Annotated in this window: 48 protein-coding genes and 1 other RNA gene (2 of these 49 running past the window's edge); 38 read left to right on the top strand and 11 right to left on the bottom strand. The window is 64.6% G+C overall.

Annotation, left to right across the window (positions count from 1 at the left end):
- Nucleotides 1–790: the 3' portion of an EamA family transporter RarD gene (gene rarD, locus K1X15_RS12355; protein ID WP_220303922.1), read on the top strand. The gene continues 158 nt to the left of window position 1, outside the view; only the last 790 of its 948 coding nucleotides appear in the window; the start codon falls outside the window, past its left edge; its stop codon occupies nt 788–790.
- Here rarD and K1X15_RS12350 read toward each other — a convergent pair.
- From K1X15_RS12350 to K1X15_RS12340, 3 genes are read right to left on the bottom strand one after another with little or no spacing between them, the layout of a single operon-like run.
- The gene (locus K1X15_RS12350; RefSeq protein WP_220303921.1) at nt 787–2307 is read right to left on the bottom strand and encodes a tetratricopeptide repeat protein; all 1521 of its coding nucleotides are present in this window, start codon (nt 2305–2307) and stop codon (nt 787–789) included. The genes rarD and K1X15_RS12350 overlap by 4 nt on opposite strands.
- The gene (locus K1X15_RS12345) at nt 2304–4007 is read right to left on the bottom strand and encodes a tetratricopeptide repeat protein (RefSeq protein ID WP_220303919.1); all 1704 of its coding nucleotides are present in this window, start codon (nt 4005–4007) and stop codon (nt 2304–2306) included. Before K1X15_RS12345 ends, K1X15_RS12350 begins: the two co-directional genes overlap by 4 nt.
- Nucleotides 4008–4058: 51 nt before the next feature.
- The gene (locus K1X15_RS12340; protein WP_220303918.1) at nt 4059–4973 is read right to left on the bottom strand and encodes a hydrogen peroxide-inducible genes activator; all 915 of its coding nucleotides are present in this window, start codon (nt 4971–4973) and stop codon (nt 4059–4061) included.
- A gap of 94 nt (nt 4974–5067) precedes the next feature.
- On the opposite strand from K1X15_RS12340, the gene katG reads away from it, so the two are divergent.
- From katG to K1X15_RS12270, 14 genes are all read left to right on the top strand, one after another.
- Nucleotides 5068–7251 (top strand): catalase/peroxidase HPI, encoded by a 2184-nt coding sequence (gene katG / locus K1X15_RS12335; protein WP_220303916.1) that lies wholly within the window; start codon nt 5068–5070, stop codon nt 7249–7251.
- A gap of 194 nt (nt 7252–7445) precedes the next feature.
- Complete coding sequence (locus tag K1X15_RS12330) at nt 7446–8570, top strand: DUF2336 domain-containing protein (RefSeq protein WP_220303914.1); 1125 nt, start codon at nt 7446–7448, stop codon at nt 8568–8570.
- 954 nt (nt 8571–9524) lie between these two features.
- On the top strand, nt 9525–10484 hold the full coding sequence (locus K1X15_RS12325; RefSeq protein WP_220303913.1) for an ArsR/SmtB family transcription factor: 960 nt from the start codon (nt 9525–9527) through the stop codon (nt 10482–10484).
- A 4-nt stretch (nt 10485–10488) separates the two neighbouring features.
- Nucleotides 10489–11382 carry a methylenetetrahydrofolate reductase [NAD(P)H] gene (gene metF / locus K1X15_RS12320; protein WP_220303911.1) on the top strand — a complete coding sequence of 298 codons (894 nt, stop codon included), beginning with the start codon at nt 10489–10491 and terminating at the stop codon, nt 11380–11382.
- 128 nt (nt 11383–11510) lie between these two features.
- Nucleotides 11511–12353 (top strand): hypothetical protein, encoded by an 843-nt coding sequence (locus K1X15_RS21440; RefSeq protein ID WP_220303909.1) that lies wholly within the window; start codon nt 11511–11513, stop codon nt 12351–12353.
- 14 nt (nt 12354–12367) lie between these two features.
- Nucleotides 12368–13189, top strand: coding sequence for a J domain-containing protein (locus K1X15_RS12310; RefSeq protein WP_240549477.1), 822 nt, complete (start codon nt 12368–12370; stop codon nt 13187–13189).
- A gap of 32 nt (nt 13190–13221) precedes the next feature.
- Nucleotides 13222–13605, top strand: an RNA gene (gene rnpB / locus K1X15_RS12305) — RNase P RNA component class A.
- Nucleotides 13606–13734: 129 nt separating this feature from the next.
- Complete coding sequence (locus K1X15_RS12300; RefSeq protein WP_220303908.1) at nt 13735–13884, top strand: hypothetical protein; 150 nt, start codon at nt 13735–13737, stop codon at nt 13882–13884.
- 158 nt (nt 13885–14042) lie between these two features.
- Nucleotides 14043–15143 (top strand): carboxynorspermidine decarboxylase, encoded by a 1101-nt coding sequence (locus tag K1X15_RS12295; RefSeq protein WP_220303907.1) that lies wholly within the window; start codon nt 14043–14045, stop codon nt 15141–15143.
- Between the two features lie 45 nt (nt 15144–15188).
- Nucleotides 15189–16475, top strand: a complete 1287-nt coding sequence (locus K1X15_RS12290; protein ID WP_220303906.1) for a saccharopine dehydrogenase family protein — start codon at nt 15189–15191, stop codon at nt 16473–16475.
- 804 nt (nt 16476–17279) lie between these two features.
- Nucleotides 17280–18209, top strand: a complete 930-nt coding sequence (locus K1X15_RS12285) for an IS110 family RNA-guided transposase (RefSeq protein ID WP_220303849.1) — start codon at nt 17280–17282, stop codon at nt 18207–18209.
- A 1269-nt stretch (nt 18210–19478) separates the two neighbouring features.
- On the top strand, nt 19479–19907 hold the full coding sequence (locus K1X15_RS12280) for a hypothetical protein (protein ID WP_220303905.1): 429 nt from the start codon (nt 19479–19481) through the stop codon (nt 19905–19907).
- 5 nt (nt 19908–19912) lie between these two features.
- A complete protein-coding gene (locus K1X15_RS12275; protein ID WP_220303903.1) occupies nt 19913–20149 on the top strand; it encodes a helix-turn-helix transcriptional regulator in 237 nt (78 codons plus the stop codon).
- A gap of 105 nt (nt 20150–20254) precedes the next feature.
- Entirely contained in the window at nt 20255–21298 is a 1044-nt protein-coding gene (locus K1X15_RS12270) for an NAD(P)-dependent alcohol dehydrogenase (protein ID WP_220303902.1), read from the top strand.
- Nucleotides 21299–21351: 53 nt separating this feature from the next.
- On the opposite strand, the gene K1X15_RS12265 is transcribed toward K1X15_RS12270, so the two are convergent.
- The 3 genes from K1X15_RS12265 to K1X15_RS12255 are packed head-to-tail and all read right to left on the bottom strand — an operon-like array spanning nt 21352 to nt 24326.
- Complete coding sequence (locus tag K1X15_RS12265; RefSeq protein WP_220303901.1) at nt 21352–22383, bottom strand: histidine kinase dimerization/phosphoacceptor domain -containing protein; 1032 nt, start codon at nt 22381–22383, stop codon at nt 21352–21354.
- A gap of 6 nt (nt 22384–22389) precedes the next feature.
- Nucleotides 22390–22833: a response regulator gene (locus tag K1X15_RS12260; RefSeq protein WP_220303900.1), complete on the bottom strand. Its 444-nt coding sequence runs from the start codon at nt 22831–22833 to the stop codon at nt 22390–22392.
- On the bottom strand, nt 22830–24326 hold the full coding sequence (locus tag K1X15_RS12255) for a sensor histidine kinase (RefSeq protein WP_220303899.1): 1497 nt from the start codon (nt 24324–24326) through the stop codon (nt 22830–22832). Before K1X15_RS12255 ends, K1X15_RS12260 begins: the two co-directional genes overlap by 4 nt.
- 219 nt (nt 24327–24545) lie before the next feature.
- Between K1X15_RS12255 and rsmH the strand changes: the two genes are divergently transcribed.
- The 12 genes from rsmH (at nt 24546) to ftsA (ending at nt 38755) form a co-directional block, all read left to right on the top strand.
- Nucleotides 24546–25532, top strand: coding sequence for a 16S rRNA (cytosine(1402)-N(4))-methyltransferase RsmH (gene rsmH, locus K1X15_RS12250; protein ID WP_420828378.1), 987 nt, complete (start codon nt 24546–24548; stop codon nt 25530–25532).
- Nucleotides 25529–25912 (top strand): cell division protein FtsL, encoded by a 384-nt coding sequence (gene ftsL, locus K1X15_RS12245; protein WP_220303896.1) that lies wholly within the window; start codon nt 25529–25531, stop codon nt 25910–25912. Before rsmH ends, ftsL begins: the two co-directional genes overlap by 4 nt.
- Entirely contained in the window at nt 25912–27621 is a 1710-nt protein-coding gene (locus K1X15_RS12240) for a peptidoglycan D,D-transpeptidase FtsI family protein (RefSeq protein WP_220303895.1), read from the top strand. Before ftsL ends, K1X15_RS12240 begins: the two co-directional genes overlap by 1 nt.
- Nucleotides 27622–27651: 30 nt before the next feature.
- The gene (locus K1X15_RS12235) at nt 27652–29088 is read left to right on the top strand and encodes a UDP-N-acetylmuramoyl-L-alanyl-D-glutamate--2,6-diaminopimelate ligase (RefSeq protein ID WP_220307527.1); all 1437 of its coding nucleotides are present in this window, start codon (nt 27652–27654) and stop codon (nt 29086–29088) included.
- Between the two features lie 186 nt (nt 29089–29274).
- On the top strand, nt 29275–30672 hold the full coding sequence (locus tag K1X15_RS12230; protein ID WP_220303893.1) for a UDP-N-acetylmuramoyl-tripeptide--D-alanyl-D-alanine ligase: 1398 nt from the start codon (nt 29275–29277) through the stop codon (nt 30670–30672).
- Between the two features lie 26 nt (nt 30673–30698).
- Entirely contained in the window at nt 30699–31784 is a 1086-nt protein-coding gene (gene mraY, locus K1X15_RS12225; RefSeq protein ID WP_220303891.1) for a phospho-N-acetylmuramoyl-pentapeptide-transferase, read from the top strand.
- A gap of 181 nt (nt 31785–31965) precedes the next feature.
- A complete protein-coding gene (locus K1X15_RS12220; protein WP_220307526.1) occupies nt 31966–33129 on the top strand; it encodes an FtsW/RodA/SpoVE family cell cycle protein in 1164 nt (387 codons plus the stop codon).
- On the top strand, nt 33126–34244 hold the full coding sequence (gene murG / locus K1X15_RS12215) for an undecaprenyldiphospho-muramoylpentapeptide beta-N-acetylglucosaminyltransferase (RefSeq protein ID WP_220303890.1): 1119 nt from the start codon (nt 33126–33128) through the stop codon (nt 34242–34244). Before K1X15_RS12220 ends, murG begins: the two co-directional genes overlap by 4 nt.
- Nucleotides 34241–35659: a UDP-N-acetylmuramate--L-alanine ligase gene (gene murC, locus K1X15_RS12210; RefSeq protein WP_220303888.1), complete on the top strand. Its 1419-nt coding sequence runs from the start codon at nt 34241–34243 to the stop codon at nt 35657–35659. The genes murG and murC overlap by 4 nt, the downstream gene beginning before the upstream one ends.
- Nucleotides 35656–36576, top strand: a complete 921-nt coding sequence (locus K1X15_RS12205; RefSeq protein WP_220303887.1) for a D-alanine--D-alanine ligase — start codon at nt 35656–35658, stop codon at nt 36574–36576. Before murC ends, K1X15_RS12205 begins: the two co-directional genes overlap by 4 nt.
- A complete protein-coding gene (locus K1X15_RS12200; RefSeq protein WP_220303886.1) occupies nt 36564–37445 on the top strand; it encodes a cell division protein FtsQ/DivIB in 882 nt (293 codons plus the stop codon). The genes K1X15_RS12205 and K1X15_RS12200 overlap by 13 nt, the downstream gene beginning before the upstream one ends.
- A complete protein-coding gene (ftsA, locus tag K1X15_RS12195) occupies nt 37442–38755 on the top strand; it encodes a cell division protein FtsA (protein ID WP_220303885.1) in 1314 nt (437 codons plus the stop codon). The genes K1X15_RS12200 and ftsA overlap by 4 nt, the downstream gene beginning before the upstream one ends.
- Before the next feature lie 120 nt (nt 38756–38875).
- Here the strand turns inward: ftsA and K1X15_RS12190 are convergent, their stop codons facing one another.
- Complete coding sequence (locus K1X15_RS12190; protein WP_220303884.1) at nt 38876–39337, bottom strand: VOC family protein; 462 nt, start codon at nt 39335–39337, stop codon at nt 38876–38878.
- A 236-nt stretch (nt 39338–39573) separates the two neighbouring features.
- On the opposite strand from K1X15_RS12190, the gene ftsZ reads away from it, so the two are divergent.
- The 7 genes from ftsZ to K1X15_RS12155 all read left to right on the top strand — a co-directional run bounded on the left by ftsZ (nt 39574) and on the right by K1X15_RS12155 (nt 49226).
- Complete coding sequence (gene ftsZ / locus K1X15_RS12185) at nt 39574–41238, top strand: cell division protein FtsZ (RefSeq protein WP_220303883.1); 1665 nt, start codon at nt 39574–39576, stop codon at nt 41236–41238.
- A gap of 108 nt (nt 41239–41346) precedes the next feature.
- Nucleotides 41347–42303 (top strand): UDP-3-O-acyl-N-acetylglucosamine deacetylase, encoded by a 957-nt coding sequence (gene lpxC / locus K1X15_RS12180; protein ID WP_220303882.1) that lies wholly within the window; start codon nt 41347–41349, stop codon nt 42301–42303.
- A gap of 93 nt (nt 42304–42396) precedes the next feature.
- Nucleotides 42397–43242 carry an outer membrane protein assembly factor BamD gene (locus K1X15_RS12175; protein WP_220303880.1) on the top strand — a complete coding sequence of 282 codons (846 nt, stop codon included), beginning with the start codon at nt 42397–42399 and terminating at the stop codon, nt 43240–43242.
- A 168-nt stretch (nt 43243–43410) separates the two neighbouring features.
- Nucleotides 43411–45081 (top strand): DNA repair protein RecN, encoded by a 1671-nt coding sequence (gene recN, locus K1X15_RS12170; protein WP_220303879.1) that lies wholly within the window; start codon nt 43411–43413, stop codon nt 45079–45081.
- A 185-nt stretch (nt 45082–45266) separates the two neighbouring features.
- On the top strand, nt 45267–47441 hold the full coding sequence (gene ligA / locus K1X15_RS12165) for an NAD-dependent DNA ligase LigA (RefSeq protein WP_220303878.1): 2175 nt from the start codon (nt 45267–45269) through the stop codon (nt 47439–47441).
- Nucleotides 47442–47460: 19 nt separating this feature from the next.
- Nucleotides 47461–48714 carry a hypothetical protein gene (locus K1X15_RS12160; protein ID WP_220303876.1) on the top strand — a complete coding sequence of 418 codons (1254 nt, stop codon included), beginning with the start codon at nt 47461–47463 and terminating at the stop codon, nt 48712–48714.
- Nucleotides 48714–49226, top strand: coding sequence for a DUF3828 domain-containing protein (locus K1X15_RS12155; protein ID WP_220303875.1), 513 nt, complete (start codon nt 48714–48716; stop codon nt 49224–49226). The genes K1X15_RS12160 and K1X15_RS12155 overlap by 1 nt, the downstream gene beginning before the upstream one ends.
- A gap of 10 nt (nt 49227–49236) precedes the next feature.
- Here K1X15_RS12155 and K1X15_RS12150 read toward each other — a convergent pair whose 3' ends face one another.
- The gene (locus K1X15_RS12150; RefSeq protein ID WP_220303873.1) at nt 49237–51060 is read right to left on the bottom strand and encodes an aminopeptidase P family protein; all 1824 of its coding nucleotides are present in this window, start codon (nt 51058–51060) and stop codon (nt 49237–49239) included.
- 121 nt (nt 51061–51181) lie between these two features.
- Here K1X15_RS12150 and K1X15_RS21435 point away from each other — a divergent pair, with 121 nt between their 5' ends.
- Nucleotides 51182–51313, top strand: a complete 132-nt coding sequence (locus tag K1X15_RS21435) for a hypothetical protein (protein WP_276315264.1) — start codon at nt 51182–51184, stop codon at nt 51311–51313.
- A 118-nt stretch (nt 51314–51431) separates the two neighbouring features.
- On the top strand, nt 51432–51563 hold the full coding sequence (locus tag K1X15_RS21430; RefSeq protein ID WP_268905699.1) for a hypothetical protein: 132 nt from the start codon (nt 51432–51434) through the stop codon (nt 51561–51563).
- Between the two features lie 253 nt (nt 51564–51816).
- Here the strand turns inward: K1X15_RS21430 and K1X15_RS12145 are convergent, their stop codons facing one another.
- Nucleotides 51817–52686: a 50S ribosomal protein L11 methyltransferase gene (locus K1X15_RS12145; RefSeq protein WP_220303872.1), complete on the bottom strand. Its 870-nt coding sequence runs from the start codon at nt 52684–52686 to the stop codon at nt 51817–51819.
- Nucleotides 52687–52805: 119 nt separating this feature from the next.
- Here K1X15_RS12145 and K1X15_RS12140 point away from each other — a divergent pair, with 119 nt between their 5' ends.
- On the top strand, nt 52806–53096 hold the full coding sequence (locus tag K1X15_RS12140) for a putative quinol monooxygenase (protein WP_220303871.1): 291 nt from the start codon (nt 52806–52808) through the stop codon (nt 53094–53096).
- Between the two features lie 225 nt (nt 53097–53321).
- On the opposite strand, the gene K1X15_RS12135 is transcribed toward K1X15_RS12140, so the two are convergent.
- Nucleotides 53322–53639 carry a heavy metal-binding domain-containing protein gene (locus K1X15_RS12135; protein ID WP_220303869.1) on the bottom strand — a complete coding sequence of 106 codons (318 nt, stop codon included), beginning with the start codon at nt 53637–53639 and terminating at the stop codon, nt 53322–53324.
- 260 nt (nt 53640–53899) lie between these two features.
- The gene (locus K1X15_RS12130; RefSeq protein WP_220303867.1) at nt 53900–56239 is read right to left on the bottom strand and encodes an ATP-dependent helicase; all 2340 of its coding nucleotides are present in this window, start codon (nt 56237–56239) and stop codon (nt 53900–53902) included.
- 207 nt (nt 56240–56446) lie between these two features.
- Here K1X15_RS12130 and K1X15_RS12125 point away from each other — a divergent pair, with 207 nt between their 5' ends.
- Nucleotides 56447–57671: the 5' portion of an esterase-like activity of phytase family protein gene (locus K1X15_RS12125; protein ID WP_220303866.1), read on the top strand. Its footprint extends 956 nt past the window's final position; 1225 of the gene's 2181 nt are visible here — the first part of the coding sequence; it begins with the start codon at nt 56447–56449; its stop codon lies beyond the right edge, outside the window.

Here is a 57671-nt window from a genome sequence, read left to right as displayed (position 1 = left end):
TTCGGTGCTGATCGTCGCCGAGCGGACATTGTGGTCCCTGGTCTTGCTGGCCATCGTGCTGGCCTTTGCCGGCGGGTTCGGCGAGGTGCGGGCGGTGCTTGCCGATTTCAGGCGCATGCGCGTCATTGCGCTTTCTGCCCTGCTGCTGGTGGCCAATTGGCTGCTCTATGTGTGGGCGGTCGAAACCGGGCAGGTGCTGGAAGCCAGCTTCGGCTATTTCATCAATCCGATGGTCAATGTCGCCATCGGCATGCTGTTCCTGGGTGAGCGGCAGAACCGCCTGCAGACCATCGCCATCGCCATTGCGACGATCGCCATCCTGATCCAGGCAGCCGGGTTGGGGCGGGTGCCGGTGGTGGCGCTGGGCCTGGCCTTTTCCTTCGGGTTCTATGGCTTCATCCGCAAGACGGCACAGACCGGGCCGGCGACGGGGCTCTTTGCCGAAACCATCGTGGTCGCGCCCTTCGCCATGGCCTATGTGGTCTTCGACATGGCCACGCGGGGCATTGGCGTGCATGCCGATCCGGCCCAGTTGTTTCTCCTGATGCTCACCGGCCCGGCGACGGCAGTGCCGTTGCTGCTTTTCGCCTATGGGGTTCGGCGGTTGCGGCTGACGACAATCGGCATGTTCCAGTATCTGGCGCCCTCCATCCAGTTCCTGGTGGCGATCCTGCTCTTTGGAGAAGCGCTCAATCCGCTGCGCCTTGTCAGTTTCGCCCTCATCTGGGTCTCTCTGGCCGTGTTCTCCTGGGACAGTTTCCACCAGCGACGGCGGCGGGTGGCCGTCTAGTCTGCCAACTGCTCGAGCGCTGATTCCGCCGCGGCGCGTTCCGGCAGGTCCGTGCCCAGGCTCAGATAGCGTTCATAAAGACCGCGCGCCCGCTCGGCCCGACCTGCCTGTTCGTGCAGCCGGGCCAGGGCAAGCACGGCCCGCGGCTCTGGCAGGTCGCCGAGGGCCAGCGGCGAGAGCACATCGGCGGCCTCGGCTTTCCGATTGAGCTGCACAAGCAGGTCAGCCCGCGCCAGCACCTCCTCGACCGTCAGGGATGTCACCTCGGCCAGGCGCGCATAGGCGTCGGCCGCCCCCGCGAGATCGATGCGTTCGACGCGGATGGCGATAAGGGCCCGCAGCGCCTCGGCGCTGTCGGGCGCATAGTCGGCCCAGTCCTTGAGCAGGGTTTCGGCGGCGGCAAGGTCGCCGGCTGCCCGGTGCAACTCGCTGAGGCCGCTCAGCGCCTCGGCCGCCCCGGGATCGAGCGCCAGTGCCTCGGCATAGGCGACGCGCGCGGCTTCGTCGTTGCCGGTGGATTGGGCAATCTGCGCCACCCGGATAGGCGGTTGGGGCGAGAGCGGATCGGCCTGAGCGGCGGCCCGGGCTGCCGCTTCGGCGGCGCGCGCATCGCTCCGCGCCAGCGCGATCTCGGCGCGCAGCAGCAGGGTCTGGGACAGAAGGCCGCCGTCCTCGGGCATCAGCGCGACCTGCGCTTCTGCTGCCTCGATGTCCCCGGCGGCGAGGCCGGCACGCGCCAGGCCAAGTCGGGCCTGCGATAGATTGGGGTTGATCGCGATGGCCGCCTGGTAATGTTCCGTAGCAGCGGAAATGTCGTCTCCCGCCAGCGCGATGTCGCCCATCAGCGCATGGGCCCAGGGCGCGTCCGGGCCGCCCGCGGCCGCTATGCGGTGGGCGCGGGCTACCGCACCCTCCGGATCGTCGACAGCGCGTGCGGCGGCCCCGACCAGGGGATCGAGCACATCGAAAACAGCGCCAGCTGCGTCACGAAAATACTGTGCCGGCACAGTGGTGCCCATGGGCGGCATGTCGATCATCTCGGCGGTCCCCCGGACCACGCGCAGGCGGAGGCGCTGCCCGGTTGGCGCGCAGTCGGCCGTCTGGCAGGTGATCTCGCCGGTGATATGGGTTTCCTGAATGCCCAGGAATTCCCGGACCTGCTTGAGGACCGCATCGATCGAAAGCGTGGAGCCGGGCAGGGTGAATTCCACCAGCTGGCTGTCGGGAACCGCCACCAGCGTCTGCCGGGCCAGCGCCGCCGTGCGGCTATAGTCCTGCAGTCCATCCCAGACCCGATTGGCGGCGACGCTGGATGTCATGCCCCGATCGGCCAAAGCCTGCGGCACGGCAATGGGCTCGATAACGACGGGATTGCGGATGATCTGCACGCCCATGGTTGGCACCAGCAGCAGCGTGGCTGCAAAGAAGCCGATATTGATCATCATGGTGCGCAGGGTCGCCAGCCCCGCATCCACGCGGGTCAGGCTCAGGCCCTGTTGTGGCTGGACCTGGTTCATTGCGTCCCGGCCTCCACTTCTGCTGCCTTTTCAGCCTCTGCAGCGTCCAGTCCATCGAGAATGTCGAGAAAGCCTCGCGCCAGGTTGCCGTATTGTGTGCCGGACGTATCCAGTTCCAGCACTCGTTCAAGATCGATGCGGGCGTTGGCGTTGTCTCCCGTCATTGCCAGCGCGGCGCCGCGTCCGAACCGCGCAGCGGGGTCATAGGGCCGGATGGCGATGGCGCGCCCGAACCGCTCTATAGCCTCGGACAGGCGGTCCAGTTCCTGGAGCAGTCCGGCGGACTGGTAGAGCAGGTCGAAATCATCCGGCGTGATGGCCAGTGCCCGGTCGAAGGCGTCGAGTGCGTCCTGCTGGCGGCCCAGGAAGGTGAGGGCTGCGGCATGCAGGGCATGGGTGTCGGCCTCCGCCGGCCGGTAGCGTGCCGCGGCGCCGAGCAGGGCTTCGCCCTCCTCGATCCGGCCCGAGGAGAGGAGCGCGACAAAGACCGGTTCGAGTGCCAGTGGATAGGCCGGATCGATCTGCAGGGCGCGCCGGAACCAGTCCTGCGCAGCTTTGCCATTGCCGCGTTCCGCCTCGATCTGGCCGATGCGCGCAAAGTAGTGGGCGCTGCCGGGGTCCGCTTCGGCAGCCTCCTGAAACAGGGCGATGGCATCGTCGGGCGAACCCTCCGCCAAGAGCAGTTCGGCCCGCCCCTCGATCAAGGCCGGGTTGCCCGGTTCGCGCTGGGCCAGGTCGTCATAGACCTGACGTGCGGCGTCGAGGTCGCCGGCCTGGCGCAGCGCCCGGCCCAGATTGGCCTGGGCAATGGTGAAGGCCGGGTCCATTTCCAGTGCGGCCCGATAGGCTTCGACGGCGCCCTCGAAGTTTTCGACATTGCTGGCCAGGTTGCCCAGCAGGTTCTGGGCCCATCTGGCGTCTGGGTGATGCTGGCGCACCAACCGTCGGGCGAGGGTTGCCGCACGAACAGGCTGGCGGTCCGCCAGGGCGGCTGCGGCCACGAAGGGGTCGAGCACGCTAAGCACTTCCACGGCGGCGTCGGTGAAATAGCCGCGCTGGTCGGCATTGCCGAGCGGCGGAAGGTCGAGGACATCGCTGCCGCCCTTGAGGATGCGCAGGCGCAGGCGCATGCCGTCGGGTGTGCAGGCGGTGTCGGCGCAGACGAATTCCCCGCCGATGCGCGCCTGGTGCAGGTTGAAGAACTGCCGTGTCTGGCGGACGATGGAATCGAGCGACAGCCCGACCTCGGGGACCGTGAACTGTATGCGCTGGCTGTCGGGGATCGCGCTGAGGCTCGTCTTGGCGGTGCGGGCGCGCAACTGGGCGTCGCGCAGTCCGTCCCACAGCCGGCCGGCGACGACTTCGGGGCTCAGCCCCTGGGCGATCAGGGCCTTGGGCACGGCGATGGGCTCGATTACCACCTGCTCGCGCACGAACTGGGCGACCATGACGGCAAAGAACAGCACCACCGCCAGTACGAAGACGGCGTTGAGTACGACCTTGCGCAAAAGCGTCGCGCCGCTTTCGAGCGAGGGCAGGGAGACCCGGCGGCGTGGCTTTGGTGGCGGGGTAGCGGCGGCCGCAGCTGGGACGTCGTTTTCGGACGATTTGGGCGGGCGGGCCGACCGGGTGCGTGACGAGGGGCTCGCCGGCTTGCGGCGGGTCTTGCTCGCGGCTCTTGTGGCAGGCGCACGCGCCATCGGCAACGAACTCCGGCAGCACGAAAAACCGTGCCTGCAAAAGTCATATGGTCAAACCGCGTGGCTGACCAGTGGGTCCCCGGCGTCGCGGCGGATCACCTCGACGATACGTTCGAATATGGCCTCATAGGGCGTTGCCTCGCGCCAGACCAGGCGCAGTTCCCGCCCCGCCGCCGGGTCGTCCAGCGGATGGATGGCGATGCGCGGATCACTGGCCTCCTTGCGCAGCGATATCCGGGGCAGGAGGGTCACGCCCTGGCCATTGGCGACGAACTCGACGATGGTCGCCAGCGAGGTGGCGGCGAAGGCATGTGCGACCCTGTCGCCATCGAGCCGGCAGGCCGAAATGGCCTGGTCGCGGAAGCAATGACCTTCGTCGAGCAGCAGGATGCGGTCGGCAGGCAGCTCTGCAAGGTTGACCGGCTGGTTCGCTGCTTCGCCGCGCGGGGTCGCCAGCACGAATGGGTCTTCGAATAGCGTCCGGCAGCGCAGGCGCGGTCCCGTTGCGGGTGGCTCGGTGGCGATCAGGGCAATATCGAGTTGCCCGTCGTCAAGGGCGTCGAGCAGCGCCTCGGTACGGCTCTCGCTGATCGAAAATTTGACTTCGGACAGGTTTTTGGTGAGGGCGGGGTATATGCGTGGCAGCAAATAGGGCGCGACCGTCGGGATGAGACCGAAACGCAGCGGGCGATCCAGCCGGCCGCTGCGCGCCAGCGCGAAGTCGTCGAGCGCATCAGCGGCCTCGACCGCCTTGCTGGCACGGGCGATGAATTCGCGGCCGAACGGGGTCAGGCGGATACCGGTCTTGAGGCGGTCGAACAGCGTGGTGCCGCACAGCCCCTCCAGCGCGAGGATCTGCTGCGACAAGGCCGGCTGCGACACGGCGCAGGCCTCGGCCGCGCGCCCGAAATGACCGGTTCGCGCCACTGCCAGCGCGTAGCGCATCTGTTTGAGGGAGATGGTCATGATAAGTTCTTCCTATCGTGATTGGAAGAATTATCAATTGGTCTAATGAAAGTCACCCCTCTATAACGCCCACAGCTATTCTCAGGAGGCCCCCATGACCGATCCGAATCCCAAGTCCGAAGGTGGCAAGTGCCCGTTCCCCCATGGCGGTGGCCGCGGACCGAAGAACCGCGACTGGTGGCCCGAGGCGCTTGATGTGCAGGTGCTGCATACCAATTCCGCCCTGTCCGACCCCATGGGTGCCGATTTCGACTATCGCGAGGCCTTCAAGGCGCTCGACCTTGATGCGGTCAAGGCGGACCTCGCGGCCCTGATGACCGACAGCCAGGATTGGTGGCCCGCCGATTTCGGGCATTATGGCGGCCTTTTCATCCGCATGGCCTGGCACAGTGCCGGCACCTATCGCATCACCGACGGGCGGGGCGGGGCCGGCATGGGCCAGCAGCGTTTCGCGCCGCTCAATTCCTGGCCTGACAATGCCAATCTGGACAAGGCGCGCCGTCTGCTCTGGCCGATCAAGCAGAAATACGGCAATGCCATTTCCTGGGCCGACCTGATGATCCTGACGGGCAATGTCGCGCTGGAAACCATGGGCTTCAAGACCTTCGGCTTTGCCGGCGGCCGCGCCGATGTGTGGGAGCCCGAAGAGCTTTATTGGGGACCGGAAGGCACCTGGCTGGGCGATAGCCGCTATTCGGGCGAGCGCCAGCTCGAAGAGCCGCTGGCGGCGGTGCAGATGGGCCTCATCTATGTCAATCCGGAAGGCCCGAATGGCAATCCGGACCCGGTGGCGGCGGCCCGCGACATCCGCGAGACCTTTGCCCGAATGGCGATGAACGACGAAGAGACCGTGGCGCTGATCGCCGGTGGCCACACCCTGGGCAAGACCCATGGCGCGGGCGATCCCTCGCTGATCGGGGCCGATCCGGAAGGCGCCGATGTCGAAGATCAGGGCCTGGGCTGGAAGAGCACATTCGGCACCGGCATGGGGGCGGACGCCATCACTGGCGGCCCGGAAGTGATCTGGAGCCAGACCCCGACCCGCTGGAGCTATTACTTCTTCGAGAACCTGTTCAAATATGAGTGGGAGCTGACGACGAGCCCGGCCGGCGCCAAGCAGTGGCAGGCCAAGAATGCGCCGGCCGACATTCCCGATCCCTTCGATCCGAACAAGAAGCGCGTCCCCACCATGCTGACGACCGATCTGTCGCTGCGCTTCGACCCGGCCTACGAGAAGATTTCCCGTCATTTCCTCGAAAATCCGGAAGCCTTCAACGACGCCTTCGCCCGCGCCTGGTTCAAGCTGACCCATCGCGACATGGGTCCCAAGGCCCGCTATCTGGGCAAGGAAGTGCCGACCGAAGACCTGATCTGGCAGGATGTCATCCCGTCTGTCGACCATCCGCTGGTCGATGCGGCCGATATTGCCGCCCTCAAGGCGCAGGTGCTGGCCTCGGGGCTGACGGTCTCCGAACTGATCTCGACCGCTTGGGCCTCGGCCTCCACCTTCCGCAAGTCGGACAAGCGCGGTGGCGCCAATGGCGCCCGTATCCGCTTTGCTCCGCAGAAGGATTGGGAGGTCAACCAGCCGGCCCAGCTCGCCAAGGTGCTCGAAAAGCTCGAAGCCATCCAGGCCGCGTTCAACGCCGCGGCGACCGGCGGCAAGAAGGTGTCGCTGGCCGATCTCATCGTGCTGGCCGGTTCGGCCGGGCTCGAAAAGGCCGCCGCCGATGCCGGGCACACGATTGCGGTGCCCTTCACCCCGGGCCGCATGGATGCCGCGCTGCACCAGACCGATGTGGCGTCCTTTGCCGCGCTCGAACCGCGCGCCGATGCGTTCCGCAACTATTATAGCAAGCGCACCTTCATGAAGCCCGAAGAGGCCATGGTGGACCGGGCGCAGCTCCTCGGGCTGACCGGGCCGGAACTGACCGTGCTGCTGGGTGGCCTGCGGGTGCTCAAGGCCGGCGTCAACGAGCACGGCGTCTTCACCAACCGGCCGGGAACGCTGAGCAACGACTTCTTCCGCAACCTCCTGACCATGGACATTGTCTGGTCGCCCAGGGAGGGCGAGGAGGGCGTCTATGAGGGCCGCGACCGCAAGAGCGGCGCGCTCAAGTGGACCGGCACCCGCGTCGACCTCATCTTCGGCAGCCATTCGCAGCTGCGGGCCTATGCAGAAGTCTATGGCCAGGCCGATTCCGGTGCGAAATTCCTCCATGACTTCGTCGCGGCCTGGACCAAGGTGATGAACGCGGATCGCTTCGACCTGCGCTGAGCCAGCCCTGTCTCGATCACGGCCCCGGGATCTCAGGTTCCGGGGCTTTTTTGTTGGCCACGCGCAGCTTGCGCGGCTGTTTACGCAGATTTGCGTACAATTTGATTCAATTTTCCCGGCCCACTTTCAGCCCCCACAAGCAGTTCGGGATCAGTCTGGGTGGACTGTAACGGCAGAAGCCGGGAGATCGACCCATGACCGAGTTTGAAGAGGGCCACCGGGCGTTCGCGAATTTCCGCGTTCTCAACGGCGAGGACAACCAGTTCGAGCGCGAGCAATTGTTCCGTACCACGGCGCAATTGTTCAGCTATGTGTCGGACCGCTGCGACGACGATCAGGTCGCCCAATATGACGAAGTGCTGTGCCAATTGGCCGAGCTGGTCGAGGTGGAGGCACGGGTGCATGTCGCCAAGCTCCTGGCACCGCTGGAGCGGGCGCCGGGCACGGTGCTGGTCAAGCTGGCCAATGACATCATCGAGGTGGCCCGGCCGCTGCTCGAATTCTCCAATGTGCTCAGCGACGACGACCTCATCGACATCATCAACAACCGCACCGAGGACCATCGCGTCGCCATTGCCAGTCGCGCCGGGCTGACCGAGCGCGTCGGCGAGGCCCTGGTCGAACATGGCAAGACCGCCTCCGTGGTGCGCCTCGTGCGCAACCCCAAGGCTGAGTTTGATCGCGCGACGCTTGAAAAGCTGGTGCAGCGCGCCACCCAGGACGCTGAGATCGCCGCCGATCTGCGCGGTCGCACCGATATCGACTGGAAGTCGCTGCGTGGCGAGATCGACAATGTCGCCGGCAAGGTGCTCGAAACCCTGGGCAATATGGATCGCCATGTCGATCCGGTGGCTGCCGGCAAGATCAATACCGTCGTCTATAACCGCATCCGCAACCGCGCCGGCTTCAACGCGCAGGAGTGGAAGGTGGCCTATAACCAGGTCAAGGGCCTGGCCGACCGCAAGCAGCTCAACGACCGGGCTTTGGCCCGCTTCGCCCGCTTCGGCTATGGCCACCACGCCGCTGCGGCCATGGCGGTGATGCTGCAGGTGTCCCCGGAAATCGTGGTCAAGTGGCTGGCCAGCCAGGACTATGTCGCCGTCATCGTGGCCCTCAAGGCCTCCGGCATGGCCCCGGACCTGTTCGAAGCCATTGTCGCCACGCTGCCCTGGCGCGACCTGCCCAGCGACGCCGACAAGAAGATGGTGCATTCGCGCTTCGAGGCCCTCGAGGCCGAGGACGCCCGCCACATTTTCGAACTCTGGCGCGCCCACTCCTTCCGCAAACGCGCCATCAGCGAGGATCGGCAGACGGCGTAGGGCAGGGGGACCGCTAGAGGTTCCGAAGGCGTAGTGTTTTGCACCATCCACTGTCACCCTCGGGCGCGCCCGGGGATGCTCTTATTGTCTGGTTTGGGGTGGATTGCGGACTGGCGGCTACTGGGTTGCGATGGCAACCATGGAGACAACCGCGATGGGTGCGCCGAGGGCGATATAGAGGCAAACTCGGAACGGAAGTTTCTACGAAGTTAGCGAGAGGTCAGCGGTGGTCAATATGCGTCCGCAGTCGGTGCTCATTGATCCAGATTGTGTGGATGGCGCAGGCCAGAACCAGAAACTGGACCGAGACAAATATCCAGAAGCCTTGCGGATCAATCGCGCGCTCAACCCAATACGAGCCCAAACGACGGCGGCTAAACCTACCAGCTAAGAACCAACCTGTAATGAAAGCGTTGCCTAAGAGGTAACTAGATCCGAGTGCAAGCAACCCGCCAATGACCTGTGCCATTCGAGCTTTAGCGCGCTTGTTTGCCATCACCTTGAAACACTCGGATCGCTAAGCCAGAAAGTTGCCCAGACCAAAATACCCGAATGTCCCCGGGTGATAACGAGCCGGGATTCTGGGCTACCGATCGCATCCATAATCTGTCCTCAAGAGCATTCGTCTCCCTCCATGTTGATTTGGGCATTCTACACGGAAATGACGGATAGACGTCCACCACGCCACTGTCCGCTCCTGGAAAGCCGCTCGCGCAACGAAGACGACCGCGACGGGGTCGAAAACTGACGTCCAGCGTCGGTTGCAGCACCGCCACCCGTCCTCCCCATATCGGGGGCTTCGAGCCGTGCTGAAGGCCAAATTGCGCCTATGGCGCGATTTGAGGCGAGAAGGCCAAGACAGCGCCGCTCGAATGGCGGGCGCCGCGCGCGCAAATAGGTGCTGGACCGCGCTTCCAAAATAGATATAAAGATATCTTTATATCAGGAATGCATATGGCCGGTCTGGGAAAACTTGTCGGGGTGTTGAAGGCAGCGGGGGAGGACACCCGGCTGCGTCTGCTCGCGCTTCTGGCCGATGGGGATCATTCGGTCAAGGATTTGACGGAAATCCTCGACCAGAGCCAGCCGCGCGTTTCCCGCCATTTGAAGCTCCTGGCCGATGCCGGGCTGGTGCAGCGCCACGCCGAGGGCGCCTGGGCCTATTACAGGCTAGCGCCGGAAGGGCAGGGGGCGGAGCTGGCCCGCTGGCTGACGGCGCGGGTCGACCCACATGATCCCGCGCGCCGCCGCGACAAGGCGCGCCAGGCCGAGGCACGGGCCGCGCAGCAGACGCTCGCCGCCGATTATTTCGCCCAGGTGGCCGACAGCTGGGACCTCCTCAAGACCCTGCACGTGCCCGAAGCGGCGGTCGAGGCGGCGGTGCTGGCCGAACTGGGCGGGCGCAGCGTCGACCTGCTGGTTGACCTCGGCACCGGCACCGGGCGCATGCTCGAAGTGCTGGCGCCGGCCTATAAGCGCGGCGTGGGCGTCGATTCGAGCCGGGAAATGCTGGCCGTGGCGCGCTCGCGCCTGGTCGCCGCCGGCATCAGCCACGCGCAGGTGCGGCTGGGCGACATTGCTGCGCTCGATCCTGCCATCGGTCCCGCCGACGTTATCGTCATCCACCAGGTGCTGCACTATTTCGACGATCCGGGCCGCATGCTGGCGCAGGCTCGGCGCCTGCTCAAATCCGGCGGGGAAATCCTCATCGTGGATTTCGCCCCGCACGAGCTCGAATTCCTGCGCACCGAACATGCGCATCGGCGCCTGGGCCTGTCGCAGGAACAGATGAGGGACTGGGCCGCCCTTGCCGGGCTCGACGTGCTCGCCATGCGCGAATTTCCCAGCGACACCAAGGATCGCGGGCTGACGGTGTGCCTCTGGCATCTCGGCGACCGCAACAGGACGGAATAGGTTCATGATCGACGACAATCTGCGCGCCAGCCGCAAGACGGCCGACCAGCGCCCGGCGCTGCAAATCTCCTTCGAATTCTTCCCGCCCAAGACCGACGCAATGGAAGAGCGGTTCTGGGACAGCATTGCCAAGCTGGCGCCGCTGAGCCCGCGTTTCGTCTCGGTCACCTATGGCGCCGGCGGCTCGACGCGCGAACGCACCCTGCGCATGGTCAGCCGCATCACCAATGACACCGGCGTGCCTGCCGCCGCCCATTTGACCTGCGTCGGGGCGACCCGCGACGAGGTTGATGCGGTGGTGCGCGGCTATCAGCAGGCCGGGGTGAACAGCATCGTGGCGCTGCGCGGCGATCCGCCGGAAGGGGTGGGTCAGCCCTTTACCCCGCATCCGCAGGGTTATCAGAACGCGGCCGATCTCGTGGCCGGCATCCGGAAGATCGGCGATTTCGACATCTCTGTGGCCGCTTATCCGGAAAAGCATCCGCAGAGCACCGATTGGGGCGCCGATATCGACAATCTCAAGCGCAAGATCGATGCCGGCGCCGACCGCGCCATCACCCAGATGTTCTTCTCCAATGCCGATTACCTGCGCTATGTCGAGCGGGCCCGCAAGGCGGGGATCATCGCGCCGATCGTGCCAGGCATTCAGCCGATCCATTCCTTCAAGCAGATTTCCGGTTTTGCGGCGCGCTGTGGCGCCTCCATTCCCGGCTGGCTGGCCGAGCGCTTCGAAGGGCTGGACGAGGATCCGGAAACGCACGCACTGGTGGCGGCGGCCGTCGCGGCCGAGCAGGTGACCGAATTGCTCGACGAGGGCGTGACCGAATTCCATTTCTACACGCTCAACCGCTCCAACCTGGTGCTGGCGCTGGCGCGGCTGCTGGGCCGGCGGCCCTGACCCGGGCGGGCGTTCATCGCCCGTTCAGCCAGCGGACCGGATGATGGTGAACGCGCCCTTTCATATTGTGGCCACGAAAAAGGGCGATGTCCCCGCGCTCGGGCGGAGCATGTTGGAAGTTCGTTTCTATGCCGATTGATCGCCGTATCACCAATGGCCTGGCCTGGGCTGGCGCCCTGCTGGTCGTTGCCATTCCCGCCGCCGATGCCGCCCTGCGGCAGTTCGGTGCGGCCGAAAACCCCCAGCTCGCGCTGATCGAAGAGCAGCCGTCGCCCGTCGCCGCGCCCGCCTTGCCCACCCCGGCGGCCGAGCGTCCGCAGGCCGCGAGCATGCCAGCGCCCGAGGTCGAGAAGCCTGCGGCGCCAGTCCGTGCTGCACCGGCGGTGGCCGAAGCGGCGCCAGAATCCAAGCCTGCGCCGGAAGCGAAGCCGGCACCGATCGCGGTGGCGGGTTTGTCCTCTTCTCCATCCAGCACCGATGCCGTCGACCAGTTCCTGCAGTCCGGGCGGCCCCTGCCCAGCTATATCACTGGCGGAGCCGGGGGTCAGGCCGAAACGGCTCCCGCGCCTGCCATCGGGCCTGCACCAGAACCGGCCATTGCCACCGTGGCACCCGAGACCGATACCGAGTCCGTGCCCCAGCGCGAGAGCACTGCCAGCGTGACCCGCACCCGTATCGTCACCTTCCCGACCCCGGTGTCGGAGCGCCCGGCTTCGATGCCGCGCACGCAGGTGGCGGCGCAGCCGCCCCTGATCATCGACACGCCCGAGCCGGTGGTGACCGCTGCCGATCTCGAGGATTGGGAAAGCGGTCCGCTGTCGGAATTCCTGGCAGGGCGGCAGGGCCAGGCTCGTCCGGCCACGTCCGACTACGACGAGGACGGGTTCTTCCTCGACGAGGGCCCGAATTCCACCGCCCGGTACCAGCGCTTTCCGCGGGCCTATGATGGCAATTTCTATCCCTTTGAGTAGGCGGCAGGGCCGCCATGCCTGAGCGGTCATGGACGCCGCGCGGCGAAGCGGGTAGTCCTGTTGCCGACGGGAAGGAAGAAAGCGTCAAAATGCTGTGTTGCGTCCGCAAGGCCGAAGACAATCGCGATGTCTGGCAGAAGCTCGCCCAATTCCTGGGCTCCTTCAGCCAGCGCACCGGTGTTGCCGGCCGCATCGCCGACATCCTCGACCCCGACACATGGCTGCCGGGTGGTCGTGACGCTGCGTTCACCCTGGCGCTGATTGCGCTTTCGGCCAAGATGGCGGTTGCCGATGGCGCGGTGACCGCCTCGGAAGTGCGGGCCTTCAACGCCACGGTGGAGATTGCCAAGGGCAGCGAGCCGCAGGTGGAGAGGCTCTTCAATCTCGCCAAGCAGGATGTGTCCGGCTACGACGCCTATGCGCGCAAGGTGGCGCGGTTCTTCGCCGATACGCCCGATACGCTGGAACATGTGCTCGATGGCCTGTTCTTCATCGCCACTGCTGACGGGCTGGTGCATGAGGCCGAGCTTGACTATCTGCGCGAGGTCAGCGCGATTTTCGGGTTCGATGATGCGCGCTTCGAGCAGATCGCCAGCCAGCATGTGATGCTGGGCGCCGATGTCGATCCCTATACCGTTCTCGGCCTCAGCCATGACGCGCCGCCCGAAGAGGTGCGCCGGGTCTACCGGCTTCTGGTGGCCGAGCATCATCCCGACCGGCTGATCGCCAAGGGCGTGCCGGAGGACCTGATCGATGTGGCAACGGCCCGCATGTCGGCGATCAACCTGGCCTATCAGGCGATCACCAAGCCGAAGCCGCAGCCGCTGCTCACTTGACGACGCGCCATTGCTCCCGCACATAAGCCGCGCCAGTTGACCGGGTGACCGCTGACGGACGGGTAACTGTCCGCTGGAGGAAAGTCCGGGCTCCATCGAAACACGGTGACGGCCAAAAGCCGCCGGGGGCGACCCCAGGGAAAGTGCCACAGAAAGCAAACCGCCGCTCTTCGGAGCGGCAAGGGTGAAAGGGTGCGGTAAGAGCGCACCGGGCCGCTGGCGACAGGGGCCGCACGGTAAACCCCACCGGGAGCAAGACCAAATAGGGATGACGCGGGTTTCGGCCCAGCCTGTTTCGAGGCCATGTCGTCCGGGTTGGTTGCACGAGCGCGCTGGCAACAGCCGCCTCAGATGAATGGTCACCACGTCGCGGCAACGCGGCCCTACAGAACCCGGCTTACAGGTCAACTGGCGCTGACCCCTTCGAATTGCCGTTTGGTGACAGTAGTTTAATGCACCGGCAAGCAACGGAAACCTTCCGGAAAAGCTCCCGCAATGTGGCGACGGGCATGTAGGGCTCGTTCACAACACACGGAGCCTCCCCAATGAAGAAGATCCTGACTGCCGTCCTCGCCCTGACCCTGGTGACCAGCATTGCCGCCCCGGCCTTCGCCTGGACCGCGGACACCTGCCCGTTCACCGACAAGGCCCTCTGCGTCACCGAGTCGCTCTCCTCGCAGACCGACGACGCGTAAGCAGGCCGCATGAACGGCTGAAGTGCCATCGCCCCGGGGATGTCCTTCCCGGGGCGAAGCCATTGGGGCACTTGATCATGACGGATGGGACCGGTACAGGGTGCGGCTTTCCTCCGCCGTTCTGAACTGGCGGGCACACGCTTCGGAGTTTTGGCGCGATGCCCCTGGCTACCCCCTACTATCTCATCGACGAGTCAGCGCTGGCGCGCAATCTCATGCGTGTCGATGCGCTGCGGGCCGCGTCCGGCGCGAAATGCCTGCTGGCGCTCAAATGCTTTGCCACCTGGTCGACCTTCCCCCAGATCGCGCCGCATATGGATGGCACCACCTCGTCCTCGCTGAACGAATTGAAGCTCGGGCGCGAAAAATTCGGCGGCGAAACCCATGCCTATTCGGTGGCCTGGTCGGATGGCGAGATCGACGAGGCGATCGCCAATGCCGACAAGATCATCTTCAATTCGGTCAACCAGCTCGAGCGCTTCGGCGACAAGGCCAGCCATCTGCCCATCGGGCTCAGGGTCAATCCCGGCGTCAGCCACTCGCATTTCGACCTTGCCGATCCGGCACGACCGTTCAGCCGGCTGGGGGAAAGCGACCGGACAAGGGTCGAGGCGGTGATGGACCGGATCTCCGGGTTCATGCTGCACTGCAATTGCGAGAACGACAGCGTCGAAGCCTTTTCCAGCCTGCTCGACAGCATCGAGGAGAGATTGGGCGACCTGCTGGCCCGGCTCGACTGGGTCAGCCTTGGCGGTGGCATCCATTTCACCAGGGATGGCTATGACATTGCGGGCCTGGCGGCGCGGCTCAGGGCATTTGCGGACAAGTTCGGGGTGCAGGTCTATCTCGAACCGGGCGATACGGTGGTCACCGATACCACCACGCTGGAAGTGAGCGTGCTCGACATCGTGGATAATGGCAAGGCGGTGGCCATTGTCGACAGCGCCGTCGAGGCCCATATGCTGGACCTGCTGGTCTATCGCGAAAGCGGGTCGGTGGCGCCCAATGCGGGGCCGCATCGCTATCAGATCGCGGGCAAATCGTGCCTGGCCGGGGATGTGTTCGGGGAGTTCGATTTTCTCGAACCGCTGGCCGTCGGGGACCGTATCTCCCTGTTGAATGCGGGCGGATATACCATGGTGAAGAAAAACTGGTTCAATGGCGTGGCAATGCCCGCTATAGCCATCCGCAGGAAAAGCGGCGTGATCGACCTTGTGCAAAGTTTCGATTATGCCGACTATGTCGCCAGCCTGTCATAGGGACAGGCTGATCCGTTACCCCTCGAAAAAGGTGTTTCGTGCCAATTGAAAAAGAATCTGCTGATCATCGGCGCCGGAGGTGTCGCGCAAGTCGCTGCCTATAAGGCAGCAATGCACAACGATGTGCTCGGAGACATCCACATTGCCTCCCGCACGCTGTCCAAATGCAAGGCGCTGGTCGCCGGCATCGTGGACAAGAAGGCGCTCAAGCGCCCGGGCATCCTGGCCGCCCACCAGCTCGACGCCATGGATGTCGAGGCCACCAAGGCCCTGATCCGGCAAACCAAGAGCCAGATCGTTCTCAATGCAGGTTCGGCCTTTCTGAACATGAGCGTGCTGCGCGCCTGCATGGACACGGGCGCCGCCTATATCGACACCGCCATCCACGAAGACCCCGCCAAGGTGTGCGAGCAGCCGCCCTGGTACGGCAATTACGAGTGGACGCATCGCGAGGAATGCGAGCGCAAGGGCGTGACGGCCATTCTGGGCGCGGGCTTTGATCCGGGCGTGGTCAATGCCTATGCGGCGCTGGCGGCCAACAGCTATTTCGACCGGATCGACAGCATCGACATCATCGATGTCAATGCGGGCAGCCATGGACGCTATTTCGCGACCAATTTCGATCCCGAGATCAATTTCCGCGAGTTCACCGGCACCGTCTGGAGCTGGCAGCAGAGCCAGTGGACGGCGAACAGGATGTTCGAGGTCAAGCGCACGGACGACCTGCCGGTCGTGGGCGAGCAGACCACCTATCTCACCGGCCATGACGAAATCCATTCGCTCTCGGCCAATCTCGGCGTGCCCGATATCCGCTTCTGGATGGGCTTTGGCGAGCACTATATCAACGTCTTCACGGTGCTGAACAATCTCGGCCTCCTGTCCGAGCAGCCGGTGACGACTGCCGAGGGGCTGGACGTCGTGCCGCTCAAGGTGGTCAAGGCGGTGTTGCCCGATCCGATGTCGCTGGCGCCGGACTATACCGGCAAGACCTTTATCGGCGACCTTGTCAGGGGCGTGCGCGATGGCGTCGAGACCGAGCTCCTGGTCTACAATATTGCCGACCACGAAGAAGCCTTTGCCGAGACCAACAGCCAGGCGATCTCCTATACGGCCGGCGTCCCCGCCATCGCCGCCGCCATGCTGATCGCCAGGGGCGAGTGGGATTGCCACCGCATGGCCAATATCGAGGAATTGCCGCCAGTGCCGTTCATCGATCTCCTGGGCAGGATTGGCCTCACCACCCGCGTGCGGGACGACAAGGGCGACCGCGCCTTCGACCCGGCCGAGTTCGGCGAGAACCGGCAGGCGCCCCCCAAGGCGCGCGAAGCCTGATGATCCATTAAGCGGCCGGGGTTTCCCCGGCCGTTTTTCATTGTGGAGCGGTTCAAAGAGCCTTCCGCAGGCCCCGAAGGCATGCCGAAGTGCCGGATGGCGTGATCGCCTCCGGATTTGATGTGGGACGTATCCCGAGGCGCGTGCGTCTCAGTAAAATAGTAAAATAGAGACGTCGCCGCCTCGGGACACCGGTTTTTCGTAAAGGACTCGGTCCCCATTGAACGCTCGTCGCAGGGTGACCGCTTCCTGGACGCGCAACTGGAGCGACCCAATCACGCCCGGCTCCCCCCGCAAAAGTTCGCTGCAGTCCGTCCGCGCGGGAGTGATGGGGGGGAGTATGGGGGACGATTGAGGGGGCGGGGATTACTTTTTTGCACCATGCGCTGAACCAATCCCGGTCCGTCCTCGGACTTGATCCGGGGGCCTGCCTCAACGCGCGCCCGGTGTGGCGTCGGCTGGCCCTCGGGTCAGGCCCGAGGGCGGCGCGGTGGGTGGGGCAGGATCCGTGCAAATGGCGAGGATGGCAGGTTCGGACCTCAAATCTGTCGTCCGAGCCCATACGATGAGACGATCAAAAACTGCCGACTTCCGACCCACCGCGCGTCACCCTCGGGCTTGTATCGACGATATCTGATTAAGTTGTCCCGGGAGGCGGTCGCAGCCGCACTCCCGGGTTGACAGCGACCGTCCTCGGACAGGCCTTATCGGCCGAGGTTAAGCAGGGTCCTGTCGGCTCTTCCCTAAACCCGAACAGTTGTGAGGGCAGTTGCCCGCATCACAAGCCAGGGAGAGGCGAGAGAGATGATATCAGAAGCCATCGTCGCGGGCATCGACGTTTCCAAGGATCGGCTGGACGTGCATGTCCTGCCCGGCGCCCAGGTGCTGAGTGTGGACCATGCCCCCAAAGGGCTGGCACGGCTGGTCGGGCTGCTGCGCCGTCTGGGCGTGCAGCGGATCGGGTTGGAAGCCTCGGGCGGTTATGAGCGCGCGGCACTGGACGTGCTCGCACAAGCCGGGTTTGCGGTCTGTCTGGTTCCACCCGCCCGCGTGCGGGCTCTGGCCCACGCCCTGGGTCGCCATGCCAAGACCGATCCAATCGATGCCAGGATGATCGCCTGTTATGTGCAACTGGCGCCCGGCCAGCACGACTATCAACGCGACCCGGCGCGCCAGCGGCTGGACGAGCTGGCCGGCCTGCGCCGGCAATTGATTGCCGAACGCAACAAGCTCGTTTCCCGGCTCGATATCGCTACCGACACGATGGTGCGACGCATGCTGGCCCGCATGCACACCATGGTCGGGGGCCACATTGCCCGGCTCGATGCCGAGATCGCCAGCCATATCCGCGCAACCCACCTCAAGGCGCGCTATGAGATCCTGCTCGCTGTGGCGGGTGTCGGCCCGGTTCTGGCCGCTACCTTGCTCTGCGATCTGCCCGAGCTGGGCCATGCCACGCCCAAACAGCTCGCCAGCCTGGTCGGGGTGGCCCCGCATGCAAGGCAATCGGGGCGAACGGCACGTCCCGGCCGATGCAGCGGCGGACGCGCCAGTGTCAGAAACGTCCTCTATATGGCAACCCTGAGCGCCCTGAAGGCCCGCAGTCCTGCACTCCGAACCTTCTATGACCGCCTCAGGGCCAACGGCAAACCCTTCAAGGTCGCCATCAACGCCGCAATGAGAAAGTTCATCACAATCCTCAGTGCCATCGTCAAACAATCGACAGTTGCTTGACCCGAGGGCTCTTCACTTGGCGATGTGATCCCAGAGATCGCGCCTATTCAGACTTGTGTCGCTTCACAGCGCCCCTGCCAAACCCCCAAAGTACAGGGCCCTCGGCTCAAGGCCGAGGGTGACGGCCGGTGGGGTGGAAACAAAGAGACAAAACCGGAAGACCGATTTCGACCCCATTTCGGCCCTACAGACTGGTGTACGCGAAGCTTGGAAGGGGACACCGTGATGTAGCTCATCTTGCAATGCAGCATATCGGCTGTCGCGCCTTCCGGTCAGGGAAGGGTCAATGAAGTGGGGTTACGACACCGCGAAATATCTCCGCTACCGCGCTCGAGAACGATAGCCATTCGGCATCAGATGGCGGTGGGTTTTCGCCAGCCAGCAAGAATACGATACGGTAGTAAGTTGTCGGCGTTAGAGCCCGGGAATGTGAGCATTCGTAGTTGCCGCTTTCGGGCCGCTTCTCGCAGCGAACCGCGACTGGGCCATCGGCCAATTGCCCCTCCCAGTATGCCCTGCCGTCGTTGCGTACAGTCATGGAACCATCCTGGCTCACCGGAGCAGCCAAGGGTCGCTCCGGTCTTGGACGATCCAAATTCGTTCCGATCTCGCGCCCCGGTGCTTTTTCCCTGATGTTGAATAGAAGTCCTTTTTCAAGCAGGGGAATTTGGCAGAGGGAAACCAGATTTGTCGGTAGCTGAGGATTTGACGCGCAGTTCAAGAAGTAAGTGAAGGCTAAAGCTTGGGGCACGTCGCCCCCAGAAATGGCTCGCCAAGCGGCATTCTGGAGACATTGGTTCCAATGCCGGAAGTTCGGGTTCTCCAAAATAGAAAGTTTCGCCCAGGGTCGGATCGAGTGCACCAGGCGACGTGCCAATCCCATGCACGGTCAGTGCAGGTGTCGGGGTCAACACAAACCTCTCGTGGCCAACCTGTATTTGGATGTCATCATATCCAGTCGATTGGGCCGATGTGGTTATCGTACCGAAGGCTGAAATGCACAGCAGCGTGAGCGCTGATAGAACTTTCCGCATTACTATCTACCGTCACCAGTGTCCGCTTTCGCGCCATCTTGCCCCAAAGCCGTCTTTCCGCAAACCACCCCAAATAAGACATCCTGAACCCACCGCATACAAAGCGTGGTCCTTGCGAACATGCCGATCGCAAGCGACGTAATTGTCGGCCCTGTCTGACGTCATGTATGAAATAATTGACACAACGTCGCCTTTCCCATACCTTGCGTCCAGTAAACGAGACATGGTGTGCGCGATGACGTCGAAGGAAATGATGGCCTGGGTGCAGTTGCTGGGGGTGGCCGGGGTTGGTGGCTGGCTGGCGTTGGATGCGCTCAATGGCGGGGCGACGGGTTCGACGGCGGAGATCGCCACAAAACTGCTTTGGGCGGTGGGGGCGATGATCGGGTTCAACATCGTGGGCGCGATCATCGGCACCATCCTGGTGTCGATCGCCCAGGGCGCGGAGCTGAAGGACGAGCCGGCCGATGAGCGCGACCATCTGGTGTCGGCCAAGAGCCAGCGCAACAGCGCGATAGCGACCTCGATTCTCGCGGCGCTGGCGCTGATCCCGCTGGCGCTGGGGGCAGGGGGCAATCTGGCGGTTTATGCGCTGTTCGTGGCGCCGGTGATCGGCGGGACGATCAATGCCGCCTCCGAACTCTATTTCTACCGGACGATGTAAGCGCGATGGGCAAGGGACAGGCCAATGTCAGCAATACCATCCGCACGCTGCGCTTTCATGCCGGCGAGATGACCCAGGCGGCGCTGGCGGAAAAGGTGGGCGTGACGCGGCAGACCATCGTGGCGATCGAGCAGGGGCGCTATTCGCCCTCGCTGGAGGTGGCCTTCCGCATCGCCCATGTGTTCGGCGTGCCGCTGGACGCGGTGTTCCAGTGGACGCCACCCGAGGCCGACCCGGCCTGAACCGGGGGCCTTCGGGCCGGACTGAGCCGAATGAAGCCGACCAGACTTTGCGACCCCGACGCAACCGCCCGGCCGCGCGAGACAACACGCATGGAGATTTGAGCGATGAAAGTTGCTGCACAGAAACGCTATGGCGGCCCCGAGGTCATCGAGATCGTTGACCGAGCGCGGCCGGTCCCGGGCGCGGGAAAGGTGCTGGTCGAAGTGCATGCCAGCACCGTAACATTGGCGGATTGCGCCTTTCGCAAGGCCGATCCGTTCATCGTGCGGTTCTTCGGCGGGCTGTTCCGGCCCAAGCTGGATGTGCTTGGGGACGATATTGCCGGTGTGGTCGCCGAATTGGGCCCGGGGGTGACGCGCTTTGCCGTGGGGGACCGGGTACATGGCTGCACCGGAGCGAGCCTGGGCGGCATGGCCGAATATGTGTGCGTCAAGGAAAGCGCCGCGCTGGTGAAGGTGCCGGACGGGGTGGAACTGCTGCCGCTGGGCGGCATGAGCTATGCCTATCTCACCGCGATGCCGTTCATGCGTGACGAAGCCAGGGTGAAGCCCGGCGATCGGGTGCTGATCAATGGCGCGGCCAGCAGCGTGGGCGCCATGGCGGTGCAGTTGGCGCACCATTTTGGGGGCGAGGTGACGGCTGTGGCCTCGGGCCGTCATCGGGCCCTGGTGGAGCGGCTGGGAGCCGATCATTTCATCGACCGGCAACAGGCGGATTTCACGGCCAATCCTGGCGCCTATGACGTAATCTTCGATGCGGTGGGCAAATCGAGCTTTGCGCGCAGTGCTCCGGCGCTCAGGCCGGGCGGGATCTATCTGACCACCGTGCCGAGCTGGGGCATTTTCTGGCTGATGCTGACCGGCGGCAAACGCGGCGGTAAGCGCGGCCGGCTGGCGACCACGGGCCTGCGCAATGAGGTGGACAAGCTCAACGACCTGCACATCCTCAACGACCTTCTGGCACGAGGCGTCCTGCGCCCGGTGACCGACCGGGTGTTTCCGCTCGACCAGATCGTGGACGCGCACCGCTATGTGGAGCGCGAGGTGAAGGCGGGTGATGTGGTGGTCGCCATGCCCGTCGCGCAGGCGCCGCTCTTGTTGACGAGCGCGACGGAGGGGGCGGCGGCCGGTTCGGCCATTCGAGCATAGCTCTCATGGCCTTGAGACCTGAAATCGCCCCACCGGGGCGATTTTTTGCGGGCTCAGGCCGCGAAGGTGACGTGGACGCGGGTGCCGGGGCCTTCGCCATAGGCGACGCTGGCACCCAGGCTGTGGGCCATGGCCTTGACGATGCGGCTGCCCAGGCCCGTGCCCTGCGGCTTGCCGGTGCCGGCCCAGCCGATGCCATCGTCCTCGACGGTGAGGCGGACCGAACCGTCCTCGCGCACCATGTGCACGCGCACCTCGCCCGGCTCGCGACCGGCATAGGCATATTTGAGTGCGTTGGTGACCAGTTCGGTGACGATGACGCCCAGCGAGGCCACTTTTTCGGTGGGCATGGGGAAGCCCTCGACATCCACCCGGATGCTGGCGGTGCGGCCCTCGGCCTGAAGGGTGTTTTCAAGTTCGCCCACCAGGCTATTGAGATAGTCGCCCACCTGCACGGTGCGCACATCGTCGGAATTGTAGAGGTGCCGGTGCACCCCGGCGATGGCCTGGATGCGGGCCTGGGTCTCGCTGAGGGCGCGCTTGGCCTCGGCGTCCTCGACGGCATTGGCCTGCAGGCCGACCAGGGCGGCGACCATGGCCAGCGAATTGGCGACGCGGTGATTGACCTCGCCGAGCAGCATTTCGGCGCGCTCGCGGGCCTCGTGCACTTCGCGCTCGGCCTGGGCCTTGGCGCGGTTGAGCCGCACGCGGTCGATGGCGTGGTCGATGGAGGCGACGAGCAGTTCCATGAACTCGTCGGACAGCGTCTTGGGTACGAAATCGGTGGCGCCCGATTTCAGCGCGGCGACGGCGATGTCGGTTTCTTCCGAGCCGGTGCAATAGACCACGGTGGGCCGGTCTTCCATGCCTTCGAGGCCCTTGAGGACGTCGAGGCCCGTGCCCGTGGGCAGGTAGTGATCGAGTGCCACCACGTCGATGCCGCCCTGGCGGATCAGCGCGAGCCCGGCCTCGGCGGTTTCGGCGTGATCGAAGATGTAGCCGCGGCGCAGCATGGCCTTCTCGACCAGGCGGCTCAGGCCCGGGTCGTCATCGATGTAGAGAACATGCGGCGTACGGTTCGGCATCGTGGGCTATTCGGCCTCGGGAATCTGCATGACCGAGAAGAAGAGACCCAACTGCTTGATGGCGTTGGCGAACCCTTCGTAATCGACCGGCTTGGTGATGTAGACATTGGCGCCCAGATCGTAGCAGCGCTGGATTTCGCGCTGGTCGTCGGTGGTGGTCAGCACCACCACGGGCGAGCGCTTGGTGTGTTCGTTGCCCTTGACCTTTTCGAGGATGTCGATGCCGGTCATGTCGGGCAGGTTGAGGTCGAGCAGCACCAGCAGCTGGCGGCCCTTGTTGACCAGGCCTGAGCCGTCCGGCCCAAGCAGATAGGCCAGGGCCTCGGTGCCGTTGGTGAAGGGGACGATCTCGTTGGCGACACCGGCGCGGCGAATGTTCTTCTCGATGAGGCGGGCATGCCCCTCGTCGTCCTCAACCATGATGATGGTGACGGGCCGTGCATTGTTCATGCGCCAAAGCTCCCTAGATAGCTGCGCGCGTCGCGCGGCAGATTGATGATGAAGGTGGTGCCTTCCCCCAGTTTCGAGGTCAGCGTGACGTCGCCGCCCAGGCTGCGCACCATGGTGCGCACATGTGCCAGGCCGATGCCTTCGCCGGCACTGGTCTGCGAGCCGGAACGCCGGAACAATTCAAACACCCGCTCATGGTCGGTGTCGGCAATGCCGCGCCCATTGTCCTCGATCTCAAGGATGACACGATTGCCCGGGACATGGCGCGCCTTGATGGCGACCCGCAGGGGCCGGTCCGGCTCCTGATACTTGACGGCATTGTCGAGCATATTGCCCAGGATCTGCTCGAGCGACAGGCGGTCGGTGATGAGCTTGCCCACGCGGATATCGGTGGTGATCTCGCCCTCGCGCTCGCTGACCTGATGATGCACCGCCGCGGCGCTGGCCTCGGCGACCTCGGACAGGTCGACCGGCTCGGGCTTGAGCTGGCGGCGCCCTTCGCGGGAAATCTTGAGGATGGCGTTGATCAGGCCGTCCATCTTGCGGGTGGCGGCGCGGATGAAGGTGATGGCCTCGGGCAGGTCCTCGGTGGCGGCAAGACGGGCTTCACCGGCCGCGGGGTCATCCTCGTTGACTGGCTGGGATTCCATATAGGTCCTGACCGCCTCGACGCTGGTTTCGAGCTCGGCGGTAAAGCCCATGATGTTGACCAGGGGGGCGCGCAGGTCATGGGTGACGATATAGGCGAAGCGCTGGATTTCCTCATTGGCCTTGCCCAAGTCGGCCGTGCGCGCACGCACCCGCTCTTCAAGGCTCGAATTGGCCTCCTCGACGGCACGGCGGGCATTGGCCAGTTCCTGGGTATAGCTCAGCACGGCCCAGATGGCGCCGCCGATCACGGCAAAGATCACCAGGGCGCCCACGATGGAGACGATGCGCAGAAGGTTGGCGGTGCTGCGCTGGTCCTCGACGCCCTGGTCGAGGCGGGCATCGGCGGCATCGATCAGCCCGGTAAAGAAGGTCCGGGCGCGGTCCATGGCCTCCTTGCCGGCATCGGTGCGGATGATTTCGGCGGCTTCCGCCCGCTGGTCGGCCTGGACCAGCTCGATGGTGCGGGTCATCTCGGCGAGCTTGAAATCGATGTCGCCATGCAATTGCTGGAGCGGTTCGGCAGCCTGGGGATAGGGCAGCAGGACCGCATCGAGGCGGTCCATGGCCTCGTCGATCTGGGGCAGGGCGGCCTGATAGGGTTCGAGATATTGCTGGTCGGCGGTGATGATGAAGCCGCGCTGGCTGGTCTCGGCGTCCTGCAGCAGCGAGCGCAGGTCGACGGCCGCGGCGCGTGCCTCGCGTGCCTCGACCACCTCGTTGAAGTAGACCTGGGTGCGTTCGCCGAGCCAGAGCGTCGTGCCGACGATGCCCATCAGCGCCAGCAGGCCGACAAGCAGCAGCAGGGCGGTGGACCGCACGAATGTCTTGCTGGTTATCGGCATTGCTTCCCCGGATTGATCGGACCTTCATCGCCCGATCCGACCCCAAGGGCAATATGCATAGATTAATAGACGGGCGGTTTTCCCGCCCCGGCGTGCATCCTAGGCGGATGCGAATGGGAAACAGAATCTTAAGCGTCGGTATGCAAGATCGGGCGGAGTTTATGTAACCGGCGTCGTACCAGCCGGAGTGGAGTAGTAGCGGATATGGGCAAGCCTTCCCTGCCCGAAACCGATGTGCAGGGCGGTCCGCATGTGCCGGTCCTGCTCGAGGAAGTGCTATCGGCGCTCTCGCCGGTAGCCGGCCGCCGCGTCGTGGACGGTACATTCGGGGCAGGAGGCTATTCGCGCGCCCTGCTCGAAGCGGGCGCCCATGTCATCGGCATCGACCGGGACCCTTCGGTGGCGCCGCATGTCGAGGCGCTCACTCAGGCCTTTCCTGACCGCTTCCGCTTTGTCGCCGGGACGTTTTCCGAGCTGGATACGCTGGTGGCCGACGCGGGGCCGGTCGATGCGGTGGTGCTCGATATCGGCGTTTCCTCCATGCAGCTCGACCAGGCGGAGCGCGGATTCTCCTTCATGCGCGATGGGCCGCTCGACATGCGCATGAGCCGCTCGGGCACCAGCGCGGCGGATCTGGTGAACGGGCTCGAAGCCGAGGACCTGGCCAATCTTCTTTATGCCTATGGCGAAGAGCGCAAGTCGCGCCGCATCGCCCAGTTCATTGTCGCGGCACGGCAGGACACGCCCATAGCCACCACGCTGGAGCTGGCACGCATCATCGAGAAGGCCATTGGCCGCAAGCCTGGCGATGCCCATCCTGCGACGCGATCGTTCCAGGCGCTGCGCATTGCCGTCAACAGCGAGTTCGACCAGCTGGTCGAGGGGCTGTTCGCCGCCGAGCGCCTGCTGGTGGAGGGTGGACGGCTGGCCGTGGTGAGCTTCCATTCGCTCGAGGACCGCATCGTCAAGCGCTTCTTCGACCCGGACAAGGGTGGCCCGACCGCCTCGCGGCACCTGCCGCAGGTCGAGGCGGCGCCACGTCGCTGGCATCCCGTCGCCAAGGCGGTCAAGTCCGGCGCGGCGGAACTGGCGCGCAATCCGCGGGCGCGCTCTGCGGTGTTGCGCAGCGCTGTGCGCACCGGCGAGGCCGCCCGCCCCATCGATCTCAAGGGCCTCGGCGTCCCGCAGATCCGGGGCGCCGCATGATCCGCAATCTCAATATCTTCCTGCTCTTTGCTTCCGTCGCCATGCTGGCCGGGGTCTATGCGCTCAAGTTTTCGATCGAGGGCACTGCGTCGGAGCGGACGGCACTGATCGCGCAGATCAGCGACCAGGAGGGGCAGCTCTCGCTGCTCAAGGCCGATTGGGCGGTGCTGAACCAGCCGGGCCATATCGATCCCATCGTGCAGCGCCACCAGGCGGAGCTGGCCATCGGGCCGGTGCAGCAGGAACAGTTCGGGTCCTTCGCTGCCCTGCCCATGCGTCCGGCGGCGCCCGATACCGAAGGCATGGATGCGCTGTTTGCCGCCATTGCCGAAGGCATCGACCCGATTGACGCCATTCTCCAGATGGAGGGTATCGAATAATGGCCGTCGTCACCGAAGATTTCACCCCCACAATCGCGCTGGACGGCGCCCGCAAGCAGCGGGGCAACCTCACGCAGGCGCGCATTCGCTGGATGATCCTGGCCGTCATCCTGGGTTTTGGCCTGGTGGGCGGGCGCCTCGTGCAATTGGGAATGGTCGAGACCGACCAGACCATCGAAGGGCAGGCGCGCGACGTGATCACCGCGACTCGTCCGCCAATCCTCGACCGCAACGGGCTCGAAATGGCCGTGGATATCCGCGTGCCCTCGCTCTATGCCGAACCGCGCCGGATCATCGATGTGGAGGAGGCCGTCCGCGCCCTGCGCACCGTGCTGCCCGATCTGGATGAAACCTGGCTGCGCAATAGGCTCACGGGCGACCAAGGTTTCGTGTGGGTGCAGCGTGAACTGACGCCCGCGATCCAGGACGCGGTGATGCGGCTGGGCATACCCGGCATCGACTTCATCACCGAATCCAAGCGCTTCTACCCGGCCATGAGCGAAGCCTCGCACATCCTGGGCTCCACCAATGTGGACAATCAGGGCATTGCCGGCATCGAGCGGCACATGGATGCCGAATCCGTGGCGTTGCTGCAGGACCTGGGGCTGGCGCGCGGCAATGCGCTGGCGCCGGTGGAACTGTCCGTGGACATGCGCGTGCAGCACATCATGCACGAGCAACTGGCCGACGCCATGACCCGCTACCAGGCCATCGCCGCCGCGGGCGTGATGATGGATATTCATACCGGCGAAGTGATCGCGCTGGCCTCGCTGCCCGACTTCAACCCGAACGAGCCGGCCTCGGCACTGGTGAAGGACACGTTCAACCGCATCACCTCGGGTATTTTCGAGCCGGGCTCGATCTTCAAGACCGTCACCATGGCCGGCGCACTCGACAGCGGTTCGGTGGCCATCACCGACCAGTTCGACGCGCGCTACGGCATTCGGTTCGGCCGCTACACGATCGACGACTTCCACGGCAAGCACCGCATCCTGTCGCTGCCCGAGGTCTACAAATATTCCTCCAATATCGGCACGATCCGGATCATGCAGGCCATGGGCAAGGACAATTTCCGCGCCTTCCTGTCGCGCATGAAATTCGACGAGCGGGTGGAGTTCGAGCTGCCTGAAATGCGGGTTCCCACCGTGCCCAAGGAACTGTCCGAAGTGGGCGCGGCCACCGCCTCGTTCGGCCATGGCCTCTCGGTGTCGCCGCTGCATATGGTGGCCGCCTATGCCGCCTTTGCCAATGGCGGCAATTATATCGCCCCGACGCTCTACAAGCGCGACATTGCCGAGGCCGAAGCGCTCTATCAGCGCGTAATCAGCCCTGAAACCAGCACCTCGCTGCGCTACCTGATGCGGCTCAACGCGCTGGAAGGCTCGGGGTCGCAGATGAACAAGGCCGCCCAGGGCTACCGCGCCGGCGGCAAGACCGGCACTGCCGAAAAGGTGGTGGATGGCCGCTATTCGTCGAGCAAGGTCACCAATTTCTTCGCGTCGGTCTTCCCGCTCGACAATCCACGCTATGCCATGGTCATCATGGTGGATGAGCCCAAGGCCGAAAATGCGCAATCAGGAACGACCGCAGGCTGGAATGCCGGTGCGGTATCGGGCCGCGTGATCCAGCGCGTTGCACCCATGCTCGGTGTCGCCCCCGACTTCAGCGAAGCCATTGACCAACAGATTATTCCGCCCGTCCTCCGTTAGATCGATCCAGAAGGATTTGACGCCGTGTCCATCAGCGTAACCCAATTGCTCGAAGGCTCCGGAGCCCGCCCCAAGAAAGGGTTGGGCGCCGTTTTCGGGCTGAATTCCGACAGCCGCAGGATCGAGCCGGGCGACATCTTCTTCGCGCTGCCCGGCGCGAAGGTACATGGCAACCAGTTCGTGACCGATGCGGTGCAGCGCGGGGCGCTGGCCGTGGTGACCGATGTGGCGCCGCCGGGCGATCCGGGTGTGCCGGTGATCATCGTCAAGGATGTACGTGCCGCCTATGCGCGCGCCGCCAGCCGCGTCTTCGAACCGCAGCCGGAAATGCTGGTCGCCGTCACCGGGACCAATGGCAAGACCTCGGTGGCGTCCTTCGTGCGGCAGATATGGGACCATGCGGGCGTCCCCGGGGCCAGCATTGGCACCCTGGGCATCGAAACCTCGAAGCGCACCATAGAAGGGGCGCTGACCACCCCGGATTCACGGACGCTGCACCAGGCGATGCGGGCGCTCAAGGCGCAGGGGATCGACCATGTCGCGCTCGAAGCGTCCAGCCATGGCCTGGACCAGCATCGGCTCGATGGCGTGCATTTCGAGGCGGTGGCCTTCACCAATCTCAGCCGTGACCATCTCGACTATCACAAGGACATGGACGAGTACCGCAATGCCAAATTGCGGCTGTTCACCGACCTCCTGGTCGATGGTGGCGCGGCCATCGTCAATGTCGATGACCCGGAGCACGAGCAGTTCATGTTTGCGGCGCTTTCGGCCAGCGCAACGCTGCTGACGGTCGGGCGCGAGGGCGCCTATATCGAAATTCTCTCGATCAAGCCGGAAGGCTATGGCCAGCGGGTCGAGGTGCGTCATGTGGGCGAGAAGGTCAGCTTCCATCTCAAGATTCCTGGCGAATTCCAGGTGTCGAATGCGTTGATCGCGGCGGCGCTTGCCATGTCGGCTGGTGTCGACAAGGCCGACGCCTTTGCCGCGCTGCCCGAACTGGTGGGGGCGCGCGGGCGGCTGGAGCTGGTGGCCGAGCACAATGGCGCCGCCATATTCGTGGACTATTCCCACAAGCCCGAGGCCCTGCGGGTGGCCCTGCAGACCCTTCGGCCCTATGCCAAGAACAAGCTGCATGTGGTGTTCGGCTGCGGCGGCGACCGCGACAAGGGCAAGCGCCCTCAAATGGGCGAAATCGCCAGCGAACTTGCCGATGTGGTGATCGTCACCGACGATAATCCACGCACCGAGGATGCAGCGGCGATCCGCGCCGAAGTCTTGGCCGGAGCCAAGGGAGCGACCGAAATTGGCGACCGCAAGCAGGCCATCGAAAAGGCCGTCAAGGCGCTCAAGCCCGGCGACGTGCTGCTGGTGGCCGGCAAGGGGCACGAGACCTACCAGATCATCGGCACCACCAAGCACCATTTCTCCGATCACGAAGTGGTCGCGGCGGCGCTCAAGGGGTAGAGCTCTGGCGAGCGTTGGGATGTCAATGGATTGCGCCCCCTCCCCCCTGAGGGGAGGGTCGGGGAGGGGGTGGTTTTGTGGTCCACCGATGGACCCTCACCCTCGTTCCCTCCCCTCAAGGGGGAGGGATGCGCCGGAACCGATGCTTCCCGGATCGACCGAAAACTCTGACCGAAGGCTGTCTTGATGAGCCCGCCTCTCTTCACCCTCGACGCTATCCTCGCGGCCACCGGCGGGCGCGCCGAGGACGTGGCGAGCGATGCGATCAATTCCATCTCCATCGACTCGCGCGAGCTCGGCCCCGAGGCGCTGTTCGTCGCCATCAAGGGCGATCGCTTCGACGGGCATGATTTCGTCGATACGGCGCTGGCCAATGGGGCAGTTGCGGCGCTGGTCAGCGAAGGGCGCAGCGAAGGTCCCGGCCGCATCGTGGTGGCGGATGCCCTGGGGGGATTGCGCGACCTGGCCCGCGCGGCACGGGCGCGCAGCCGTGGCTTTATCGTCGGGGTCACCGGCAGCGTGGGCAAGACTACCACGAAGGAGGCCCTGCGGCTGGTGTTCGAGGCGGCGGGCGAGACCCATGCCTCGATCAAGAGCTTCAACAATCATTGGGGCGTACCGCTGATGCTGGCGCGGATGCCCGAGAGCGCGCAGTTCGGCGTGTTCGAGATGGGCATGAATGCCCCCGACGAAATCCGGCCCTTGAGCCAGATGGTGCGGCCGCATGTGGCGGTGATCACCGCCATCGCGGCGGCGCATCTGGAACGACTGGGGAGCCTGGAAAACATCGCGCGCGCCAAGGCCGAAATCTTCGAGGGCGTGGAGCCGGGTGGCGCGGTGGTGCTCAATGCCGACCATCCGCAAATCAATATCCTGCTCGAAGCGGCCGCCGCGGCGGGTATCACGCGGGTGGTGACCTATGGTTTTGGCCGGGGCGTCGACTGGCAGATTACCGAAGTCGAGACGGCCGCCGACAAGAGCTTTGCGACCATCGTGCAGGGGGACGAGCAGTACGCGCTGACGCTGGGCGTGCCCGGGCGGCACATGCTCTCCAATGCCACGGCGGCGCTGATCGTGGCGCATCTGGCGGGGATCGAGCCACAGGTGGCGCTGCGGGCGCTGGCGGCGTTCGGAGCCCAGCCGGGGCGGGGACAAAGGCTGGTCTTCGGACCGACCGATAAGCCGCTGGTGGTGATCGACGAGAGCTACAATGCCAATACCGCCTCGATGGCGGCGGCGCTGGCGGTCTTCTCGGGCATCGAAGCGCCGGGCGGACGCAAGCTGGTGGTGCTGGGGGACATGCTGGAGCTGGGCGCCGATGCCGACGCGCTGCATGCGGGCCTGGCCGATGCCGTGCGGGCCAGCGGGGCGGAGCGGGTGCATCTGGTCGGGCGGCATATGGCGGCGCTCGCTGCGGCCCTGCCTGAAGCGCTGGTTGCCAGCCATTCATCCACCATTGCCGAAGCCGTGGACGTGATCATGGGCGATCTTGCCTATGGCGACGCTCTTATGGTCAAAGGGTCCAACGGTGTCGGGCTCTCGCGCATCGTCACCGAAGTCAAAGCAAAATTCGCGCAGAGCTGACACACCCAAACGAGTAGCCCAAGACAATGCTCTACTTCCTCGGCCAGCTCGGTGAGCAACTCGCCGCCTTCAATGTGTTCCGCTACATCACCTTCCGCACGGCGGGGGCGGTGGTCACGGCGCTGTTCTTCGTGTTCCTGTTCGGGCCGGGGATGATCGCCCTGTTGCGGGTCAAGCAGGGGCGGGGCCAGCCGATCCGCGAGGATGGTCCGGCCGGACACCTGCTGACCAAGAAGGGCACGCCCACCATGGGCGGGCTGATGATCCTGTCGGGCGCGGTGGTTTCGACCCTGCTCTGGTCGAACCTGACCAATGGCTATGTCTGGGTGGTGCTGTTCGTCACCGTCGGTTTCGGCGCCATCGGCTTTTATGACGATTATCTCAAGGTCAAGCGGATGAGCCATGCCGGCTTCGGCTCGAAGCAGCGGCTCATCCTCGAGGCGCTGATCGGCGGCATCGCGGCCTTCTTCATTTCCCAGCTTGCCTCGGGGGCCTATGGCACCTCGCTGCTCTTCCCCTTCGTCAAGGATCTGGCGGTCAATCTGGGCTATTTCTACATCCTGTTCGGCGGCTTCGTGGTGGTGGCCGCGGGCAATTCGGTCAATCTCACCGATGGCCTGGATGGTCTCGCCATCGTGCCGGTCATGGTCGCGGCGGCCTGTTTCGGGCTCATCGCCTATCTGGTCGGTTCGCAGAACTATGCCGATTACCTGTTGCTCAATTCCGTGCCCGGTACGGCGGAGCTGTCGGTGGTGTGCGGGGCGCTGATCGGCGCGGGCCTCGGCTTCCTCTGGTTCAACGCGCCCCCTGCGCAGATCTTCATGGGTGATACCGGCTCGCTTGCCCTTGGCGGCGCGCTCGGCACGATTGCCGTGGCCACCAAGCACGAGATCGTGCTCGCCATTATCGGCGGGCTCTTCGTGCTCGAAACGGTGTCGGTGATCGTCCAGGTCACCTCGTTCCGGCTCACCGGCAAGCGGGTGTTCCGCATGGCGCCCATCCACCACCATTTCGAGCATCTGGGCTGGACCGAGAGCCAGGTGGTGATCCGGTTCTGGATCATTTCCTTCGTCCTGGCGCTGATCGGGCTGTCGAGCCTCAAATTGCGGTGAACCAATCAGGACGACCCGCGTTGTGGGACGAACCTGTGACGCAGGAGAAGGCCCCGGCAGTGCCGGGGTCTTTGCTTTTGCGGGGCGGATTCGCAAAACGCGAAAGGCCTTGGCAAATCGGTAACCAAAGCACCGGTACAATTGTCACCAGTTTGTATCGCGTATCCGGTTGCTCCCCATGATGTTCTCCCGCGCCGAAAAAACCCCGCTTGCCGAGTGGTGGTGGTCGATTGACCGCGAATTGCTGGGGGCGCTGATCATGCTGCTGGCGGTGGGCATGGTCCTCAGTTTCGGTGCGAGCCCGGCGGTGGCCGAGCGCATCGGGCTCGATGAATGGCATTTCGTCATCCGCCACGCCATGTTCTGCCTCGCGGCGGTGCCGGTGATGCTGGCGACCTCGCTGCTCAGCCACCGGCAGGCGCGCTTCGCGGCGCTCGGAACGCTCATTGTCATGACCATCCTGCTCTGGGCCACGCTGCGCTTCGGCACCGAGGTCAAGGGCGCGCGCCGCTGGATTTCCTTTGCCGGGCAGACCATCCAGCCCTCCGAATTCGTCAAGCCGGCCTTTGCCGTGATCGGCGCCTGGCTGATCTCGGAATTCATGATTCATCGCAATGTGCCGGGGCGGTTCCTGGCCATGGTGCTCATGGCGGTGATCGTTGCGGCGTTGCTGCTGCAGCCCGATCTGGGCCAGACGGCGCTGGTGATGACGACCTGGGCGGTACTGCTGTTCTTTTCGGGCATTTCATGGTGGATCATCATCGGGCTTGCCGGTGTCGGCGGGGCCCTGCTGGTGGGCGCCTATGCGTTTTTTCCTCACTTCGCCAACCGCATAGACACCTTTCTCAATCCCGATGGCGGCGGCAATACCTACCAGATCGACCGCGCCCTGCAGTCGCTGATGGAAGGGGGATGGTTTGGCCGCGGCCCGGGTGAATCCATCGCCAAGAAGCTGATCCCCGATGCGCATGCCGACTATGTGTTCTCCGCGGCTGCGGGCGAATTCGGCATCCTGTTCTGCATGGGGCTGGTGATCCTGATCGGTTTCATCGTGGTGCGCGCCATGGTGGCGGCGCAACGGCAGACCAGCCTGTTCGCGCGGCTTGCCGCTTCCACCATCGCCGTGCAGTTCGCCATGCAGTCCGGCATCAACCTGGCGGTGAACCTCAATCTGATCCCGCCCAAGGGCATGACGCTGCCCTTCGTTTCCTATGGCGGCACCTCGATGCTGGCGGTGGCCTTCGGCATGGGGCTGATGCTGGCGCTGACGCGCACCAAGCCCGAGGAACGCATGGTGACCGGCCTTCCCACCTACCGCAGTGCCGTGGTAGCCCCCGCCGAATGAAAACCTTCGTTCTTATTGCAGGCGGCACGGGCGGACATCTGTTCCCGGCCATGGCGCTGGCGCAGGAGTTGATCCGGCGCGGACATGCGGTCGAGCTCATGACCGACCACCGGGTCAAAGGCTATGGCGCCGATTTCCCGGCCCGCCAGGTGCATATCGTACCGGCGGCAACGCCATCGGGGTCCAATCCGATCAAGCTGGCGGGCGCGGGCCTGACCATTCTGCGCGGGATCGGCACGGCCTGGAACCAGTTGCGCAAGGTGCGCCCCGATGCCGTGATCGGCTTTGGCGGCTACCCCACCTTTCCGCCCTTCATCGCGGCAAACCTGCTTGGCATTCCCGGCATTCTGCACGAGCAGAATGCAGTGATGGGGCGCGCCAATCGTGCGCTGGCCCGCTTTGCAGATATCCTTGCCTTGAGTTTCCCAACCACGCGCTTCGCCGAGCAGCAGAGTCTGGAAAAGGTGGTGACAGGCAATCCGGTGCGCGACCGGGTGCGGCCACTGGCCGGCCGGCCCTATCCTGCGCTCGATGGCAGGGGGGCAATTCGCCTGGTGGTGACCGGCGGCAGCCAGGGCGCTCGCGCGCTCTCCGACATCGTGCCCGCGGCCATCGCCCTGTTGCCCGACGATCTGCGTGGCCGCCTGCAGATCCTGCAGCAGGCACGCCCCGAGGATATCGACCGCGTGGCCGAGACTTACCGGCAGTCGCGCACCAGCGTGGAACTGGCCAGTTTCATTGCCGACCTGCCCGAGCGCATCGCCGACGCCCACCTTGTCATCGGCCGGGCGGGGGCCTCCACCGTCACCGAGCTCTGCGTCATCGGCCGCCCCGCCATCCTCATCCCGCTGCCCAGTTCGCTGGATTCGGACCAGAAGCATAATGGCCTGTTCATGGAAGAGGGCGGCGGTGGCTGGGTGATGGAGCAGGCCACGCTTTCACCGCAATCGCTTGCCACTCGACTTCACGAGCTGTTGACCGACCCGGACCGGCTGAGCCGGGCGGCTGCCGCGGCCCTCAAGCTGGGCCGGCCGCGCGCTGTCGAGAGGCTGGCGGACCTCGCCGAAATGCTGGCCGGCAAGCACACCCATATCGAAGGGAGACCCACACCATGAAGATGCCCCGCAATATCGGGCCGGTTCATTTCATCGGCATTGGCGGCATCGGCATGAGCGGCATTGCCGAGATCCTGCATAACCAGGGCTATGTGGTGCAGGGGTCCGACGCCGCACTCAATCCCAATGTGCAGCGCCTGCGCGACATGGGCATCACGGTCGAAATCGGCCAGAGCGGTGACAATCTGGGTAAGGCCGAGGTGGTGGTGATCTCCTCGGCCATCCGCAAGGACAATCCCGAACTGATGGCGGCGCGGGCGCGTGCCCTGCCGGTGGTGCGCCGGGCCGAAATGCTGGCCGAGATCATGCGCTTCAAGACCGCCATTGCCATTGGCGGCACCCATGGCAAGACCACGACCACGACGCTGGTGGCAACATTGCTCGACGCGGGCAATCTCGACCCGACCGTCATCAATGGCGGCATCATCAATGCCTATGGCACCAATGCGCGCCTGGGCGGCGGCGAATGGATGGTGGTCGAGGCCGATGAAAGCGACGGCACCTTCGTCAAGCTGCCGGCCGACGTCGCCGTGGTCACCAATATCGACCCCGAGCATCTCGACCATTATGGCGATTTCGACGGGGTGAAGAAGGCTTTCCACCAGTTCGTCGAGAACGTGCCCTTCTATGGCTTTGCCGTCATGTGCCTCGACCACCCGGAAGTGCAGGCACTGGTTGGCGAAATCCGCGATCGTCGTGTCATCACCTATGGCCGCAATCCGCAGGCCGATGTGCGGCTGATCGATCTCGAAAATCGCGACGGCGTGCAGCATTTCTCCGTCGAGATCCGCGACCGCATCCGCCAGACGCAGCTCCGCATCGACGGGCTGGAACTGCCCATGCCGGGGGTGCACAACGCGCTCAACGCAACGGCCGCCATCGCCGTGGCCGACCAGCTGCATGTGCCGGCAGAAGCGATCCGCAAGGGGCTCAAGGAGTTCACCGGGGTCAAGCGCCGCTTCACCAAGACCGGCGAAGTCGCCGGGGTGACCATCATTGATGATTATGGGCATCACCCGGTCGAGATTTCGGCGGTGCTCAAGGCGGCGCGCCAGTCGGCCCGCCGCGACGTGGTGGCCGTGGTGCAGCCGCACCGCTATAGCCGCGTGCACGACCTGTTCGATGACTTCGCGGCCTGCTTCAACGATGCCGACACGGTCATCGTCGCGCCAATCTATGCCGCGGGAGAGCAGCCGCTGCCGGGCGTCACCCACGAAGAGCTGGTCAACCGCATCCGGGCTCGCGGTCATCGCGACGCTCGTGTCATCGACCGGCCGGAAGCGCTGGCGCCATTGCTCGCCTCGCGCGTCGAGGAGGGAGACTATGTGGTGTGCCTGGGCGCCGGCAATATCACCCAATGGGCCGCTGCCCTTCCGGGCGAACTCGGCCAGCTCATGGGTGAGGAAGCGAAATGAGCAAGCATGTCGCCGTCCTCATGGGCGGGTGGTCCAATGAGCGGCCGGTTTCGCTGAGTTCGGGCGCCGGGTGCGCCGCGGCGCTGCGCCGGGCTGGCTACCAGGTCACCGAAGTGGATGTCGGGCGCGACATTGCCAATGTGCTCACCGCGCTCAAGCCCGACGTGGCCTTCAATGCGCTGCATGGCCCCTTTGGCGAGAGCGGCATGATCCAGGGCGTGCTCGAACTGCTGGAAATTCCCTATACCCATTCGGGCGTGCTGGCCTCGGCGCTGGCCATGGACAAGCACCAGGCCAAGATCATGCTCAAGGCGGCCGGTGTGCCGGTGACCGATCACATCATCGTGGGTCGCGCCGAAGCGGGCAGGGCCCATGTCATGCCGCCCCCCTATGTAATCAAGCCGATCGCCGACGGATCGAGTTTCGGGGTCTTCATTGTCAAAGGCGAGACCAGTCATCCGCCGCAGGAAATCCTGCGCGAGGACTGGAATTCGGGCGAGGAAGTGATGGTCGAGCGCTATATTCCGGGGCGCGAACTGACCTGTGCGGTCATGGGCGACGTGGCCCTCGGGGTCACCGAGATCATCACCGAGCTGACCTTCTACAATTACGAGGCGAAATACGCCAAAGGCGGATCAGTCCACGTTATTCCGGCGCAGCTGAAACCGAAAATTTACGACAAAGTGCAGAAGATGGCACTGGCCGCCCATGCGGCCCTTGGCTGCCGCGGCGTCACCCGGACGGACTTCCGGTACAATGACGCGGTGGGCGAAGACGGTGAACTTGTCTGCCTGGAAATCAACACCCAGCCGGGCATGACCGAAACCTCTCTGGTGCCCGAGCAGGCGGCTCACGCCGGGCACTCCTACGAAGAGCTGGTCGCCTGGATGGTGGAGGACGCGAGTTGCAACAGGTAAAGAGCGAGACCTTTCTCGCCGGGGCGCGGATGGTGGACCCCCGCGCGCTGCCTGTTCCGATCCGCACGCCGCGCCAGCGGCTGACCAATCGCTTCAATCGTGCCTTCGTGCTGCATGGCCGGATGATCCGCCGCGGTGCCATGGTCGCCGCCTTGCTGGCCGGCGCGGTCGCGCTTTACCAGGTGCGCGAGCCGATCGGCCAACTGACCCAGACGCTGGGCGAAGTGGCGCAGGGCAATTTCGCCCGGGCCGGGCTGGCCATCGGCGAGATCGAGATCACCGGCCAGACGCTGACCAGCGAGCAGCAGATTTTCGACGCGCTGGGCATCCAGCCGCATACCTCGACCCTGGCCTTCGACGTCGAGGCGGCCCGTGAGCGGGTGGCCGAACTGCCGGCCGTCCAATCCGTGACCGTGCGCAAGACCTATCCGGGCGACGTGGCCGTGGTCATCACCGAAAAGGTGCCGGTGGCGCGCTGGGCGGTGGACGGCGTCACCTTCCTCATCGACGGCAAGGGTGAGCAGATCGCGGAAGCCCGCGGTGCCTATACCGACCTGCCGCTGGTGATCGGAGACGGCGCGGCCGACGATGCGCTGGTGATGATCCGGGCGCTCAATGGCTTTCCCATGCTGCAGGATGGCCTGGTGGCGCTGTCGCGCATTGCCGATCGCCGCTGGGATCTGATCTACGATACCGGTCTGCGCGTGCAATTGCCCGAACAGGGCGTGGCGCAGGCGCTGGCCCATCTGGTGTCCTACCAGGACGACTACCAACTCCTCGACCGCGATGTCTCCGTCATCGATCTCAGGATCGAGAGCGTCGTGGCCGTCCGCCCCAACCCGACCGACGAAGACGCCGACAAATCATGATGACCGATGCGATGACCTCCCGGCTGCGGCCGGTCCAGCCCGGCAAGACGACGCTGGTGGCGGTGCTCGACATCGGCTCCACCAAGATCTGCTGCGTCATTGCGCGCCTCTCGCCGCGACCGGAAGGCCGGGCGCTGAAGGGGCGCACGCACCAGGCCGAGGTGATCGGCTTCGGCTATGGACCGGCTGCCGGGGTCAAGAGCGGCGTCGTCACCGATATCGAGAAAGCCGAGCAGGCGATCCGCAATGTCGTGGGCATGGCCGAGCGCGCCGCCGGGCTGACGCTGGAAAGCGTTCTGGTCAATGTCACTGCCGGACGGCTCGGCTCTGAAACCTTTTCGGCAGCGGTGTCGCTGGACGGGCAGGAAGTGGAAAAGGCCGACATTTTCCGCGTGCTCAAGGCGGTCAATGCCCGTTCGGTGCGGCCGGAGCGCTCGATCATCCATGCGTTGCCGATCGGTTACGCGTTGGACGGGCAGAAGGGCATTCGCGACCCCAGGGGCATGGTGGGCGAGAAGCTGGGTGTCGATGTCGCCGTGGTCAGCGCGGAGACGCTGGCCATGCGCAATCTCGAACTGGTGCTGCATCGCTGCCACCTGCAGATCGAGGCGCTGGTGGCCACGCCCTATGCCTCGGGGCTGGCGACGCTGGTGGACGATGAAGCCCAGCTCGGTGTTGCCTGTATCGACTTTGGCGGCGCCACCACGACGGTTTCGGTCTTCAACGACGGACACATGGTCTATGCCGACGCCATCGCCATTGGCGGGCATCATCTGACGCTCGACATTGCGCGGCAATTGTCGGTCAGCGTGGCCGACGCGGAGCGTTTGAAGACCCTCCATGGTTCGGTGTTGCCGGGTCAGGCCGATGAGCGCGAGATGATCGCGATCCAGCCGGTGGGCGCGTCGCATGACGAGGCGCCGGGGCAGATCCCCAGGGCCGTGCTCACCCGCATCATGCGCCCCCGCATCGAGGAAATCCTCACTGCCATTCGAGACCGCATGCAGGCGACCGGCATGATGGATGTGTGTGGCCGCCGCTTCGTGCTGACGGGCGGCGCCAGCGAGATGACCGGCCTGCCGGAAGTCGCCCGCCGCATCCTTGCCCGTAACGTGCGCAATGGCCGGCCGATGGGCATTGCCGGACTGCCCGAGATCGCCAAAGGCGCGGCCTTTGCCACCATGGCCGGCATGCTGGTCTATCCGCAGGTCTGCGCCCAGGAATATGCCGAGCCGCGCGGCGTGCGCAAACTCACCGGCACCGACGGCTATATCGCCCGCGTGGGCAATTGGCTGCGGAGCAGTTTCTAGGCTCCAGGCCGCAACCATACCGGCCCGCCCTCGGACTTGATCCGAGGGCCAATCGCGACCATCGCGTCTGCCGGTAGCGGTCCCCGGAACAGGTCCGGGGACGGAACCGTGTTGTGGACCTCACGCCCCTGCATAAGCGTTTTCGATCGCGGCGATATCGATCTTCTTCATCTGCAGCATGGCCTGCATGGCGCGATTGGCGCCGTCCCGGTCCGGGCCGGTCAGGGCGGCCATGAGCTGCTTCGGCGTCACTTGCCAGGAGAGCCCGAACTTGTCCTTGCACCAGGAACACATGCTTTCCTCGCCACCATCGCTGGTCAGGCGGTTCCAGAAATAGTCGGTTTCCTCCTGGCCATCCGTCTCGATGACGAAACTGACCGATTCATTGAAGGTGAAGCGCGGGCCGCCATTGAGCAGCATGAATTTCTGGCCGGCCAATTCGATGACGGCAGTGAAGGCGGGAGCGTCCGGTGCCTGGCGCTGGACCTCAAGCACCTGCGCCTCCTTGAAGGTGGCGGTGTAGAAACTGATGGCGTCGTCGATGCGGTCGTCGAACCACAGGCAGGGCATGATGCTGGTCATTGCTGTCTCCATCACATTTACATAACTACATGGCTATATGCAGAAATGGTTATGATATGACGTTATAGCTGTCAAGCCCGGTCTGCGGGCGGTCAGGCATGGTTAACGTGGCGTGAAAGGGTAACCGGCCCGTGTCGCAATTTGCGCAAAAGTTAACCGGGGCGACTCACTTGTTAGGCTGGAGTTAACGAATGAGCGGGTAAATCTTAACCAACCACGCCACTATGGGGCCACTTATGACCATCAATCTGACCATCCCGGATATTCAGGAACTCAAGCCCCGCATTACCGTGTTCGGGTGCGGCGGCGCCGGCGGCAATGCCGTCAACAACATGATCGAGTCCGGTCTGGACGGCGTCGATTTCGTTGTGGCCAATACCGATGCGCAGGCTCTCGCGCTCAGCAAGGCGCAGCGCATCATCCAGCTCGGTGTCGGCGTCACCGAAGGGCTTGGCGCCGGTTCGCACCCGGAAGTGGGTCGTGCGGCCGCCGAGGAAAGCTGGGACGAGATCAATGATCATCTCTCCGGCTCGCACATGGTGTTCATCACCGCCGGCATGGGCGGCGGTACCGGCACCGGTGCGGCGCCCGTGGTGGCCCGTGCGGCCCGCGAGCAGGGCATTCTGACGGTTGGCGTGGTCACCAAGCCGTTCAATTTCGAGGGCAACCGCCGGGCGCGTCTGGCCGAGGATGGCATTGACGAGCTGCATCGCCATGTCGATACGCTGATCGTCATCCCGAACCAGAACCTGTTCCGCGTCGCCAACGAGAAGACCACCTTCGCCGATGCGTTCGCCATGGCCGACCAGGTGCTGTTCTCGGGCGTGGCCTGCATCACCGACCTGATGGTCAAGGAAGGCCTGATCAACCTCGACTTTGCCGACGTGCGCGCCGTGATGCGCGGCATGGGCAAGGCAATGATGGGCACCGGCGAAGCCTCTGGCGAAGATCGTGCCCGCCATGCCGCCGAGGCGGCCATCGCCAACCCGCTGCTCGACGATGTTTCGATGCAGGGTGCGCGCGGGCTCCTGATCTCCATCACCGGTGGTCCGGACCTCACCCTTTACGAAGTCGACGAAGCGGCCAGCCGCATTCGCGAGGAAGTGGATACCGACGCCAACATCATCCTTGGCGCCACCTACGATCCGAACCTCAATGGCACCATCCGCGTGTCCGTGGTTGCCACGGGTACCGATGCGACCATGGTGCAGGCCATGGAGCCGGCCAAGCCGCATGCATCGCGCACCCCGCTGTCGGTCAAGCGCCATGTGCCGGCCGAGCGTTCCATCGTGCCGCCGGCCGCTGCGCCGCTTGCCGCCGAGGTCGAGGCCGAAGAGATCGGTCATCAGGTCGAAGCTGCCGTTGCCGAGGCCTTTGCGGCCCACCAGCCCAGCCAGTCCTACGCCATGGAAGACGACGGCATCCTGGTCGAGCCCTATGTGCCCGAGGCCGAAGCCATTGCCGAGCAGGACGAGTCGCCGGTGGTGGAAGAGCAGCCGATTCCCAGTGTCTATGTTCCCTCCCACGCCGCCCGTCCCGATGGACAGCGCCGCATGCCCCGCACCGAGGAGCTTCCGGCTGTTGCGCGTCGGACACAGGAAGCACAGGAACGTCACGACGCCGAGCCGCGCAATGCGCGCGCCCTGTTCAAGCGCCTCGCCTCGAATGTGGGCCTCAATCTGGGCGCCCAGCAGGCCGAGCCTCGTGCCGAGCCGCGGTCCGAGATGGCCGATGATGCCGCCGCACGCAGCGCGATTGAAGCCGGTGTGGCAAGGACTTCCCGGGTTGCGCCGGCCAGCGAGGGTGCTCGCGGCCAGCTCGACAACCAGGGTCGTGCCCCTGCCGCTCCGGCCCAGAAGGAACACCTGGAAATCCCCGCTTTCCTGCGAAAGCACGGTTGATCCTGGCTTGATCTTTGATCAAAAGCTCACTCGGTGCGGCTTCCGCACCGAGTTTTTTTTGGCTAACAGTTCGGTGAGCGCGAACGTCCGGGCGGAGCATATCCAGGCATGAACAAACTTTCCACGCGCCAGCGCACGCTTGCCGGCGAGGTCAGCTTCTCGGGCTATGGCGTGCACGGCGCGCAGCCTGCCACGCTGACCATGGCGCCAGCGGCCCCGGACAACGGCTATACGATCCGTCGTGACCTGGGCAATGGCACGTTCACCAAGCCAGTGCCCGTGCATCATTCGCGCGTGACCCGCACGACCCTGTGCACCACGCTCGACCTTGGCGACAGCGTCAGCGTTGCGACGGTGGAGCACGTTGTCTCCGCGCTGTCAGGCATGGGCGTGGACAATGTCCTGATCACGCTGGATGGCCCCGAATGCCCGATCATGGACGGTTCGGCCCACCCCTTCGCGGTTGCCATCCTCGAGGTGGGTCTCGAAGTTCAGCCGGCGCAGAAGAAGTTTCTCAAGATCGTGCGCGCCGTCACCGTGCGCAACAATGACGCCTTTGCCGCCCTTGAGCCCTATAATGGGCGGGCGCTCGACCTGGAGATCGATTTCGATTCCAAGGTGATCGGGCGCCAGCGCATGATCTTCGACTGGACCCCGCGGCGCTATTTCGAGGATGTGTCGCAGGCGCGCACCTTCGGCTTCGTGCGTGATGCCAAGATCTTGCGGCAGGCCGGCTACGCGCTCGGCTCGAGCCTCGACAACTCGATCACCGTGCACGAAGACCGGGTGCTCAATCCCGGCGGGCTGCGCTACGAAGACGAGTTCGTGCGGCACAAGCTGCTCGACGCCATTGGCGACCTGTCGCTGGGCGGCCTCGCCATCTGGGGCAAGTTCCGTTCCTACAAGGGCGGGCACGCGCTCAACGCACATGTGCTGGCCTCGCTCTTTTCCAGCGAAGCCAACTATGAAATAGTCGACGCGGAAGACCTGCCGCTGGAATTCGAGAGCTTCGAAGACCAGCCGGACGGTCTGGAGGTCCATCATTACCTGCGGTCCGTACGCTGAGAGGCCAGAGGCCATCGGTCGCGCCACAGTTTTGATCCATTTGCCACATAGGCCCGCAGTCTTCCTGCGGAATGATTTTGAACGGGGCAGTTCGTGAAGCTTGACGTTGTGAGCCAGTTTTCCAGCCGGGCCATCCGGTTCGCTGCCATGGGCCTGTTGGCCGTTGCCCTGACCGCCTGTGCCGGCGGCGGCCTGTTCGGCCCGGTCAAGATCAAGGAAGAGCCGATCGTGCCGGCTGCGGCCCTCTATCAGGGTGCGCTGGACGATATGGATCGCCAGTATTACCAGACAGCCATCCAGAAGCTCGAAAAGCTCGAACGCCAGCATCCGCGCGATCCGCTGACCGAGAAGGGCAAGCTGATGCAGGTTTATGCGAACTATCGCATCGGCCAGTTCGACGAGGCCATCCTGGCGGCAGACCGTTACCTGGCGCTCTATCCGTCGAGCTCGGAAGTCCCCTATGTGCTCTGGCTCAAGGGCACGGCCTATTTCGCCCAGATCAAGGACATCACCCGCGACCAGCAGCTGTCGCGCGATGCCATCGACACCTACAATCTGCTGATCAGCAACTACCCCAAGTCCGAGCACGCAGCGGACGCCAAGGAAAAGCTGCTGGTGGCCTATGACCAGCTGGCCGGCAAGGAAATGTCGGTGGGCCGCTACTACCAGGGCAATGGACAATATGCCGCCGCGATCAACCGCTTCCGCGAAGTGGTGGAGCGCTGGCAGACCTCGACCCATATCGAGGAAGCCCTTTATCGCCTGACCGAGACCTATCTGCTGCTCGGCCTCACCAATGAAGCCATGTCGGCCGCTGCGGTGCTGGGGCACAATTATCCCTCCAGCGACTGGTACAAGCGGGCCTTCGAACTGCTCGGCAAGCAGGGCCTGGCCCCGCAGCTCAACCAGGGCAGCTGGCTGGCCGCGCACCGCACCTGACGGGCGCCACACAATCGATGTTGCTATTTTGTTCCGGGTCGCTATCATGCGACCCGGTTTCGTTTGGGCAGGCTTAAGCTGTGGATGGGTGCCGAGTCGGCGCATTCCTGGCCGCAGGCAGTGCTACAAACGGCAACGATCAGTGGTGCAGCCACGGGAAATTCGCGCATGCTCAACGCGCTGTCAGTCCGCAATATCGTCCTTATCGACCAACTCGATCTCGCTCTCGATGGCGGGATGACCGTGCTCACCGGTGAAACCGGGGCCGGCAAGTCCATCCTGCTCGATGCCTTGACCCTGGCGCTGGGGGGCAGGGGCGATGCCTCGCTGGTGCGCCAGGGGCAGGACAGCGGCCAGGTGGTGGCCGTGCTCGAATTAACGGCCGATCATCCGGCGCGGGCGCTGCTGCGCGACAATGCCATTGCCGATGACGAGGATGTCATCCTTCGGCGCGTGCAGTTTGCCGACGGGCGCACCCGTGCCTTCATCAACGACCAGCCGGTGTCGGCCTCGCTGCTGCAGAAGGTGGGCAGCCAGATCGTGGAAATCCACGGCCAGCACGATGACCGGGCGCTGGTCGATGTGGCGACACATCGCGCGGCGCTGGACGCCTTTGGCGAGCTGGGTGCCGAGGCCAATGCCGTGCGCGAGTGCTGGGCGGTGCTGGCCGAGGCGCAGCAGGCCGTGGAAGAGCAGCGTGCGCTGGTGGCCGAGGCGCTGGCCGCCGAGGATTACGCGCGCCATACCGTGGAGGAGCTGGGCAAGCTCCGGCCCGTGGCCGGTGAGGAAGACGAGCTGGCCGAGCGGCGGCAGCAATTGCAGCAGGCCGAGAAGGCCGCCTCGGACGTGGTGGAGATCGACGCGATCCTCAACGGCCCCAACGCGCCGACGCCGGCGCTGGCCTCGTTGATGCGGCGGCTGATGCGCAAGATCGATGGCGGCGCCGAACTCTTCCAGCCGATCGTCGATGCGCTCGATGCTTCGCTGGTGACACTGGATCGCACCACCGAGGCGCTGGAAGAGTTGAAGCGCGAAATGGCCTTCGATCCGGGTGAACTCGAGGCCGTCGAGGAACGCCTGTTCGCCCTCAGGGCGGCCGCCCGCAAGCATCAGACCACGCCGGACGAACTGGTCGGCGTGCTGGCCAAATACGAAGCCGATCTCGAGACCTTGCAGAGCGGGGAAAGCCGGCTCAAGGCGCTGGAGGCTGAAGAAGTGGTGGCGCGGGCGCGCTATCGCGAGGCCGCCGACATCCTGAGCCAGGGCCGGCGGAAGGCCGCACTGGCGCTGAGCGCAGCGGTCGAGGCCGAACTGCCGGACCTCAAGCTGGGCGCGGCAAGGTTCATCGTCGATCACCAGGTCGATGGTGACCGGGTGTCCGCCACCGGCTTCGACCAGATCGCCTTCCACGTGCAGACCAATCCTGGCACCGCGGCCGGGCCCCTGCTCAAGGTCGCCTCGGGTGGCGAATTGAGCCGGTTCCTCCTCGCCCTCAAGGTGGTGCTGGCCGATCGCGGCTCGGCGCCGGTGCTGATCTTCGACGAAATCGACACCGGCGTCGGTGGCGCCGTCGCCGATGCCATCGGACGCCGCCTGGCACGGTTGGCGAGCAATGTGCAGGTGCTCACCGTCACCCACGCGCCGCAGGTGGCGGCACGGGCCAACCGGCATCTGCTCATCGAAAAGCAGATGGTGGAGGAGGGGGCCTTCATGCGCACCCATGTGCGGCCGCTCGACAAGGGCTCCCGGCAGGAAGAGGTGGCGCGCATGCTGGCCGGCGCCGAGATCACCAATGAAGCACGCGCTGCTGCCAAGAAATTGCTCGGGGCCGTGGGATAGCCTTTCGCCTGAACTGGCCATGTGGCACGTTCCCCTTCTCCCCTCGCGGGAGCAGGTGCCCGAAGGGCGGATGAGGGATATGTCAGGACGCGGGCCAGACTCGCGGACAGAATCCCTCACCCGTCTCGCGCTGCGCGTTCCACCCTCTCCTGCAAGGGGAGAGGGGAAGAAGATAGAGTATCCCCATGTCTGAACCCTCCCAAAAAGACGTTGTCGATCTCTCCGAAGACGAGGCCCGCGCCGAGCTTGAGCGATTGGCGGCGGCGATCGAGGCGGCGGATGTCGCCTATCACCAGCAGGACCGGCCGGAGATCACCGACGCGGAATATGACGCGCTCAAGCGCCGCAATGACGCGATCGAACAGGCGTTTCCCGAGCTGGTGCGGCCCGATAGCCCGTCGGGCCGGGTGGGGGCGGCCCCGGCGGAAGGCTTTGCCAAGGTGCGCCATGGCGTGCCCATGCTCAGCCTCGCCAATGCCTTTTCCGATGAAGACGTGACCGATTTCGTGGCGCGGGCCAGGAAGTTCTTCATGGCCGACATCCTGCGCGACCCCGATTTCGTGCTGGCCTTCACTGCCGAACCCAAGATCGACGGTCTCTCGGCCTCGCTGCGCTATGAGGACGGCGTGTTCGTGCGCGGGGCCACCCGTGGCGACGGCACCGAGGGCGAGGACATCACCGAGAACCTCAAGACCATCGGCGATATCCCCCACAGGCTCCAGGGTTCGGGCTGGCCGGCGGTGATCGAAATCCGCGGCGAGGTCTATATGACCCATGCCGAGTTCAAGCGGTTGAAGGAGCATTCGGCGAAGTTCGGCGGGCAGGATTATGTCAATCCGCGCAACACCGCCGCCGGGTCGCTGCGCCAGAAGGATCCCAGGATCACCGCCAGCCGCAACCTCAATTTCTTCGCCTATGCCTGGGGCATTGCCGAAGACGCCGAAGGCAATGCCCGGCCGCCGGCGGCAACGCAGACCGAGGTGGTGCGCAAGTTCAAGGAATGGGGCTTTGTCACCAATCCGCTGATGATCAAGACGCAGTCGGCCGAGGAGCTGATTGCGCAATACCGCCAGATCGAGGCGCAGCGCGCCACGCTCGGCTATGACATTGACGGGGTGGTCTATAAGCTCGACCGGCTCGACCTGCAGCAGCGCTGGGGTTTTGTCGCGCGCGCGCCGCGCTGGGCCATCGCCCACAAATTCCCCGCCGAACAGGCAACCACCATCCTGACCGGCATCGATATCCAGGTCGGCCGCACCGGGGCGCTGACGCCGGTGGCGCGGCTGCAGCCGGTGACGGTGGGTGGCGTGGTGGTCGAAAACGCCACGCTGCACAATGAGGATTACATCAAGGGCATCGGCAATAATGGCGAGCCGATCCGCAATGGCGTCGATCTGCGCGTGGGCGATACGGTCATCGTGCAGCGGGCCGGCGATGTCATCCCGCAGATTGTCGATGTGGTGCTCGACAAGCGCCCGGAAGGGGCGGCGCCGTTTCAATTCCCACATCTCTGCCCGGCCTGTGGATCGGAGGCCGTGCGCGAGCTCAACGAAAAGACCGGCAAGCTCGACAGCGTCAGGCGCTGCACCGGCGAGATGATCTGCCCGGCCCAGGCGGTCGAGAACCTTAAGCATTTCGTGGCACGCGATGCGCTCGACATCGATGGGTTGGGCGATAAGCAGGTGGCCCAGTTCTATGCGGAGGGGCGCATTGCCCGGCCGGCGGATATCTTCACGCTCAAGGCGCGGGACGAACGGGCGATCAAGAAGCTCAAGGATGCCGACGGCTTCGGGCCGGTCTCGGTGAAAAAGCTGTTCGACGCCATCGATGCGCGGCGGGCGCCCGAGCTCGACCGTTTCATCTATGCCCTGGGCATCCGTCATGTCGGGGAGACCACGGCGGCCCTGCTGGCCAAGGAATTCGGCACGATCGAGCGGTTCCGAGAGGTGGCGCTCGCGGCCGCGCATCATGCGGATGGGCATTCGGTCTTTCCCGAGATCGGTGGCATCGGGGAGACGGTGCAGGCCTCGATCATGGCTTTCTTTGCCAATGAGCGAAATGTGCAGGCGCTCGATGACCTGCTGGCCGAAGTGCAGCCGCAGCCCTATGTGGTCACCATTTCGGCCGATAGCGTGGTGGCAGGCAAGACCGTGGTCTTCACTGGCTCGCTCGAAAAGATGACCCGTTCCGAGGCCAAGGCCATGGCCGAGCGGCTGGGTGCGAAGGTGGCTGGATCAGTCTCGGGTGCAACAGATATACTGGTCGCCGGCCCCGGTGCCGGCTCGAAGCTGAAAAAGGCCGAGGAATTGGGGATCGAGGTTATCAGCGAAGACGAATGGTTCGAGCGCGTCGGCAAATAGCCGGTGCAGGGGAGGCGCCATGCGCAGACTGGTCGGGGCGGTTGCGGCCGCCATCTTGTTGTCCAATGCCGCCTTTGCCGGTCCTGCAGGGGATCAACTGGCGGAGCTGCTCTATGCGGGAACCGCCGGAGAAAACCGGGCGCTCTATGACGAGCAATGCGCCATGTTCAACATGGACGCCTGTTTCGGCCTTGGGCTGATCGACCTGATCGGGGCCGTCGAAGGCCTGTCCCAGGCGCTGTACAGGCATGGCGCGGTAAGCCCGCGCGTGCCGGCCGCCGCCATGATGCTGGGCATCGATGCGCCCGTCGGCACCGGCCCGGCCAATCCGAACCCGGAGCCCGTCACCTATGTGGACGCGCGCGCCATTCTGGATGCGTTCGTCGCCGGATTGGACAGCGCCCGGCAGAGTTTCGAAACCGCGGGCACGAGCGGCGACTATGTGGTGCGCATCGATCCGCTGCGCGTCCGCTTCGACATCGACGGCGACGGGGTGGCCGGCGAGGGCGAGACGCTGGCAGCCCTGATGGGCGAAACGCTGGACCTGCCGCAGGGCAAGACCAAGGGCAACAAGACCGCGCCGGTGGACACGGCCATCGGTTTCGACCGCGCCGATGCGATCTGGTTTGGCGGCTACAGCCAGATGACGGCCGCTCCGGCCGACCTGCTGCTGGCCCATGACTTTTCCGAATTCTTCGCGGCCGTCGGCCATCGCCTGTTTCCGAAATCCGGCCTGCCCATGCAGGACTATTCGAGCGGTGGCACGCTGATGATGGACCCGGAAACCGACACCTTCATCGCCGATCTCATTGCCGCCATCCACACCGCGGACTTTCCCGTGGTCGACAGGGACCGGTTCCAGGGCGTGCTGCAGCGCCTCAAGGCCGTGACGGCGCTGTCGCGGCGGAACTGGGAGGCGATCCTGGCGGAGACCGATGACGATCGGGAACTGGTGCCATCGCCGCGCCAAACCTCGCTGGTGCCCGATCTCAAGGTCACCCAGGCCCATGTCGATGCCTGGATGGCAACGCTCGATACGCTCGACGCGATCCTGGACGGACGCCTGCTGGTGCCGCATTGGCGATTCCGCCAGGGCTTTGACCTCAAGCTCTTCTTCGACACAGCGACGGAAACCGATCTGGTGATGTTGTTCACTGGGCAGGGCGCACTCCCCTTCCTCAAGGATGGCAAGGTCGCCAGCGCGTCCGATTTTGCCGAGGGCAATCGCGTCTTTGGCGATCGCTGGCCCGATTTCGCACTATGGTTCAATTGATGCGTGCCGTGCTTTTGGCCCTGGCGGCCCTGACGGCCGTTGCGCCCGCGCAGGCCGCGCCGATCCCGGTCTTCGATGACCCCAGGGCGCTGCTGGTTGCGGTCTACGAGCAGATCGAAGCGTCGGAGGACTGGGAGAATTTCGATGCGGACAGCGCCTTTGCCGAAACCGACGCATTCTCCGCGCGGCTTTCGGCTCTGTTGAAATCAGCCGATGAAACGGTGATGGCGGGCGGTGATGAAATCGGAGCGCTGGATTTCTCGCCCTTCATCAATGGCCAGGATTCGGGCGGCATGGACTTTGCCATCGGGGACGCCAAGACCAAGGGCGGTCAGGCGGTCGTGGCAGTCGACATCTCCTATGATGGGCAGGCCTGGCAAAGCCTCACCTTCCTGCTCATCGACGAGGGCGCCGCCGGCTGGAAGGTCGATGACGTGGTGCTGCCCTTCACCGATGTCGGCAGCACCTGGCGCCTTAGCGACTATTTGGCCGATCCGCTCGGCTTCTGGTGAAGCGGCGGCCTCAGATAGCCGCCGTCGCCTGCTTGAGCCAGTCCTTGGCCGCGCCCGTGACCTGCGAACCGATCTCGGTCCAGACGCGTGCGTGATAGGCGTTGAGCCAGTCGCGCTCGGCAGGGGTCAGCAGGGCCTGGTCGATCAGGCGCTTGTCGATCGGGGCGAGCGTCAGGGTCTCGAATTCGAGATAGCCGGGATAGCGCTCGGCCTCGCGCACCACGATCAGGTTTTCGATGCGGATGCCGTATTCGCCCGCCTTGTAATAGCCGGGCTCGTTGGAGAGCACATTGCCCGCTTCCAGCGGCGTCGGGTAGCGCGAAGAAATGCCGACCGGCCCTTCGTGCACGCCTAGGAAAGCGCCGACACCATGGCCGGTGCCATGATTGTAGGTGACGCCGTCCTGCCAGAGAAACTGGCGGGCCAGCACATCGATCTGGGCGCCGGATGTGCCCTTGGGGAATCGCAGGTTGGAAATGGCGATCATGCCCTTGAGGACGCGGGTATAGCGATCCTTCTGTTCAGCGCTGGCGGCGCCGGTGGAGAGGGTGCGGGTAATATCAGTCGTACCCGAGAGATATTGTGCGCCCGAGTCGACCAGCATCAGTTCGCCGGGATTGAGGCGGCGGTCGGTCTTGGTGGTCACGCGGTAGTGGACGATGGCGCCATTGGGGCCGGCGCCGGAAATCGTGTCGAAGCTGGCATCGACGCAGGTCGGCTCCTCGCGGCGAAAGGCCTCGAGCGCGGTGACGATGCCGATTTCGGTCAGCGCTCCCTTGGGCGCCTCTTCATCGAACCAGCTCAGGAACTTGGCGAGAGCCACGCCATCGAGCCGGTGCGCCTCGCGCATGCCGGCCAGTTCGGCGGCATTCTTGATGGACTTGGGGCCGAGCACGGGGTCGCGCTTCTCGATGAGCCGGGCACCGGCGCTGCGTAGGGCTTCGGCAATGGCCGCCGGGGCGGTCTGGGGATCGATGAGCACCGCTTTTCCCGCCTTGCCCAGCGCCTCTAGCGCCGGTGTCAGCGTGGCGGCGTCGGCCACCTCGGCAATCCCGTCCAGCGCCTGGCGGAGTTCGGGTGTGATCTTGGCTTTGTCGAGAAAGAGCGTCGGCAGGCCCGCCTGGGGCACGATGGCGAAGCCGAGCACGAAGGGGGTGTTCGGCACGTCGCGGCCGCGCATATTGAATAGCCAGCAGATCGACTCGGGCAGCGTCAGCACGGTGGCGTCGGCCTTGTCGGCCCCCAGCGTGGCGCGCAACTCGGTGAGCTTGTCGGCAGAGGTCTTGCCGGCGCGGTTGTGGCCGAGAAACTCGATGGGGCTGACCGGTGGGGCAGGGCGGTCGGTCCAGATGGCGTCGACCAGATTGGCATGCGGGACGACCCGGGCGTGGCCGGCGAGCTTTTCGGTGATGTCGCGCACTTCGCCCGGCGTGTGCAGCCAGGGGTCATAGGCCAGCGTGCCGCCCTGCGGGACATAGAGCCGCAGATCCTCGCTGGCGCTACCCTGGTTGGCCTCGTGCACGGTGACGAGGCCGGTGTCGGTCTGGGCCGGGGCCTGCAGGGTATAGCGGCTGTCGACAAAGAGCCCCGCCTTATCCGGGCCCACCACCGCCATGCCGGCCGATCCGGTAAAGCCGGTGAGATAGCTCAGGCGTGCTTCGCTGGCCGGCACCGACTCGCCGCGATGGGCGTCTGCGCGGGGCACCAGGACGGAATCGATGCCCGCTTTTTGCATGGCTGTCCGCAATGCGGCGAGGCGCGGCGCGACCTTGGAAGGGTCGGCCTTCTCCTCAAAGCTCTGGAAAACTGCGGGTTCGAAGGGTGTTGCGGTCATGTCTCGTCCTGACCACGCCCAAGGAAGCAATGCGCTCCTGGCATGGCTGTCTTGTTGTCTTGTCGCTGGTTTTGCGCGGGGCAAAGCCTATCTTGAGGGCAAGAGAACAGGAGACGAACCGATGAGCAAGCAGAACAATTTCTTCCAGCGCGCCGTCAACGCCATTGTTGAAGGCCGCACCCGCCAGGCCGAGCGCTACATTGCCCGCTTTGAGCGCGAGCACGATCTGGGCCGCAAGGTAAACGGCCGTTAAGCCTGCCCTGCAGGAACGGCATGGCTGGTCTGCCGGCGCAGCTCTTATCAGCGCAGCGCGAACAGCCTAAATGGACGATGTCGGGCGGCAACAGACTGTCCGTCGCATGGAGTAGAAGATGACTGAGAGCAAGAACGGTTTCCGCAGCGCATTGGGTGGTCTTATCGACGCTCGTGGTCGCGAAGCCTCCCGCCAGGTCAGCTACCGCATGCAGCACCAGCTGATCGGCGCCGTGACCAAGCGCCCCTGAGGCAGCTGCACTTTAGCTGACGATCAATGCCGATCCCCGAAGCCCGCTTCGGGGATTTTGCTATTTGGTGTTCTTCTCATCGCCTTTGGGAACGGGCGGATCTTGGCCAATACCCCTCATCCGCCCTCGGGCACCGTCTCCCACAAGGGGGGGAAGGGGATGAGCGGGGTTGCGTAAAGCCGGCCGGCAGACTCCGGTTCTTCCTTCTCCCTTGTGGGAGAAGGTGGCGCATAGCGCCGGATGAGGGGTGTTGTCAGGCCTTTTCCAGCACCAGCGTGGTCCAGTCCTTGCGCTTCAGATGGTCCTTGAGCGCAAAGCCCGCGGCCTCATAGGCGGCGATGACGCCGTCGGCCTGGGTGTTGAGAATGCCCGAGAGAATGGCGGTGCCGCCCGGCTGGGTGATGGCGCCCACGCCCGGGGCCAGTTCAACCAGCGGACCGGCGAGGATATTGGCGACCACCAGGTCATAGGGCGCGCGGGCGGCGATTTCCGGGTTGTCGAGGCCGGCGGCCTCGATGGCGTCGATCTGGTCACCGACACCATTCTCGACCGCATTTTCCACCGTGGTGGTGACCGCGATCGGGTCGATATCGGTGGCCAGGATCACCGCTTCGAGCCGCTTGGCCAGGGCGATGGCGAGCACGCCGGTGCCGGTGCCGATATCGATCATGCGGGCCGGATTGCGGTCCGCCAGCAGGGCCTCGATGGCTTCGAGGCACCCGGTGGTGGTCTCGTGGTGGCCGGTGCCGAAAGCCTGGGCGGCGTCGATCTTCATCGGCGTCAGCCCCTCGGGGATGGTGCCGGTTTCGTGGCTGCCATAGACATAGAAACCGCCGGCGATCACCGGCGCCAGCCCTTCGAGCGACTTGGCAACCCAGTTGACCTCGGGGTCGATGGGCTCGACCGAGAAGCTCACATCGCCGCCCAGCACCTGCCGCGCCAGCGCTGCATAGGCCGCCAGGTCCGGCGGGCTATCGCAGGTGGCTTCAAACACCCACTCGCCGGTCTCCTCGTTTTCATGCGCCGAGGCGGTCAGCGCCAGGTCGTCGCGCTCGGAAACGGCATCGACAAGCGCATAGGCCTGCTCCTTGGTCAGCGAAATTGAAAGCTGGTCGACGGACATGGCGGGCCTCGGGAATTGGGGTGGCTTTCATTGCGGCAGGGGTGGGGCCGAGTCAAGCGCGGGCCTTGACGGGGTCCGCGCTTCGTGTTCATGATTTGTTCGGCAACATGGAGGGCGCAATGTATGGCTTGATCGGCCGCATGCTGGCGGCAGAGGGGCGGCGGGAGGAATTGCTGGCGCTATTGCTGGAAGGGAGCGCGCCCATGCCGGGTTGCCGCTCCTATGTCATCGCGCGCGACCCGGGCAGCGACAACGGCATCTGGATCAGCGAAGTCTGGGACAGCCGCGAGCAGCACCAGGCCTCCTTGCATCTGCCCCATGTGCAGGAGACGATCGGCAGGGCCCGCCCGATGATCGCCGGCTTCGATCAGCGCTTCGAGACCGAGCCGCAGGGCGGCATCGGGGTTTAGTAGGCCGGGGCAAATGGTTGCCTAAGGCGCAGAGCCGTCCTCGGATTTGATCCGAGGACCGTTTGCAACGCGTGCCGGGCCGATAATGGCCCTCGGGTCGGGCCCGAGGGCGGCAAGGCGATGTATCAAGATCGCCGAGGCGCCGGCTTCATTGTCTCCCTCCCCCTTGTGGGGAGGGTCGCGTAGCTTGGCCGATTGGCCACAGCGCAGCCGGGGTGGGGGTGTTTATAGCTTCACCGCTGTGCCCGAAACGGACACCATCAGCATCGAGCCGCCCTGGCCGACCACTTCATAGTCGATGTCGACGCCAACCACGGCATCGGCGCCCATGCGGCGGGCTTCGGCTTCCAGCTCGCGGAACGCTTCCTGCCGCGCGTCGCGCAAGGCGCCCTCATAGGCGCCGGCCCGGCCGCCGACAATGTCGCGGATACCGGCAAACAGGTCCTTGAAGATATTGGCGCCCACGATCACCTCGCCGGTGGCAATGCCGAGATAATCCCGGATGGGTCGGCCTTCGAGGGTGGGGGTGGTCGAGATGATCATGGGTTTGGCTCCTGTTGGTGCAGGAGAATGTGGGGAGGACGGCGGCGGACGCAAGGGTATCCTGGCGGTTCCATCGCCTCCCTCCCCCTCTTAGGGAGGGAATGAGGGTGGGGGACTGGCGGGAGGCAGCCGACCGCGAATGCGCTGATAACCCTGCACCCCCACCCCAGCTCTGCTAGGACCCTTCGGGTCCAGCGGCGCTACCCTCCCCACAAGGGGGAGGGAGGTGATGAACAGTGGCGTCTCGGTCTTTGGCCTCGCTACCCCTTCTTGATAAAGCTCTCCAGCACCTTCTTGGTCCCGGCCTTTTCGAAGTCGATGGTCAGCTTGTTGCCTTCGATCTGGATGACTTCGCCATAGCCGAATTTGAGGTGGAACACGCGTTCCCCCAAGGCGTAGCCGCTCGATTGGCCGCCGAGGTCGACGGAGCGGGCGACGAGGTCGCCCTCGATGGTCAGTGGACCATCGCCTTTTCGGCTGGCCTGGTTGGCGCGGGCGCGCTGCCAGCCGGGGGTTTCATAGACGCTTTCAAAGGGGTCGGCCTTGTTGAAGCGGCTCGCGGCACCGCCGCCATAGCCATAGCCGCCATAGGCCGAGCCGCGGTCGGTGACCTCCACCGCGTCAGGCGGCAGTTCGTCGATGAAGCGGCTGGGAATGGCCGATTGCCAGAGGCCGTGGATGCGCCGGTTCTGGGCGGCGGAGATGCGGACGCGCTTGCGGCCGCGGGTAATGCCGACATAACCGAGGCGCCGCTCTTCCTCGAGACCCGCGCGGCCACTTTCATCCATGGAGCGCTGGCTGGGGAAGGTGCCGTCTTCCCAGCCGGGCAGGAAGACGGTGTCGAATTCCAGCCCCTTGGCCGAATGCAGCGTCATGATGGTGACGGCATCGCTGGAATCGGCACTGTCGCGGTCCATGACCAGCGAAATATGTTCGAGGAAACCGCCGAGCGACTCGAACTCTTCCATGGAGCGGCTGAGTTCCTTGAGGTTTTCCTTGCGGCCCTGGCTTTCGACTGACTTGTCGGCGCTCAGCATGTCCATATAGCCGCTTTCCTCGAGGATCTGCTCGACGAGCTGGTAGGGCGGCAGGGTTTCGGCGCGATAGGCCCAGTCATCGAATTGGCCGACAAGAGCGCGCAGCGTGGTGCGCTGCTTGGGCTTCAGATCCTCGGTTTCCACCATCATGCGCACGGCCTGCAGCAGCGGCACCTGCATGTGCCGCGCGGTCTCCATCAGCATCTTGACGGTGGTGTCGCCCAGCCCGCGCTTGGGCACATTGACGATGCGCTCGAAGGCGAGGTCGTCGGCCGGCTGCGCCACCAGCCGTAGATAGGCCAGCGCATCGCGGATTTCCTTGCGCTCATAGAAGCGCGGGCCGCCGACGACGCGATAGTTGAGACCAAGCGTGATGAAGCGCTCTTCGAATTCGCGCATCTGGAAGGAGGCGCGCACCAGGATGGCCATGGAATTGAGCGCTTCACCCTGGCGCTGATATTGCTCGATTTCCTCCCCGATGGTGCGGGCTTCTTCCTCGCTGTCATAGACCTGCGTGAACGAGATCGGCTCGCCGCCCTCGGCAATGTCGGTGAAGAGCGTCTTGCCTAAGCGTCCTTCATTATAGGCGATTAGCGTCGAGGCGGCCTTGAGGATATTGGCGGTGGAGCGGTAGTTGCGCTCGAGCTTGATGACCTTGGCGCCGGGAAAATCGGTCTCGAAGCGCAGGATATTGTCCACCTCGGCGCCGCGCCAGCCATAGATCGACTGGTCGTCATCGCCCACCACGCAGATATTGGCTTCGCTGGCAGGCTTGCCCTGCGCCAGCAGGCGCAGCCAGAGATATTGGGCCGTGTTGCTGTCCTGATATTCGTCGACAAGGATGTATTTGAAGCGGCGATGATATTCGGCCAGGACTTCGGGGTTCTCGCGGAACAGGCGAATGCATTCGAGCAAAAGATCGCCGAAATCGGCGGCGTTCAGCGTCTTCAGCCGCGCCTGATAGTCGTAGTAGAGCTTGCCACCCTTGCCATTGGCGAAATAGCCGCTGTCGGCGGCGGGCACGTCCTTGGGCAGCAGGCCGCGGTTCTTCCAGGCATCCAGCATGCCGGCGAACTGACGGGCCGGCCAACGCTTCTCGTCGATGTTTTCCGCTTCCAGCAATTGTTTGATGAGACGGATCTGGTCGTCTGTATCGAGAATGGTGAACTGGGGTTTGAGATCGACCAATTCGGCGTGGCGGCGCAGGATGCGCGCCGAAATCGAGTGAAAGGTGCCGAGCCAAGGCATGCCCTCAAGCGCGTTACCGACGAGATAGGCGATGCGGTCCTTCATCTCCCGGGCCGCCTTGTTGGTGAAGGTCACCGACAGGATTTCCGAGGGCCAGGCCTTCTTCTCCCGCAGGATGTGCGCGATGCGGGTCGTCAGCACGCGCGTCTTGCCGGTGCCGGCCCCCGCGAGCACCAGCAGCGGGCCCTCGGTTGAAAGCACAGCCTCGCGCTGCTCCGGGTTCAGCCCGGACAGATAGTCCGGCCCCGCATTCTGCCGGAGCTGGCTGGTGATCGGGCCGCCTTGGGGGCGGGGCAGGGGGGCAGTGTCGGGCATGCGCGCTCTTGTTCCAAGGTCCGCGCGTTCCGGGACAGGTGCGCAGCCAAGCCTTGACGAATCTCATTTTGTTCTTGCCCGCCAATATAGGGATGGCGGCCGCGCCTGTATAGAAGTCCGGCCTGTCACGGCATCGTCATGCAAGCGTCATCGGTCTGTTTTCCACCACGCCTAAGCGGGGCCCGCATCATTTCTGGGGGACCCATCATGATTGCTCAAAAGCGTCTCGCTGCCCTGAGCGCAGCACTGCTCCTTTCTACGGCCGGCGCAGAGGCCGCCCAATATTTCAATCGCATTGCCAGCTTCCCGGTCGCGCTCAACACGCCCGACGCGGAGGAAACCTCGTCCGAAATCATCACCGTCTCGGAAGACGGCATGACCCTCATCTATTCCGATAGCCCCGCTGGCGGCATCGGGTTCGTCGATATCGCCGACCCCAAGGCACCCAAGGCCGCGGGCTTCCTGGCGCTTGATGGCGAGCCGACCACCGTGGTGGTGGATGGCGGCAAGGTCTATGCCGGCGTCAACACTTCGGAAAGCTATACCGAGCCCTCGGGCAATCTTGCCACCATCGATCTGGCGACCCAGACAGTTGAAGCCACCTGCGACCTTGGCGGCCAGCCCGATTCCGTGGCTCGCAATGCCGATGGCTCGCTGATTGCCGTCGCCATCGAGAATGAGCGCGACGAAGACTTCAACGATGGCGAACTCCCGCAGATGCCGGCCGGTGCGCTGGCGCTGGTCAATGTCGTCGATGGCGCGGTGGATTGCTCCACCCTCAAAATCGTCGACCTCACGGGCCTTGCCGAGATTGCCGGCGATGATCCCGAGCCCGAATATGTGTCGATCAACAGCCTCAACGAGGTTGTGGTTTCCCTCCAGGAAAACAACCACTTCGTCATCGTCGATGGCAATTCTGGCACCGTCACCGCGCATTTCTCCGCCGGTTCGGTGACCCTCGAAAGCATCGACACCGAGGACAATGGTTCGCTCGATTTCACGGGCAAGCAGGCCGACCGTCTGCGTGAGCCGGACGCGGTCAAGTGGATCGATGACCAGCGCTTCGTCGTTGCCAATGAGGGCGACTACAATGGCGGCTCGCGCAGCTTCTCGATCTTCAACAAGGCCGGCGAGATGCTTTTTGACAGCGGCGCTTCGCTTGACCATCTGGCCGCCCAATTCGGCCATTATCCGGACAAGCGATCCGACGCCAAGGGTGTCGAGCCGGAAGGCGTGGACGTCGCTCACTTCGGCGATGACACCTATCTGATGATCGGCATGGAGCGTGCCTCGCTCGTCGCGATCTACAAGGATACCGGCGCCGAGCCCGAATTCGTCCAGGCGCTGCCCTCCGGCATCGGTCCTGAAGGTGCCGTGGCCATCCCGGCCCGCAACCTCCTTGTCACCGCCAACGAGACCGATCTCGGTGCCG

The organism is Devosia salina, assembly GCF_019504385.1.
GTDB lineage: Bacteria > Pseudomonadota > Alphaproteobacteria > Rhizobiales > Devosiaceae > Devosia > Devosia salina.
This window is presented reverse-complemented; position numbering and strand designations above follow the sequence as displayed.

What these genes read in the sequence shown, in the direction of transcription:
- K1X15_RS12230 (WP_220303893.1), top strand. Translation starts at nt 29,275, where the DNA reads ATGAGCCCGCCTCTCTTCACCCTCGACGCTATCCTCGCGGCCACCGGC.
- K1X15_RS12285 (WP_220303849.1), top strand. Translation starts at nt 17,280, where the DNA reads ATGATATCAGAAGCCATCGTCGCGGGCATCGACGTTTCCAAGGATCGG.
- K1X15_RS12300 (WP_220303908.1), top strand. Translation starts at nt 13,735, where the DNA reads ATGAAGAAGATCCTGACTGCCGTCCTCGCCCTGACCCTGGTGACCAGC.
- ftsZ (WP_220303883.1), top strand. Translation starts at nt 39,574, where the DNA reads ATGACCATCAATCTGACCATCCCGGATATTCAGGAACTCAAGCCCCGC.
- K1X15_RS12310 (WP_240549477.1), top strand. Translation starts at nt 12,368, where the DNA reads ATGCCTGAGCGGTCATGGACGCCGCGCGGCGAAGCGGGTAGTCCTGTT.
- K1X15_RS12240 (WP_220303895.1), top strand. Translation starts at nt 25,912, where the DNA reads ATGGCCGTCGTCACCGAAGATTTCACCCCCACAATCGCGCTGGACGGC.
- K1X15_RS12135 (WP_220303869.1), bottom strand. Translation starts at nt 53,639, where the DNA reads ATGATCATCTCGACCACCCCCACCCTCGAAGGCCGACCCATCCGGGAT.
- K1X15_RS12130 (WP_220303867.1), bottom strand. Translation starts at nt 56,239, where the DNA reads ATGCCCGACACTGCCCCCCTGCCCCGCCCCCAAGGCGGCCCGATCACC.
- K1X15_RS12330 (WP_220303914.1), top strand. Translation starts at nt 7,446, where the DNA reads ATGACCGAGTTTGAAGAGGGCCACCGGGCGTTCGCGAATTTCCGCGTT.
- K1X15_RS12260 (WP_220303900.1), bottom strand. Translation starts at nt 22,833, where the DNA reads ATGAACAATGCACGGCCCGTCACCATCATCATGGTTGAGGACGACGAG.
- K1X15_RS12145 (WP_220303872.1), bottom strand. Translation starts at nt 52,686, where the DNA reads ATGTCCGTCGACCAGCTTTCAATTTCGCTGACCAAGGAGCAGGCCTAT.
- K1X15_RS21440 (WP_220303909.1), top strand. Translation starts at nt 11,511, where the DNA reads ATGCCGATTGATCGCCGTATCACCAATGGCCTGGCCTGGGCTGGCGCC.
- K1X15_RS12220 (WP_220307526.1), top strand. Translation starts at nt 31,966, where the DNA reads ATGTTCTCCCGCGCCGAAAAAACCCCGCTTGCCGAGTGGTGGTGGTCG.
- K1X15_RS12140 (WP_220303871.1), top strand. Translation starts at nt 52,806, where the DNA reads ATGTATGGCTTGATCGGCCGCATGCTGGCGGCAGAGGGGCGGCGGGAG.
- katG (WP_220303916.1), top strand. Translation starts at nt 5,068, where the DNA reads ATGACCGATCCGAATCCCAAGTCCGAAGGTGGCAAGTGCCCGTTCCCC.
- mraY (WP_220303891.1), top strand. Translation starts at nt 30,699, where the DNA reads ATGCTCTACTTCCTCGGCCAGCTCGGTGAGCAACTCGCCGCCTTCAAT.
- murG (WP_220303890.1), top strand. Translation starts at nt 33,126, where the DNA reads ATGAAAACCTTCGTTCTTATTGCAGGCGGCACGGGCGGACATCTGTTC.
- metF (WP_220303911.1), top strand. Translation starts at nt 10,489, where the DNA reads ATGATCGACGACAATCTGCGCGCCAGCCGCAAGACGGCCGACCAGCGC.
- K1X15_RS12345 (WP_220303919.1), bottom strand. Translation starts at nt 4,007, where the DNA reads ATGGCGCGTGCGCCTGCCACAAGAGCCGCGAGCAAGACCCGCCGCAAG.
- K1X15_RS12155 (WP_220303875.1), top strand. Translation starts at nt 48,714, where the DNA reads ATGCGTGCCGTGCTTTTGGCCCTGGCGGCCCTGACGGCCGTTGCGCCC.
- K1X15_RS12265 (WP_220303901.1), bottom strand. Translation starts at nt 22,383, where the DNA reads ATGCCGAACCGTACGCCGCATGTTCTCTACATCGATGACGACCCGGGC.
- K1X15_RS12205 (WP_220303887.1), top strand. Translation starts at nt 35,656, where the DNA reads ATGAGCAAGCATGTCGCCGTCCTCATGGGCGGGTGGTCCAATGAGCGG.
- murC (WP_220303888.1), top strand. Translation starts at nt 34,241, where the DNA reads ATGAAGATGCCCCGCAATATCGGGCCGGTTCATTTCATCGGCATTGGC.
- K1X15_RS12160 (WP_220303876.1), top strand. Translation starts at nt 47,461, where the DNA reads ATGCGCAGACTGGTCGGGGCGGTTGCGGCCGCCATCTTGTTGTCCAAT.
- K1X15_RS12295 (WP_220303907.1), top strand. Translation starts at nt 14,043, where the DNA reads ATGCCCCTGGCTACCCCCTACTATCTCATCGACGAGTCAGCGCTGGCG.
- K1X15_RS12270 (WP_220303902.1), top strand. Translation starts at nt 20,255, where the DNA reads ATGAAAGTTGCTGCACAGAAACGCTATGGCGGCCCCGAGGTCATCGAG.
- K1X15_RS12280 (WP_220303905.1), top strand. Translation starts at nt 19,479, where the DNA reads ATGACGTCGAAGGAAATGATGGCCTGGGTGCAGTTGCTGGGGGTGGCC.
- K1X15_RS12340 (WP_220303918.1), bottom strand. Translation starts at nt 4,973, where the DNA reads ATGACCATCTCCCTCAAACAGATGCGCTACGCGCTGGCAGTGGCGCGA.
- ftsA (WP_220303885.1), top strand. Translation starts at nt 37,442, where the DNA reads ATGATGACCGATGCGATGACCTCCCGGCTGCGGCCGGTCCAGCCCGGC.
- ligA (WP_220303878.1), top strand. Translation starts at nt 45,267, where the DNA reads ATGTCTGAACCCTCCCAAAAAGACGTTGTCGATCTCTCCGAAGACGAG.
- K1X15_RS12325 (WP_220303913.1), top strand. Translation starts at nt 9,525, where the DNA reads ATGGCCGGTCTGGGAAAACTTGTCGGGGTGTTGAAGGCAGCGGGGGAG.
- recN (WP_220303879.1), top strand. Translation starts at nt 43,411, where the DNA reads ATGCTCAACGCGCTGTCAGTCCGCAATATCGTCCTTATCGACCAACTC.
- K1X15_RS12190 (WP_220303884.1), bottom strand. Translation starts at nt 39,337, where the DNA reads ATGACCAGCATCATGCCCTGCCTGTGGTTCGACGACCGCATCGACGAC.
- K1X15_RS21435 (WP_276315264.1), top strand. Translation starts at nt 51,182, where the DNA reads ATGAGCAAGCAGAACAATTTCTTCCAGCGCGCCGTCAACGCCATTGTT.
- lpxC (WP_220303882.1), top strand. Translation starts at nt 41,347, where the DNA reads ATGAACAAACTTTCCACGCGCCAGCGCACGCTTGCCGGCGAGGTCAGC.
- K1X15_RS21430 (WP_268905699.1), top strand. Translation starts at nt 51,432, where the DNA reads ATGACTGAGAGCAAGAACGGTTTCCGCAGCGCATTGGGTGGTCTTATC.
- K1X15_RS12255 (WP_220303899.1), bottom strand. Translation starts at nt 24,326, where the DNA reads ATGCCGATAACCAGCAAGACATTCGTGCGGTCCACCGCCCTGCTGCTG.
- K1X15_RS12275 (WP_220303903.1), top strand. Translation starts at nt 19,913, where the DNA reads ATGGGCAAGGGACAGGCCAATGTCAGCAATACCATCCGCACGCTGCGC.
- ftsL (WP_220303896.1), top strand. Translation starts at nt 25,529, where the DNA reads ATGATCCGCAATCTCAATATCTTCCTGCTCTTTGCTTCCGTCGCCATG.
- K1X15_RS12350 (WP_220303921.1), bottom strand. Translation starts at nt 2,307, where the DNA reads ATGAACCAGGTCCAGCCACAACAGGGCCTGAGCCTGACCCGCGTGGAT.
- K1X15_RS12150 (WP_220303873.1), bottom strand. Translation starts at nt 51,060, where the DNA reads ATGACCGCAACACCCTTCGAACCCGCAGTTTTCCAGAGCTTTGAGGAG.